Consider the following 57430-nt stretch of genomic DNA (forward strand, 5'->3'; position numbering starts at 1 on the left):
CCGGTGGTGCTGAGCGTGTAGACCACCGCGCTGCTGGTGGCGGTGTTGCCGGCGGCATCGCTCACCCGTGCGGTCAGCGAGTTGGCTCCATTGGTGAGGCTGACCGTGGTGCTCCAGCTGCCGTTGCCCTGCACGATGGCGGTGCCGATCGCGGTGGCGCCGTCGAGGATGGTGACGGTGGCGCCGGCGTCGGCGACATCGACCGTGCCGGTGATGGTCTGGTTGGCCTGGTTGGTCGACCCGCCGGGGCTGGTGATCGCAACCGTCGGCGCGGTGGTGTCGAGCGTGAAAACAACGGGCACGCTCGTGGTAGTGTTGGCGCTAGGGTCCAGAGCGACGATACTGTGGTTGCCATCACCTGCCAGAGTGATGGCCGTACTCCAAACGCCGCCAGAGCCAACGGTCACCGTTCCAATTTGTCTGGTGACATCATTGTAGGTATCGTACAGCGTCACTGTCGTTCCAGCGAGGGTCGCATCGACAGTTCCGCTGATCGTTTGGCTTCCTTGATTGGTTGGACCACCTGCACTGCTGATAGTTACAGGTGCCAACGAAACCAAGGCGACAGCTTGCGTTATATCCAAAGTGGGGACGAGCGGTTTCGATTCGGACGCAGAACTTCCGGTCATGGAAGCGAGGGTCACAAAAACCGGAGCGATCGATCCCCCACCAGCTTGGCCCTTCACGTCGTCTGCAATGACGGTGGTCGAGGCTTCGGTGGGTGACGGTGGAGGACTCCCAGCGAACTTCTGCAGCGACTTTGTATCGGCATCTCCTCGCTTGCCGTCGCTAGGTGCCGGAGTGTCCGGAGCGATCTGTTTCCCAATATCGTAGATCGTCAACACCTGCTGGAAAGCGCTGAATTCCTGCGCAACTTGGCTCGGGCTCTTACTGATGGCTTGGGTGATCACCTCGAGATTAGCGGCTGGCGTTATGGTCAGCGATGGACCATCGCTGGTAACCATCCCGATTGGATCTCCCGCAGTACAAGCGCCTTGAAGTGCGCCCGCTGGGACGCATTTGAAGACCTGCACCGAATGAACCTGACCGTCATGCTGATCGGCAACCGAGACCGAGACCTGCCCGTCCACTGCATCGACATTGAGAATGACGGCGGTACCGCGAATTCCGATCACGGCAGTAGGCGTCGCTACCTGCATGTCACCCGTTTTGGCGACCTGGCCAGCGACAAAACTGGCCGCACCTTGGACAAGGGTGAACAGAGAATGGTTCGAGCCGCTCGTCAGACTGACTAAAGTACCATTCGCATTACTCTGCCCTTCATACCCTAATTCGTTCAACATGAAGCGAGCGTTTGCACTTAGGTTGAACGTTGAGCCGTCGATCAGAACTAGGCCGATGGTAGAGCCACTTCCAGTCTGCACGACGTCGTTCTGATAGACCACGTCCCCGTTATTCGCTTCGATAGTAACGCCATTGCGAACGATGCTGGCGCTTCCCGTTATGGTGGCGACATGGCCGATGACCTTTACAGGCGCCGCATTTCCTCCGGCTTGAGCAAAGGTTTGATAGCCTGTCAGCGCTTCGACGACTCTCGAGTCGAGTAGTGCGCCGTCTGCCGAAATGAGCGGTGAACGCTTCTCACCGAGAAAGTAATTGTGGATCGAGACCCGATGGTTAGGATCAGAAATGATGAGATCAGTGCCCGAACGTGCATATTCGCCCGAGAATAAGAGATGTGCGTCCGGAATGACGAGTGAATCAGTTGGGCCAGGCTCAGGGAGACTAAAGGACCCCCACGCGACCTCAGACGCAGCAACATCAAACTTTGGGTTTAATGGGGTATTCAAATTCGCGACCCCAAGAATAAATTTGCAAATTAATCATATTTAATGTTAATAACACCCGATCGACGAGCTGAAAAGCGTTTTTGCAAGCAAAGCTGTATTGGTTCGAAGTCTGTTGATTGTTCGACCTCCAACAATGCGCCCGGGCGTTATAGGGCGCTGTAATACGTGTGCGGCGGAATGGAGTTGTCTGAATAGTCCCGCATCCAGCCGGACACACCGCCAGAGTCCAACTCGCATGGTGCAACCGAGAACTTTTCTCGCATGGACCTGTTCGAGGTGCGCCGTCAACTAGTGCACGCGCGGAACCGGCATTCCGATAACGGCCTTATTGTAAGGCGCATCAACGGCCTGCTATGCCGCATTTATCACTTGGAGGAAGCGCTGTACCCTAGCCAAGGTGAGCGAATCCGCAAAGCTGTTCAAATTGCGCTACGAGACACATCGAAGAGTTAGTTTGACCTAAGTCCCGGATCAAACGGGCAGACAGCAACAGCAAGTGCAGAGCATGGGCGCGAGGGCGTCACCGATACGTTCTCTCACGATTGAGAATGCCGGCCTTTAGATCTGGATCCGATTTAGGCCATGCCAGCATTGATTGCATATCGGACCGTAGGCGCATTCGCCCTCGCGGGGATCTCTGTGCATCCCATTGCGGACCAGTTGCGCATGGGATCTCGATTGACCGTTGTTAGCTCTTTTCTGCCGCGTTGAAGCCGGGCTGGCGGCTGCATGCTTGTTTGGCAACATTAGCCTCGGCGGCCATCTGAAACGACGAGGCAGACAGCAACTCCATGGCCGATTGCTCTTCGGTCAGGCGCATCTCGACATACTGCCGCTCAATCTCGGTCAGTGTAGTTTGAAGCAGGCCCAAATACCGCTCAACGTTCTTCCGATAAGTGCGCAAACGGACAAGCTTCTCGTCGATCATCTTTTATCCCGACGGGTACGGGTGCAATACGCCTGAAAACACCTCTTGAAGAGGCCATTTTTAAATGAGTATATTTAAATGCGTCGCATTTAAAATGACAGACAAATTCGGGCGGGTCAAGAAGGGGTATCTGTGATGAAATCGATCATGCTTGCAGTCCTAATTCTGTTCGCGATTTCAGCCGTCGCGCCGCTCTAATCATCGGCAGCGCTGGCCCAGCAAAACCCACCCGCCAAAGCCAAAGTCGCTAAGAAGGGATGCAGGCTGGACGCAAAGTACGCCTGCTACTGAGTGGCCTCACATCGCCGCGGCTCGCGAGTCCACATGAGACGTGGGAGCACGGTTGTTGGGTAACGTATACAGCGGCCGCTGGGGCAAAAGCCGCTGGCGAGGAATCTTTGTTGGACATGACCTAATGATGAAGCGGCAAACCACGCTCTTCGGGACCCGGAAGCACCGATTTGGTGCAGGCGCGGGCGATGGAAGCGCCACTTACAACGAAGGCCAATTTACGATTGGCTCTCGCATCGAGGTAAGGCCCTCAGCGGGGCCACGGTTGTGCGGCAAAACCGGAACGCTGATTGGTGCTGGATACCATCCCAGGAGTCTCCGCGTCATATTGGATGGTTCAAAATCACCAATAACCCTTCACGTTGCATACGTTGCAATTGTAAATGAGAGATTCTGATTGATGCTGCGGCAGCCTGCATGAGGGACCATTCGTCATGTGGCAGAACATGGCGGCGAGACGCTCCAGTCTAGCGGCTTCGGGATATTCGTCGCCGGCACGCTTCAGATCCTGCGCGAGCGAGGTCTGCGCTCAGCCAAGTTTGGGGACTCTGCTTACGCCGAGTGACTTACGCTTGAGCGTTCCTGGCAAGAAGGTCTTGCACTGCTGTAGCTTCCGCTAAACTCCCGGCTTTTCGGGAACGTCAGATTAGTGGACCTCGCGCCGACGGATTGAAATGAGCTAACGATGCAGATTGAGGCATCTACTGCCTCACATTTGATATGGCGCTTTCATTATTGCGTCGCAATATAGAACGATCGTCTAGCCCATCATGAGGCCGAAGCGATGATCCGACATGCTGCACGCATGCTGGCGCTGGTGTATTGCGTTTGCAGCCAGCCAGCCTACTCCGGTCTTGAAATGCAGGAGGTTCTCCCTCCGCTTTCATTCACGCTGTTCTGTACTCAGTACCCCGAGGATTGTCAGGAGCAGCAGGACCGCCGGACAATGGACTTCCGCTCCCGACGGGGGCGCTGGCGCGAGCTCAACCAGATCAACTCGAGCGTCAATTCTGTTATCGCGGCCGAGAGTCTATCGGCAAGCCGGAATGACTATGAGTGGCAGATCTTCCCCTCTGACGGAAACTGTGGGGACTACGCCGTAACGAAACGCCATTTGCTGCTTCGATCGGGCTGGCCGAGTTCGTCTCTCCTTCTGAGCGAGGTCGTTCTTCGCACGACGGGAGAACATCATCTTGTTTTGCTCGTACCAGAAGGAGGAACCCTCTTCGTTCTCGACAACCTAAGTGGGGTGATCATCCAGTTCAATGAAGCCTTGGACAAATACGTTTTCCTGCGCGCGGAATCGGGTCTGAACCCTCAGCTCTGGACTCGCGGAATTGCAAAATCCTAACTGACTCCGCGCGCTTCGAATTCGACCAAGTCGCGCGATCCAATCGTCCCTTGAACTTGCGAGTACCAATCCGCTAGCTGCCGCTCCGCATTTGGTGCGGCTAAATACCGGCGGTGCACCAGGCTCGTTAATGATAGCCAACAATCAGTTCCAAAACGCTTTGCTGCGGGTAGCATCGGGACAGGCTTTTGGGTAAGAACACGCATCCATCTCAATGAGATTTCCATGACCAAAAAGCGCGCGCTAATTACCGGTGTTACGGGCCAGGACGGGGCCTACTTGGCCGAGTTGCTCCTTGGAAAGGGCTACGAAGTCCATGGCATCAAGCGTCGGACGTCGCTCTTCAACACCGATCGCATTGACCACCTTTACCTTGATCCGCACGAGCCCGATCCGCCGTTCCGCCTGCACTACGGCGATCTGACGGACTCCTCCAGCCTCATCCGGATCGTTGCCCAGGTGCAGCCCGACGAAATTTACAATCTGGCTGCGCAGAGCCATGTGGCCGTGTCGTTTGAGGAACCCGAATACACTGCGAATTCCGATGGGCTGGGGACGCTGCGGATTCTCGAAGCCATGCGCATCGTGGGGCTTGAGAAGACGGCGCGCTTCTATCAGGCGTCGACTTCCGAATTATATGGCCTGGTTCAGGAAATTCCGCAGAAGGAGACGACTCCCTTTTACCCGCGCTCGCCTTATGCGGTCGCCAAGCTCTACGCCTATTGGATCACGGTGAACTATCGCGAGGCGTACGGTATGTACGCCTGCAATGGAATTCTGTTCAATCACGAGTCTCCCGTTCGCGGTGAGACCTTCGTTACCCGAAAGATCACGCGAGCACTCGCGCGAATCCATCTGGGTCTGCAAAAAAGTCTGTATTTGGGCAATCTCGACGCGCTACGCGACTGGGGCCACGCCCGCGACTACGTCGAGATGCAGTGGCTGATGCTGCAACAGGACAAGCCGGAGGATTTCGTCATCGCCACCGGCGTGCAGCATTCCGTGAGAGACTTCGTCAATATTGCGGCCAGCGAGGTCGGAATACGGATCCGCTGGGAAGGCAGCGGCGTCGATGAGAAGGGGTATGACGTCTCTACCGGCAAATGCATCGTCTCGGTCGACCCCCGCTATTTCCGGCCCACCGAGGTCGCGACTCTCTTGGGAGATCCCGCGAAAGCGAAGCAGAAACTCGGATGGGAGCCAACGACCTCCTTCGAGACTCTGGTTCAGGAAATGATGAAGGAAGATCTCGAATCGGCAAAGCGAGACGAACTGATCAAGCAGCACGGATTCAGATACTTTCCGCGTCACGAGTGATCTCGGGTTAGATCAGCCGTCACAGCGAGCGGGCAGGAGGTAAGCGCTCATCCCGGCGCTCACCTTTGGCTGCTTTTGTTCGTCAGCCGACGTCATCTCTCCGCAGTCGAGGTCAGATGCCTCAGGGCAAGCGAACCGCATCCTCCACTGGAAGTCCAATGTTGTCGTTAGCGCTTGTCGGTCCGATACCCTTCGGCCCTGTCGACTTGCGCTCGTCCGCCATGACTTCCGACCACCGACGAACAATTGTTTGTCGATCCCACCGATCGAGGGCGCGCTTTCTTCCTTCCTCGCCGTAATGCCCGCGGAGGGCCGATGCCTCACTAAGCTGACAAATCGCGACTTGAAGAGCGGACGAATCTCCAGGTGGAATCACAAGGCCCGCACCAGTTACTTCCGCCGCGAGCCCCGTCCCCTCTTCGGCCATCGCGATGACTGGCCGAGCCGACGCAAAGATTGCACCAAGCTTGGAAGGCAACACCAGATCGGCTGCCTCGGCCTTCTGCGGAATCAGGTGAAAATCGGCAATTGCCATCAACTCGTTGAAGCTCTCCTTGGGCTGAAGTCCGAGAAAATGGACATTGGAGTGTCCGAGGGCCATTTGCTGGAGCCTCATCTTAGCTGGGCCCTCTCCGGCGAGGATGAAGCGAATGTGTGGATGGCTTTGCTCCAACCCGATCGCGGCCTCGATCACGAATTCAAGCCCTTGCTTGTTCGACATCGTTCCGGAGTAGAGCGCAACGATGTCATTCTCGCCGAGCTTCAGCTGCTCGCGATATTTGGTCATCCGCGAAGCGGGGCAGATCGCGCCGGTATCAATCCAATTTCTGACCTCGACCGCTCTATCGAGGCGCACCCCCTTGAGGATCAGGCGAGCCACCATCGGTTGAGAGATCGTCGAAACATGATCGAACGATTTGAGGATCGCCGATTCAGTCCTAAGCATCCATTTGCGCAAGAAACCGTTGCGCAGCAGACCAAGGTCGAACGCTGCATCGACCTCGAAATCCTGAATGTGGAGCCATGATTTGGCGCCGACGCGACGAGCAACGAACGAGACGAAGGCAGCCGACATCAGAGACGGGGCTACCGCGATCATGACGTCTGGTCGCCAGGATAACGCGTTAACAAGGACCGGCACTGCGCTCGAGAGTGCGAACGAGGCATGATGGATGAGCCGCTTCACCCCGGACGGATGTCGAGGCACATAGATCGGCGTACGCGTGACCCGAACGCCATCGATATGCCTCGTTCTGAAGTAAGAACTACTGAAGCGGTGCGGAATCTTCCAGGCGGGATAATAAGGCGGTGCTGTGATCACTCTGACGTCGTGACCTTCGGCGACGAGGCTTTCGCAGAGCTCGCTATTGTATTTCGCCACTCCGATCAGATCGGGGGCATAATTGATGCCGACCAGAAGAACACGCATAAAGGCGCAATCCAAGTAAGTTTTCAGGGGTTAAATTATTGTAGGCAGAATAGTTGAGCTTAGGTGGTGGCGCTAACCTCCAGATGACGGCCGTAGCCCTTTAGAAAATCCTGATACGCAGCGGCGAGACCGGCGCGCAGAGGAATGTTCGGGTGCCAACCAAGGGCTCGCACCCGCGAGCTATCGAGCAGCTTGCGCGGCGTCCCATCGGGCTTGGACGTGTCGAAGACCAGGTTACCCCGATAGCCAACGACGTCTGCAACGGTTGCCGCGAAATCTCCGATCGACAATTCATCGCCGCTACCGACATTGATCGGCAGGTCGCTTGAATAGTTCTTCAGAAGGAAGATACATGCATCGGCAAAATCTTCGACGTTGAGAAATTCACGAAGCGGCCTGCCCGTGCCCCAGACACTCACGGTCGGTGCCTGCGCGAGCTTTGCTTCATGGAAGCGGCGGATCAGCGCGGCCGGTACGTGACTGTGATCGGGGTGGTAGTTATCGCCATGGCCATACAAGTTGGTGGGCATCACCGAAATGTAATCGTCCCCATATTGGCGACGATAGGCCTGGCACATCTTGAGACCGGCGATCTTCGCGATGGCGTACCATTCGTTTGTCGGCTCAAGCGACCCGGTCAGCAATTCGCTCTCGGCTATCGGCTGCTTGGCATGCTTGGGATAGATGCAAGATGAGCCCAGAAACAGCAGGCGCTGAACGCCGATGGCGTGACTTGCGCGGATCACGTTGAGTTCGATCGCCAGATTTTCGCAGAGAAAGTCGACAGGAAAGCTACTGTTTGCGGCAATGCCCCCGACTTTTGCAGCAGCGTGCACCACCGCATCCGGACGGTTGGATGCCAGCCATCGCAGCGTCGGCTCTTCCTTCGTCAGATCCAGCTCGCGACGATCGGCAACAAGCACCGTGCAATTTTCGGAAGCTAGACGCCGCACAACGGCTGAACCGACCATGCCGCGATGACCCGCGACGAAGACCCGCTTGCCCGAAAGATCGTAGGTAGAAGCCCCTGTCATACATCCCCTCTTCGGTCATCCCGATGCGGAAAAACCGACAGTACAGCCCATTCACGCGGCGCGCTGATGCATCAAGCAAGACTCGTGCGCGTTCTCACTCGCTAACACAATCTTCACCATCGAGCAGCCCGCCTAAGACGGCGAACATATGAATGGTGAACTGCAGCAGGGTGCACAAACCCAAAGCAGGCTATTGGCGACAAAATAGACAAAGCAGCCGCGCGAGCCGCACGGCTGCTTGTTCGATAAAACATCATTTAGTCTAGCGGATCAGTACGCACGTCGGAGGATCGGACCCTCAGGCGCGCAGACGCGGTCCATATACCAGCCATACGGGGTCTCAACCCGAACCAGCGGGCAGTGACGCGACGGCACATAACGGTACGGGTAAGGCTGTGCCCAAAAGGTAACCGGCGTTACCTGAGCGGCGCCTGTAAGCAGCGCCGCGCTCGCGGACATCTGCATGCCGGCATTTGCACTGCTCGCTGCTCCCAAGGAAGCGGCCAATGCCAAAAGACTGACCCTCACAAACGATTTGAACATCATAAAGCTCCTTTGCCCCAACGGATCTCACCGGTGAAGCCACTCAGCCCCTCGCGGGGACCGCTTCGGCAGCACCTGAGATCCATCAATCAACCCGAAATCGCCCTGAAATAGCTGCGCCAGACTACCAAGGCTCAACGGAGGAACGCAACCGCTCCGACGCATCGGATTCAAGCTTGGAGCAATATGGTGCAGAACTGTGGCTTCTAGGCCCTAGTTCTCGCCGTTCCAGGCGCCCGGTGCGCCAAGGTCCGGCGAGCGACGATAAACCTCCCGAAGGAACTGATAGTTGACTGCTTGGGCGAGCGGCACCTCCTCCTCACCCAGCTTCGCGAATATCAGAATGTCCCGAAGGGTCCTCCAGCGGCTTTCATCATAGTCGGCAATGCGCCCGCCGGTGGGCAAGATGAGGCTGCGCTGCTGCTGCAACTCGGCTTTCAGGCGATCCGAGATCAGCCTTTCGGGAGCAAAGCTGGCGAGAACAGGCACGCTCCGTGCATAATCGCTATAAGCGAACTGCCAGCCCCGGATAAGGCCTTGGAGCACGTCGGTGATCACGGATGGACGGTCATGAATAAGATCGTTGCTGGCGAAATAGACGAGACCCGGGACATGGATGCCATAGTCCTGCGGCTTTATCATATTCAACCGGACGTAACCCGCACTGGACGGGCTTGGCTGGTCATCGATGGCGGCAATGATGGCGTCGACCTCGCCGGCGCGGAGCGCATCGAAGCTGTCGCGATCGGCAACCTTTGTCACCTGGCTGCGTGGCAGGCCCAACTGTGCCATCATCGCATCGAAGATCACATCTCCTTCGCTCGCTCTGCGGTAACCGACGCGTTTGCCAACCAGGTCTGGGGGCCGGCGCAAGCCGGATCCTTCCAGGGTAAAGATCGCAATCGAGGTATCGAGGAAGCTTGCAGCGAACGCCGTTACGGGGACGCCGCGCCAGGCGGCCAGCAGAAATTTTTGGCCGCTGGTCACGCCGATGGCATGTTCGCGTGCGATCGTTTCAACAAAGTTCGGGTCGTCCGGCTGGGGCCGCAGCGCAATCCGGGAAGTGAAAAAGCCCTGCTTGAGCGCGATCAATTCGCCGGCAAAACGCGCCGCGTAGGGTCCGTCGAGGAGCAGACTCGCCACAGCCGCGGGGTTCGCCCCCTGCCGCAGCGGCAACGAATCCGGGCGCAGCGCGATCAGGGCCAAGCCCAGCAGGGCAACGGTCGCAAGGCCAATCGCCACATACCGGCTGAACCTTCGCCTGGATCGCCGGGACCGGGTCTGAGGCACTGAAGGCTTCCTAACGGGCTGTGAAATTAACATATCGGGTGAGTGCAAATGCGCTACAATCAATCCATTGGGGTAAGGTTACTTTTTCCTTCGCCTTGTTTTAATTGCGATTCTGCCCGATAGCACGGTGTATTCGGATAATGAATTGATCGTAAGTGAGCTTTTAGCGCGATGACAATTCTATCACCACGATCGGCCTCGGTGCCTGATTCCGTTGCGGAAATTCGTGTGCTCGAGCAGGTTTCGCCGGCACCTCAAGGTTTAGCCTGGAGCTTTCTTCGTCCTCTAGTGGTGGAACGTCTGGTGATGGTCGGCGACGCCGTGCTGGTGGTGCTGAGCGGCATCGGCTGCGCGGTCGCCTATCATCTCTACACCCAATCGGCGCTCGGCAAGGCCAATGTCTATGCCGCGGCCAGCGTCCTGGTCGCCATCAACTTCATCCTGTTGACCACGGTCCAGCACGGCTATCGGCTCAAGAACATCACCAACCTGTCTCGCGCGTTCCGCACCGCGGTGACGACGTGGACCGGGCTGTTCGGTGCACTGCTGGCGATCGCCTTCACCATGAAGGTCAGCGAGGAGTTTTCCCGCGGCACCACGCTCTCGTTCTACCTGGTCGGCCTCACGGTGCTGCTGGCCTGGAAGCTGGCGGCCGGGCGCTGGACCGCGAGGGCGCTTGCGACCGGCGCGTTCGCCAACAGCCGCGCGGTGATGATCGCCGAATTCGGGCTGCCGGCGGCCTCCAACACCATGATGGACCTCGCCCAGCACGGCTATCGCCTGATGCGGATCATGGAGATCCGCTCCGCCGACCTCGCCTCGCCGCTGCTGCTGTCGGCGATCGCGCCGCGCTTTGACGAGCTGATCGCCTATGCGCGCGAGAACCGGGTCGAGCACATCTTCCTGCTGATGAGCTGGAGCCGGCAGCACGCGATCGACAGCATCCTGGACGCGCTGAAGATCCTGCCCGTTCCCGTGCATCTGGTGCCCGATGCCCACGCCGCGCGCTTCCTGCGCTATCCGCTGCAATCGACCGGCAACACCTTCACCGCGGAGCTGCGCCGCGCCCCGCTGTCCCGGAACGAACGCGCGCTCAAGCGCACGCTCGACCTCGCCGGCACGGCCCTGGCGCTGATCGTGTTCGCCCCCGTGATGCTGGTGACCGCCGTGCTGATCAAGGCGACCTCGAAGGGGCCGGTGTTCTTCCGCCAGACCCGCAACGGCTTCAACGGCCGCGCCTTCAAGATCTACAAATTCCGCACCATGCGCGTGCTCGAGGACGGCCCGAAAATCGTGCAGGCGCAGAAGAACGACCCGCGCGTGACCGCCATCGGCAAATGGCTCCGCAGGACCTCGATCGACGAGCTGCCGCAGCTCTTCAACGTGCTCAACGGCGACATGTCGCTGGTCGGCCCCCGCCCGCACGCGGCCGCCCACAACACCGAATATGAGCAGATTATCGGCAACTACGCCTACCGCCACCACGTCAAACCCGGCATCACCGGCTGGGCCCAGGTTAATGGTTACCGCGGAGAAACCCGCGCGCTCGAGATGATGCAGAAGCGCGTGGAATATGATCTGTGGTACATCAATAACTGGAGCGTGTGGCTGGACTTGATCATACTTTTCAGAACAGCCCTCGTAAGTTTCGGCCACCGCTCGGCATATTAATAAAGGCACAGAGGAGCATAGTACGACCGTTTGCTGTCAACGGCAGCTGACCGGCTCGCGCAGCATTGCAATGACGAGAACTTGGATCAAACATGCCGACAAGGGGCGAGACTGGGTCGTCAACTGTGCCGCCCCCTTGTGGTTCAAAAACGGAATCGACTGGAAGCATGGCGGCTTTTATGACGGGCTTGGCTTCTCGACTTTCGAGAACACTGCCACTCGCAAGCGACTGAGAACCGCCGCTCGACAGATCTACGTGTTCTCTGAAGCCAGGCGCATGGGATTCACTGAAGGGAGCGCTGCTGTCGAACACGGATTGGCGTTCTTATACGGCAAAGCCAAAGTCGCTAATGGGGGCTATATCTCTCATTTTGAGTTGGATTGCCAACCTCGGTCCCAAGAGCAAGACACATACGATCTGGCCTTCGTCCTCTTTGGCTTAGCGCATTCATACCGGTTACTGGGGCGAGAACGAGAACGAGAGGAAGCTCTTCTCGTTCTTGAGTATCTCAGCACTCAACTCCGTCACTCGATCGTCGGCTTTCTCGAAGGCCTGCCGCACGCTGGTCCAAGACGGCAAAACCCACATATGCACCTCCTGGAGGCAAGCCTTGCTTGGCTTCCTTATGATAAAACGGGGGATTTCAGACGTCTGGCTGACGAGCTCGTCCGCATTTTCGAGCAGCACTTTCTTGAGCGTTCCTCTGGAGCAATCGGCGAATACTTCGACGAATCGCTGTTACGCCGCCCGGAGGTGCGCGGAGTCGTGGAGCCAGGCCATCTTTTCGAATGGATTTGGCTTCTCACGCAGTACCAACACGCAACTGGGAATCCTCAATCCCACCTAGCCCAGATCTATCGATTCGCACATCTGTTTGGAAAGAATCGGGAAACTGGGTTGTTGCTCGGAGAACTCGACATTGAAGGGCGCACTCTCACGTCGACGGTGCGGCTGTGGCCTCACGCCGAGTGGATCCGCGCGGAGCTAGCGATCTTCGAGAGCGCTCAGTCTAACGATACAGCAGAACTCGAAGGAGCAGTGGCCGGCCTGTGGCGCTTTCTAGATTCCGCTCCTGCTCCCGGCCTCTGGCACGAACGGCATGAAGGTTCGCGCGATCAGTTCCTCCTCGAGCCCGCGCCTGCCACCTCCCTGTATCACATCGTCGGGGCATTTTCTGCGCTGGCCGACGCCATGCCGTTTTTCGCCTCACGATCCGATGGCAACGTCGTTCCTCTAAAAGCTCAGGCACACAATGACGACAGTAGATAAGTTTTCGTCCGTAAAGGTATTGTGCGTAGGCGACGTGATGCTCGATCGCTTCATCGGGGGGGATATCAAGCGGATATCTCCCGAAGGTCCCGTCCCTGTAATATCGATCCGGAAGGCGGAGAAGATTCCCGGGGGCGCAGCCAATGTCGCGAGAAACATCAGCTCTCTCAACGGCTCGTGCACGCTGGTCGGCTTGATTGGGGATGATGAGGCCGGCAGGACGCTTGTGACCGAAATGAAGCGCGACGAACGCATTTCGGTTCAGTTCGTGATATCCGCGGAACGCCCTACCACCGAGAAGATCCGTTACGTATCGCAAGGGCAACACGTCATTCGAGCGGACATAGAGTCTTCGGAAGACGTTACGCAAGACCTGGAGCTGGAACTAATCAATCTCATCTCCGAGTTGCTGCCAGGTCACAGCGTGGTCGTGCTCTCAGACTATGCAAAAGGTGTCTTAACGGACAATGTCATCCGGCGCACAATTCAGTTCGCGCAAGAGGCAAAGATACCTGTATTGGTCGATCCGAAATCGCAGCATCTGGAGCGATACTCGGGAGCAACTGTAATTACTCCCAATTCCAAGGAACTACTCGCCGCCACCGGCATCGATGCTGGAATAGACACTGACTCAGCCGCTCGGGCATGCCACGCAGTTCTACGCAATACCACTATTGAGAACATTCTCGTCACCCGTGCCGAAAAGGGCATGACCCTACTCTCGCGAAAAAAAGAGCCGGTGCATATTGCCGCCAGCGCGCGCGAAGTCGCCGACGTAGTCGGCGCAGGCGACACCGCAATTGCCACGCTGTCTATGGCAGTGGGAGCAGGAGCAGATTTGGAAGAAGCCGCGGCGCTTGCCAACTGCGCTGCGGGAGTAGCCGTCGGAAAGCACGGCACAGCCACCGTTACAAGAAGCGAGCTGCTCGAGGCGCTGGCCTCTGTCCAGAAATTCTCGGACGACGAAACATCAAAGCGCCTCCTCCCACTTGACGAAGTCAAATCGCGCATCGGGCTGTGGCAAAAGGACGGCTTACGTATCGGATTTACAAACGGATGTTTCGACATTCTCCACATCGGCCACCTCAAACTTCTGAACTTCGCGAGATCGAACTGCGATCGTCTCGTAGTCGCAGTAAACAGCGACAATTCGGTTAAGCGGTTGAAGGGACCGTCTCGACCGATAAACGACGAGAACGACCGCGCGCTCCTGCTCGCTTCGCTGAAGATGGTGGATGCCGTAGTTGTATTTGACAAAGATACCCCCCTCGAGATCATCGAGTCCATTTGCCCTGACGTACTGGTCAAAGGGGCGGACTACCAGATTGACCAGATCGTTGGCGCGTCCTTCGTACTTGCCCACGGCGGAACTGTCTTACGCAGCAAATTTGTTCCGGGCCGTAGCACGACGAACGTGATCGCCCAAATATCTAACGAGAACACGAAATGATTGCGAGAGCCGAAACCTTCGAAGAAGGCAGGACGATGCCGCCGAATGCCACCCTTGATACCGTGGTCGTGTACAGGTTAGGCAGTCTTGGCGACACTATCGTTGCTCTTCCCTGCTTCCACAAAATTGCCCAGACATTTCCTAATGCGAGGAGGCTCCTCCTTACGAACATCCCAGTATCCACTAAGGCGGCTCCAGCCAAATCGATCATCGGCGCGAGCGGTCTCATCCACGATTTTATCTCCTATCCTGTCGGGACCAGATCCGCTTCGACCTTGTGGCGACTATCCAAGGAAATACGCGCTCTTAAGATCGACACCATGATCTACCTCATGCCGGCCCGTGGCCGGCTCAATGCATTTCGAGATTGGCTTTTCTTTCGCTTCTGCGGTATTCGCAAAATCATTGGACTTCCCAATACCCCTGATCTTCAGAATAACCGAATCGATGCAGCGACAGGTTTTCTAGAACGAGAATGCGAAAGGCTCGCACGGACCCTTTCAGCGCTAGGACCAATTGACCTCACGATATCTACTTCGTGGGATCTATTGCTAACCGAAGATGAGTTAAACGTTGGAGACAGGACGATCGCTGAACTGAACCGTCCTTTCATTGCGATCAACATGGGAGGAAAGGTGACAGAAAACGATTGGGGAGCAGAACGCTGGCTCGAGTTCATCAAAAGACTATCAAGTATTTATGAGAAATATGGGTTGCTTATTGTGGGCGCGGCGGAAGACAGCGAGCGCGCAAGACGAGTCGCTTACAATTGGCGCGGAAGTGTTGTCGACGCTTGCGGAAAGTTGATGCCGAGAGAAACGGCCGCCGCCATGCGATCAGCAAGAGTATTTGTAGGCCACGATTCTGGCCCTCTACATCTTGCCGCTACGATGGGCGTTCCTTGCTTGGGACTGTTCAGCGCACATAACAAGCCTGCGAAATGGCATCCATATAGCCAAAAGCATCGCGCTATTCACAACATGAGCGGAATGTCAGCAATCACTGTAGATGAAGTCGTTCAAGCTGTCGCAGGCATGATCGCCGCCTGAACGTCGCGCGATAGAAGCAGCGATAAAACCTCTAAAATCTTGGCATGAATACATCCATCGGAAACAGCATGAACGAGTCCCAGCCAGAACGCAAAACCGCTCGCGTTGCCCGATGGCGGTTCGAAGCGGGCCAGATCGGCCTCGCCAATTGCGTAGGTGCGCATCGGCAAGAGAAACTAAGCGCGAAGCGCACGAATTGCCCATTTGGCGAGAACCTCGGCAGCCTGAATGATGAGTCGCTGTACTGCTCCAAGACGAAACTCCGCAAGGCCCGACGTGAACTACGAGAGCAGTCTATCACCACCCGAGGTAGTCTACCGATGAGAGAACAGCACTCTTCGGTACGTCTCCTCAAGACCTTCGGCGCTCAGATCTACAATCAGATCGTTACCGTCGCGGTGCAGCTTGCGCTTCTGCCGCTGTTGCTACCTTGTTGGGGGCCAAAACAATATGGCGACTGGCTCCTGCTTTCCGCAATCGGGGTCGAGCGCCCAACCCGTCCCGTTGTGGCCCGGTGATCTCCTTGAACCGGATGACGACGTCGCGCCGAAGCAGAATGAACTCCGCCGAGGGCCGATCGTCGTTCCGGCGCCTGGCCTCCACCTTCGGGGCCCAGATATACAACCAGGGGATAACGGTAGGGATCCAGCTCTCGCTCGTACCCGTGCTGCTGCACTATTGGGGCGCAGAGCAGTACGGCGTCTGGCTCCTTTTGTCTGCAATTCCGACCTACCTGACATTCGCCGACTTCGGATTCACGATGGCTGCCAAAAACGTGATGACGATCAAGGTTTCTGGTGGAGACCGATCCGGAGCCCTGGTCGTCTATCAGAGCATCTTTATGCTGCTCAACCTGGTGGTGGCGGCGATCCTCATCATCCTGCTGCTGGGACTTCCTCTCGTCAGAATCGGCGCGCTCTTTTCCCTTGGCCCTATCAGCGAGGCTGCCGCCAAAACCGTTCTCTTTCTGCTCGCGGCCAATGTGCTGCTCACCCAATATCTGCTCCTTCTGGCCAGCGGCTTGAGATGCATCGGCAAGCCGACTGAAGAAGTTGTGTGGGGAGCGTCGGCGAGGTTGATGGAAGGCGCCGTCACGGCGATCGCAGCGGCGCTTAGCGATGACATCGCTACCGCGGCGACTGCTATCGTCGCTAGTCGCATAGCATTCAATCTCGCCACATGGGCTCGGCTGCGATTCCTGGAAAGATGGCTGGCTCTCGGACGGCGACACGCGTCTCTGGACGAGGCCAAGAAGCTATTTCATCCCTCGATCAGCTTCATGTTGGTTTCGATCGGGCAAGCTCTGACCATTCAAGGGCCGGTTCTGATCCTTGGGGTCAGTGGAACTCCCATGCAGGTCGTCGTTTTCTCAACCGCGCGAACCCTCGCCCGGCTTGGGACGTCAGCCATCAACATGATCAATTTCGCCTTCACGCCGGAATATTCACGCTTGTTTGGCTTGGGAAAGTTTCAACAATTTGCGAAGCTCGCCAGACTGCATTTTTGGACAACCGTTGGCTTGAGTGCCATCTATGTCGTGGTCTTGAGCGTCGCTGGAGAGTGGGTCGTTACGCTTTGGACCGCTGGAAAGGTATCGGTGGATCAGACCTTCCTCGTAGTGCTGCTTCTTGCAGTAGCCGCCGAGATGGTTTGGAGCGCTGAGTTGATGCCACTTGCATCCATCAATCGGCACGTCGCCCTATCACGCATCTTTTCGATTCTCAGCGTCGCTGGACTTGGAGTTTGCTATGTGGCCGACCGATATTACGACAGCCTCGTCGCTGTCGCTGCACCACTCCTCCTGCTGCATATTGTTATGGCCGTCGTCTCCGGCTTTCGACTCTGGCCTCTTCCCCGCTTCATCGAATTGGGAGGAAACGATAAATGATATCCGCTCGCCTACCTCTTGTGGCGTTGCTACTCATATCCGTTTCAATCAATTGCATTCTGGCCGGAGCCATTGGTTTTGGCATCACGACCAGGGCAACCGCCTCCGCTCTTGTAAAGAAGATCAAGAACACCGTGGTTACACGAGATGACACGATAAGAGACAGTGAACTGTCGAGCATTACATGCTGGGGAGACAGCTTGACTGCCGGCACAGGCGCTGCACTCCACGAGGATTACTGTAGCGTGCTAGCCAACCTCCTCTACCGCAATAGCTACAACGGCGGAGTTGGTGGTGAGACGTCTCGTCAGATTCGTAAGCGCATGATCGAGCGAGTGGCCGGACTTGATGGTGGAATAACCATCATTTGGGCGGGGCGAAACAATTACAACGAACCACAAGCCGTGATGAATGACGTCTCGGCAATGGTGAAATCATTACCCAATAAAGCGCACTTTCTCGTGCTAGGAATTATTCGCGGAGAGTATCCGGATGAAGGCTTTCGACAACCGGGAGACACCAAGATTTCCGAACTGAACCGAGAACTGGCAGGCCTGTATGGCGGCAACTTCCTAGATATCCAATTGGATTTCCCTCTCGCGAGCGCCTCGACGTACAGAGCAGACCAAATTCACCTCAATCGACTGGGCTATTCGAAGGTTGCCATCGTGCTCGCTCAGACCATTCTCGATCGGAACTGGTAGTTTGGAAGCTGCTGTATCCGCAGCAGCGCACTTTTAATCATCTTACTGAACAAGAATGGATCCATGGCAAGCCGCAATCCCACTGCCGCCAACATCAAACGCTTTCATCCGCGAGGGCTCGACTGTATAAATTGGGTCGTGACCGTTGAACTGGGCGCCCGCTAAATTACCATGAAATCCTTATCTTATATTTATCTGTTTATCATCGGAACCTGCACAATCACGCAGCTCCTCATGGGAGCTGATTTATTCGTTCTTGTGGTCCTTGCGCTCATTAGCGTCGGTGGCGCCCTTGGCCTTCGTAAGGAACCAGTCATTGCTGATTGGTTGTATCTGATGCTCGTAGCCTATTGCGGGACATTGGCTCTGATATTGAAGACTGCTCTCTTCCAAACGGTCGATTCCAATCTGTCAGAGCCGACTACTTCATGCGGCTATTTGCTGATCGGCTTCACCTCATTGACCGCTGGCTATCTAGCAAGCCGTCCGAGCGCAAAAACGATAGGAATGGCCGGACTTAGTAGTCTTTTCTCTCGAGTTGACTTTCTGCAACTCACCACAAAACTAGTATTTGCCGTTGGCCTATTGCTCCAAGGCTTACACATAATCTTACGGCCTCAATTTGTACCCGGCACAAACGTCATAGAGGAGGGGTTCGGTGGGTTCGGAGCATTCTACTTCCTTCTTCCGTTCTCGATCGCGATGCAGACCGCACTCTGCATCTACCAGCCAAGCAAGAGGTCAAATGGAATTACCCTAGTGGGCATGCTGCTATTAATTGCCGCCGAATCGGTACTCGGGAACGTGAAAAAGAATATCGTCGATGCTGCGCTAATCGTTGCATGTTCATATTTTCTTTTCGACAATGCTAAGGTGAACATCAAGGCGGTCATTGCGGGCATAGCCGCGTTTATGCTCTTGGTATTGTACATCAACCCGCTCATTCACATCATGCGGCCTTCCCTGTATGGCCTTAGCTTTGAGCAACGAATTGATTTGGGAGTTAAGACGCTTGAAGATACGGGCATGGATCCTTGGGAGCTTGCCGATCGCTCTGCTCGCGTGTTGAGAGGGTACGAGGCACAGTATTCCCCGACGGGCAGCTATTTCTATCCCAGCACGCTCAACTTCGACCGTTTCGCTCTGATACTCCCACTCGATCAAATTACGAGAGCACTCCCCCGTGCGGGCACTATGGGTTCGCAGATTTTCTCGACGATAATATCAACGGTTCTTCCATCTTTTCTAGTCCCAAAAGAGGCGGCCGCTACGCCGGACCTTATTGCTTGGCATTTCGGCTTTCGAACTATTGGATCAGTAAGCCGTCCAGTCGTTGGACTAATCCCCAGTGCGGTTGCTGGGTTTGGCGTTTTTGGAGCGGCCATAATACCCTTCTTCACGATCTTCGTTGGTTTCCGATTTCTCAACCTTCTTACCGGTTCCTTGAAAAATAACCCTTGGGCCATCTCGGTGTTTTCCTCGTCGACACTCCTCGCTGAAAAGGAGGTGGCTCCCTTCATCGAATTTTTTCTGAGAGATTTTGCTCTATCGTTGGTATTTGCGCTCGCGCTCAAATTCGCGTATTCAGCACACGCTCAGCTCGGCCCGAAAGCCCTAGCGCAAATGAGGCCCCGCAGAAACGAACGGCTTGAATCCTAATTTGAAGACTGGCGAGCCGGGATCGAGCTTTGCTTCGGTCGAGGACAACGAAGTAAAGCGAGGATCTTCGCCAACAGAGTTCGCATCTCGTCCTAGTCTCTTCCACTCTTCGAATGAGATCGCATCAGAAAGCCTGCGGGTCCCTGCGAGAGAATTCCAGTAAACATTCTTATCGAAGAGGACGTTCGTATTCTGCCATGGTCCATGGAATAAGGAGTCCGCGCCGTTCCAGTAGACAATGTTATTTTCGAATGTCAGCGCGAGACGATCATCCTTGGCTGTGCCGATTGTAAGCTGAGCATTGCGTCCGAGGGCGAATACGTTGTTTCTCACAATGTTGTCGTGGCCATAGTTTACGGTTAAGCCGCTATCACTAGTGTCGTAAACTAAGTTATTCTCGATCAATATTGACGACGAGCCCTCATCTAGTGCGATTCCAAATCCGCCGTAGTAATGACCAAGAACGTGCGAGACCGTGTTGCGGATTATTTTCGTTCCCGGAGAAACGCCGAGCGTGTACACACCCGCTAGATCTGACAATACGCCTTGTCCAATATGGTGGATCGAGTTGTCAGAAATGACGTTGTCCCAAGCACGACTCTCTCCATATCCCCACGTCCAACCAACGGAGATACCGCTATAGTAGGTATCTGAGATTTCGTTTTCCAGCACTTGGTTTCGTGGTGAGTTTCCTATCCACACGCCGACGCCCGCCGGATCAATTCGGCCAATCGCCCTTATTGAATTTCCTCTAACCGAAATGTCTCCGACAGCACTGTCTCCGCGACGCTTGAGAAGCTCTGGAACAGATGCCGTGCTCACCGCATCTCCGACCAGGATTGCACCTGCTCCGAGATCCGCGAAACGGCTGGCCTGCACACGATCGAAATGACAGCCGGGGCCAAATACTATGCCATGCCCGCCAGTGCTTCGAATCGTAATGTCGGAAAATTCGACATTCGTTGCTCCAAGTAAGGCCACGGCCGCGGGCATGCCAATGGCCGATTGCCCGAGGGCAAGTCCCTGGGCCGGGAGGGTCCAGTTTGTTTGAGCAAATGTCAGACCCTCAAAGCGCAAGTTACGAACACCGACGTTTTCGGCACCTGCATCGATTAACACCAATACGTGCTCCAGCTTTGGTGCCACCATGATGGTTTTTTCAGGCGTTTCCCCGGCTACGGGGATATAGGTAAGATCACCAGTTTTGTGGTCCAGATAGAATTCACCTGGATCACTCAGTGCCTCCCGTACGTGTTCAACTCGGTACCGTGTCCCGATCGGAATTTTGTACCAATTCTGCCGTGTACTTCCTGTGAGACGGACTGTTTTTTCACGTGGATCAAGTTCAGCAACATGAAATGCGGCGGAACTCCAATTGAGGAGCAGCCGAATCTCGACCGCGTTGAGATCATACCAATCTGATCTCAGATCTCCATCGGAAAAACCGAACCTATCATAGCCCTTGCCCCTCGCCTCGGACGAGGCCGGCATTTCCCGCGTTGTAGTGAGATATCCGCGCTTCGGAAAGCGCGCAGCGTAACGTCGCTCCTCGTTCGCATAGAGCTGAGAAAACATCCACTTGCCCTGCGCAACTTCGGGCAAATGAAGCTGCCAGCGCCCCCGACCGTCCAGAGTCCACCCTGCTAGTCGGCGTCCGCCACTGAAAACTGGATGTTCGCCGGCCATTGCGGCAAATACATTAGGCTCCTCAATGGTGCCAGAATCCTCGGGGCGAAGGTTAATCGGTTCATTCAAGAAATACGTCCCGCCGCGAAACAGAACTCGATAGCCGCCCTGGCGCGCTCCAGGCTCCGATTTGAGCTTGCGAATCAGATCAACCGCCTGCGCTGGACTGGCCAGCGGACCATGTCCTTGCCCATCATCTTGCTCGGACGTTCCAGACCACGCGTCGTTTCCATCGGGAGCAACGTATATGGTTTGAGTTAGATTTCCCGAATTTGCGGCGGAGACTGAGCAAAACGTAGCTCCGAGAAGAAGCGCCGAAGCTATATAGCTAGGCCATTTCCGGTGAGCCACGTCCATGAGCCGCCCCAAGACAATTTGTTACTGACCGCGGATTCGTTGCATTTAACCGTCCCTTTGTCTCGCAAATAATTGCTGGGGGTCTGGAATGCCTCGGGCTGAGAGTTGCCGAGTTGAGCAACCTGAAATCCGCGTGTTTTGGCCAAATAGCCAGATGGCAGGGCGACTTCAACATACAAGCGCCCGCAGAGTTCTAGGCAGGTCCGCGCAACCTAGCGGCACTCCTCGCTTGCGAATTTACTAAACCAACAACGTCTGGTACCCTCTCGGTACGACATATTGTATTGTGGGTTTCGGTTTTTTTCTTTTGGACCCAAAAAATTTTGCAACCGATCGTGCTATTCAATGGTGTTTAAACCAGCAACTGAAGAACGGCCCATTCCGAAGGCCGTCGATTTGGGCACCTTGAAGATTCTACACATCATCGGCACGGCGGATCCCAGAAGCGGGGGCCCGATCGAGGGCCTCATTCGTTCATCTGAAGCCTTGGCGAAGCTCGGCCACTTCCGCGAAATTGCGACGCTGGACCATCCTGACGACCCCTGGGTCAAGGATTTCCCGCTTCCGATTTTTGCGCTTGGGCGTATTCCAATCCACGAGCGGCGACGGCTGGATTGGCTGCCATGGGTCCACTACGGTTATACCTCCGGTTTGGTGCCTTGGCTGAAAGATCATGCGCGCGATTACGACGTCGTAATCGTTAACGGGCTCTGGAACTACTCCGCCGGCGGCGCCAGCCGAGTACTGCCTCGTTCGGGAGTGCCTTACTTCGTCTTCACACATGGGATGCTCGACCCGTGGTTCCGGAAGGAATATCCGATCAAGACCGCTTTCAAGCAGGTGTCCTGGTGGCTGAACGAGGGACCGCTGTTGCGCAACGCAAATGGAGTGCTCTTCACATGTGAGGAAGAGCGCTTGCTGGCCCGGAATGCATTCTGGCCTTACCGGGTCCGGGAGTTTGCCGTGGGGTACGGCACCAGCGACGTGGCCGGCCATCGCGAGGCCCAGGTCGCCGCCTTTCGGGAGCAATTGTCCGCCCTGGGACAGCGCGGGTTCTTGCTCTTCCTCAGTCGCATTCATCAAAAAAAGGGATGCGATCTGCTTGTGGATGCGTTCGCAGAGATAGCCTCCTCCGTCCCCGACCTCGATCTTGTGATGGCTGGTCCGGACCAGTCCGGCTGGGTCAGCGAGCTAAAGCATCGGGCCGAAGCAGCTGGCATCGGTCATCGGATTCATTGGCCCGGGATGCTCGAGGGCGACCAAAAATGGGGCGCCTTTCACGACTGTGAAGCATTCGTGCTTCCGTCTCATCAGGAGAATTTCGGGATCGTGGTGGCCGAAGCGCTTGCCTGCGGCAAGCCCGTTCTGATCACCGACAAGGTGAACATCTGGAGAGAGATCAAGGAAGACGGAGCCGGGCTAGTCGCCTCCGATGATGCGGCCGGCATTCTCTCCCTCCTGAGCGGATACCTCGCCTTGAGCCCGGACCAGCGGCAGAGCATGGCCGAAGCCGGGCGACAGAGTTTCCTGAAACGCTTCGATATCGAGCAAAACGCCCAGACGTTGCTCGACGTACTCCGCACGGGCATTTCGCATGGACGTCCTTGACGCCAAGAGCACGACGCCGATGGAAGGCGGCCCCAGCTTTTCGCTTTGGAATCGCCTGTTTCGCGTTGGCTGGGGTGTGACCTGGGGTCTGCTCGCTTCATGGACACCGCCATTCATGCATCCATGGCGACGCTTCTTGTTACGATCGTTTGGCGCGAAAGTTGCTGGAACAGCTGGAATATATGGCAGCGCCAGGATCTGGTATCCTCCAAACCTTGAGATCGGCGAGCACGCCTACATCGGCCCACGAGTGAATGTCTATTGCATGGCCAAGATCACCTTTGGTGCCTATTCGCTGGCGTCCCAGGGCGCGCATATTTGCGCGGGCAGTCACGACGTAGACGATTTCAATTTCCAGCTGAGAGCGAAGCCGATCGAGATCGGCGCACAGGCATGGGTCGCCGCTGAAGCTTTCGTTGGGCCGGGCGTTACGATTGGAGAGGGAGCCGTGCTCGGAGCGCGCGCTTGTGCATTTCGCGATTTGGAGGCATGGGTGGTGTACTCGGGAAATCCGGCTCAGCCCCTTCGAGAACGGAAATACCATCCTCGTACGCCGACGAAACCATGCTGATCCGGTTTCGTGACATTTCCGATGCGCCGCTGACAGACTTCTGTGTCGTGGGTGCCGGGCCCGCCGGCATCGCACTTGCCTTGGCTCTGGCTGATCTCGGACGTTCAGTGCTTCTCGTGGAGTCTGGCGAAGAGGCCCCTAATCCTTCTGCGGCAGAGCTAGCGCGCGCCGAGGTTCAAAACGAGCAGACTCATGCTCCCCCTGAAATCGCATCTTGCCGCGCGTTCGGAGGCACCTCGTGGTGGTGGGGTGGGCGCTGCGTCCCCTTCGACAAGGCTGACTTTGGCGACCGTCCCTACGCGCGGGGGACTGACTGGCCGTTCTCATACGAAGAAATAGACGGCTGGAGTCCGAAGGCAGCCGATTTTTTTGGATGCGGGACAGGTCAATTCGAAATGGAGCCCAGCGGCTGGAGAGAGCTTGGCCAGATCTCGATTGCCCAACTCGAACGCTGGACGCCGGACACCAACTTAAAGACCAAGTACTTCGAACGTGTGCGCCAATCTCGCGCCATCACGCTCCTTCTCGGGGCGACGTTGACCGATATCCAACTTGATGGTGAGAGCGGACACGTTACGGCGATCACGCTGACAGATGAACGCAAGTCGATCGAAGTGCCGGTTCGAACCTGCATATTAGCCTGCGGCGGACTCGAGACCACTCGGATCATGCTGCACGTGGGACGGAAGTATCCAAATATACTTCCAAGTGGTGATAGTGTCATTGGGAGATTCTATATGGGCCACATCTCGGGAAAGATCGCAGATGTGGTGTTCTCGGATCCTGGATCGATTAATGAATTCGACTTTTTTGTTGATGATAGCCATTTTGCCCGCCGTCGCTTCACCATAGGCGAGGAGGCGCTAAAGCAGCATGAGGTCCTCAACATCGCGTTCTGGATCGACAATCCTCCCTTTCATCATGCGAGCCACGGCAGTGGAATTCTGTCAGCAGTTTGGTTGATGCTCGCGATACCGTTCATCGGCCGTCGTTTGCTTTCAGAAGGTGTCCGGATCAGCCATGTTGGTCCTCGCCCCTATACCATCGCAAATCATCTGCTCAATATCTTCAGATCGCCCTTTTCGGTACTGTCGTCCGCAATGCGACTCCTGCACGAGCGCTATCTTTCCTCGCCTCGCAAGCCGGGATTTCTCGTACGAAGCAAGGGAGGACGCTACGCCCTCCATTACCATGGCGAGCAGTTGCCGAGAAAGAGTTCGTTCGTAGCCCTCTCCGATCAAATGGCCCCCCTTGGGGTGCCTCGTCTCACAGTTGATTTCAACTACTCCGAACTGGATGCGCAGTCTGTCGTCCGGGCTCATCAGTTGCTGGACCGATCGCTCCGTAACTCGCAGGTCGGATACCTGGTGTACCGAGCTCCCGAAGAAGAACTCACAGCTCGAGTTCTGGAGCAAGCCTCGGACGGTTATCATCAGTTGGGAACGACCCGCATGAGCCGCGATCCCGATACAGGGGTTGTTGATGGCAACTGCAAGATTCACGGGATCGACAATCTTTATCTACTGAGTGGCAGCGTCTTTCCATCGTCTGGTCAAGCCAATCCAACATTTCTAATTGTCGCGCTCGCGTTCCGACTCGCCTCGCACTTGGGAAAGAGGACCGACGCACCCGCAACCAAGCAAACTCACGCAGCCGTATAGGTCCTTGATGCGCACCGTCTATCATCCTGTTCTCAAGCGTGAGGTATCTGCGATCGGTTTCGGATGCGCGTCATTGGGATCTCGAATATCTCCTTCCGAAGGTATTCGATCGCTTGGACAAGCTTACGATCTGGGCGTCAATTGGTTCGACGTCGCTCCACCTTACGGAGATGGGCAAGCAGAAGCGATATTGGGATCATTTCTTCACCGCCGCCGGGATCAAGCGGTTGTTTGCACAAAGGTCGGGATCGCTCGGCCGGAAATTTCGACGATCAAGAGACTCCTGCGATCCCCCGCGCGTTGGGCCGTTCAAAGATTTCCAGGCCTCCGAAAGCAGGTGTCCCGAGCGCGTTCAGTAGGGCTCCGTCCGCCGCTCGAGCCTGCCACCATTCGAAAGTCTGTGGAGGCCAGCCTCCGCTTCCTGAAGACCGACTACGTAGATGTGCTTGCTTTGCATGAACCAAGTATTGAGGACTGTACAAGCCCAGATGTCCTCGAAGCCTTGGCAAACATTCGAACGCAAGGTCTCGCAAAAACAATATCTATCGCGGGATCGCTCGAATCCATATTGGCTGGCACCAACGCTTCGACATTGTTCGAGGGAGCTCAATTTCCGAACAGCCCAATCTCTCGGAATCTCGATAAGCTCTGCATGAGCGTCACTGCTGAGAGCTCTTTTTTTGTAACCCACAGTATTCTCGATCCCGAGCTCCATAGACGCCTTGGTCAATGGTTAGAAAGCAGAGGCGGCAACTCTCAAGTCGAGATGACCCCGGCCCAGCTTTTGATCGACTATGCTCTTGCCAAGAACCGAGCAGGAACTGTGGTATTATCTATGTACTCCGGTCGGCACATTATCGAGAATTGCACGAGGGCGTCGCAACAGATTGACCCGACTGTTCTTGAGTTGGTCGATAGGCTTATTTCCTCGAGTAACAACAATCAAAATCATCTGGCTAATTAAGCGTGAGTTTCTCCAATGGTCGATTTGGCTGTGATTATCCTGACCTACAACGAATCGATCCACCTTGAGCGGGCACTGCGACACATCAAGCATCTAGCCAATGAGATATTTGTCATAGACTCATTCTCGAGCGACAATACCGTCGAGATTGCCAAAACATACGGCGCAACGGTGCTTCAGCATCGATTTGTCAATTACGCGAAGCAGTTCCAATGGGCTTTGGAGAACGCCCCGATTACCTCGACCTGGATCATGCGACTAGATGCTGACGAGATAATCGAACCTGATCTTTCGGATGAAATTGCGAAGAAATTGCCCTCACTGTCCTCGGACGTCACGGGGATCAACCTGCGTCGCAAGCTTGTTTTCATGAATCGCACTATCAAGCACGGCGGCCGTGGAATTCTAGTGCTTTTGCGTATCTGGCGGCGCGGTTATGCCGAGATCGAAGACAGATGGATGGATGAGCATATGATCGTTCGCGAGGGAAGAACCGTAACCTTCCTCGGCGGCTTCTCCGATCATAACTTGAATGATCTGACCTTCTTCACAGACAAGCACAACAAATACGCGACGCGCGAAGCGATTGACGTCCTGAACCAGCGTCTTAAATTCATGGCGCGTCCGGAGAATCTATCGACGCAGGGCAGTTCATTTCAAGCCGCGGCGAAGCGATTCGTGAAGGAGCACATCTACAACCACGTACCTTTCCAGGTCTCGGCCGCAGCCTATTTCCTATATCGCTACATTTTCAGGTTCGGATTCCTCGACGGCAAAATGGGCATCATCTATCATGTCTTGCAAGGATTTTGGTACAGGTTCCTCGTCGGGGCCAAGATCGAGGAGTTGCAAGGGGCCGTAGCGCACTTGACCGACAAAGGAGAAATCAGCAGTGAACTTCAACGTTTGACAGGCCTGAAGATCAGCGACGGACCGAGCTAGGTGTCCCTGTTTTTATTTCTGAAACACGGAATATCGAAATGCGGTGATTTTCGTCATTGTACCCAGAACTGTATCCACGCGCTTATATCCTTGGACATCAAACGCGTTGCATTTATCCGCGTTCAGGTAGCAGACTTTTACTTTGACGGTTTTGGTGCAGTTGTTCTTGACGCTAACGACGTGGTCGACAATGTCGTGATTGACAACGTGAGCGCGCGCCGCAGCTTCGATATCCAGGCAGGGCCGCCCAAGCGCATCCCGGACCACTGCCGTACCCGATTGCTCTCCTGGGCCCTGAATTGTTAGCCTTGATGCGCTCTGGCCGCCTGTTTGCGCCGAGGCAGGTGCCAAAGCGAGAAGAAGTCCCACCGCGCCGCTTCTCGCGCACCTCAAAATTCCAATCATCGCCGCCATAGCCTCTCCTCAAGCTCAACACCGGGTACGCTCAGCTTCAGGCCCTCCCGTGCCAGCGCCTTCGCAAAGGCTTCGCGAGGGACCATATCCATGTTTGCGAGGCTTGCGAGAAGGCGCTCCCTTTGCTCCCAACCCACCCCCATAAGATTAAAGGCGGCAGCTTCCGTGAATTCGGTGTCGACCATGCCCGCAAACTCGGAGACTACCTTCGCCTGCGTTGCCGCGCTTGCAGTTGGAAACGCCGCCAACGCAAGTCTATTGCGTCGAAGCGCAATCCACCCTTCTAGTGGGCCGCTAGAGTAAGACTGGTCGAGATATCCAAGGCAGCTATCGTCAAAGCCCCTGCGAGCTAGTGCGACGGAGTACAGCATCAACCAGAGAAACGAATCCGCCGGATTGAGCGTCAGTTCCTGTCTAACCCTGGTTTCGGCAGCGTCAACCTTACGGTCGGCATCCTCCCGACTATTGCGCGCCAGCGCATCTTCGTTTGCCGTCAGACTAATCAGCGCCCTCGCTCGTTCAAAATCCGGATGCTGAAGTCCGGCGACCGACCGGGCCTCCAATGGACCCAGGACGTCGTCCATAGCACCTTGTTTAAAACGATCGCCCACCAAGATCCGCGCCATCAGCTCGCGTGCAGGCGCAAGCGACCAGAATAATGGTAAGGTGCCCGACGACCAGAGTACGCCGGCAATAGCAGTAATGGCGATCAACCCGCGCGCCGCAAGGAGCAATCGAAGGGAATCCCGACGGGAACTATTCCACATACCCATAGCGGGCATAATATTTCTGATAGTAGTACCGACCGTGATAGGATTCATAGCGCGCCAAAAGCTTGGTGTCGGCCTTGTTCAGCACCACGCCGAGAAGCTTGTCCTGGATCTCGGGCGCATTGCGCAAATTGTGGCGGACCACATCGATCTTGGTCTTACCCCATTCGACCACAAACACGTAGGAATCGACGAACGGAGAGGTGACGCGCACGTCCACCACTGGCGCCATTGGCGGCATGTCAAGCACGATGTAGTCATATTTCGAACGTAGCAAAGCAACGAGGTCGCGCATCGGCTTCGACGCGAGGATCTCGTTCGTATGTAGCAGCTTCGAGGTGGAGCCGGCGGGCAGCACCGCGAGCCCAGTCTGCGGATCGAGCGTGATCGCGTCGTCGAGCTGCGCCTTCTGCGCAACCACGTCGACGAGGCCGGCTTTTGCATCCGGCCGCAAGGCGCGAGACAAAGACGGATTGCGCAGGTCGGCATCGACTAGGATCACCCGAGCGCCGCTGTGGGCGATGAGTTGCGCGAGATTGGTCGAAAGCGTGCTCTTGCCTTCGTTGGGCAGAGTCGAGGTTACCGCCAGCACGCGGTTCTCGCGCACAATCGAATTGAGGTCGACAGCTACTTTTAGCGATCGCACAGCCTCGGAGAAACGCGACAGCGGGTGGTCAACGACGTAGCGTAGGAGGTCCTGCTGAGGATTTTGCTTCCTTCTGCCGAGCCCCCCAACTGACGCCGCTGCGTCAAGCGACGGTAGGATCGCTACGCAGTTAGCGCCCAACTGCTCCTCAACCTGCCCGGTGGTCCGGAACACCTTATCTGTTAGCTCGCGGGCCATAGCAGCGCCGAAGCTAAGCATCAGGCCGCCAAGCATTGCTGCGGCAAGAACAATCAGGCTCTTCGGTGCGCTCTTCACTAATGGCGTGGTCGCTGCACTGATCACGCGTGCCTCAGTAATCGGAAACGACTGCTGCTGCACAGATTCCATGTAGCGTTGCAGGAAGTTGTCGTACATCGCTTGATAGGACTGCGCGCTACTATCAAGCTCGCGCAGCTGAACCTGCGCCTGATTGGTGAGCTGCGATTCCGACACCACGTTGGCGAGACTCGTTTTGATGCTCTCTTCGCGCGTCATCGCGATGTCGTAATCGCTCTTGTAGGATTCCTGGATGCGCTTCAGCTCGTCCTGGATGTTCTTCTTGATCTCCGCCATCTGGGTGCGCAGGTTCACCGCGGCGAGATGATCGCGCCCGTATTTGGCCGACCAGATCGATTCCTTCGAGGCCATATCAACGTATTGCCCGCGGAGTTTGACGATGGTGTCGTTCTTCAGCGCGTCGGTGACGTTAGCGTCCGGAATGTCCTGCTTGAGCATGTCGTTCATGCGATCAAGCCGCGCCTTAGCTTCGGCAGTGGCGGCATGCGTTATGATGAGCTGGCTGTTCACCTCGGCGAGCTGCTGCTCGTTCATCAGCCGCCCACCACTATCGACGATGTTGTTGGCGATCTTGAAGTCTACCACCGCCTTCTGCGCGGCGGACGCCTGTGTGCGCAGCTCCTTAATGCGGTCCTGCAGCCAGACGCTAGCACGGCGGGTGGCCTGGTACTTGGCCTCGAGCTGATCGACAATGTAGGAATCGGCAATTGCGTTGGCGATGCGCGCAGCCTTCTGCGGGTCGCGCGAGGTGAAGCCGATCTCCATCACGTACGTGAGCCCCAGGCGCTTAATTGTGCGGTTCTTCTCGAATCGCTCCAGCGCCTTGCGTGTCAGCTCAAATTCGGAGGGCGCCCGGCTATTTGAGAAGACGCCAGACGCCGCACTGACGATCGATCCCAGCAAGCCACCACCGCTGCCGGTGAACTCGGGATCCTCAGTCAAGTGCAGGTCACGGATCACCGCGAGGCTAATGTTCTCTGATTTCAGAATCTCGACCTGGGTTTCAACAGTCGCCGAATCGACCGCTACGTCACCCAGTATCGATTGCTGTTGGAACAGCTGAACCTTGCGGGTGTCTATAACCATCGAGGCACTTGAGGTGAACAGCGGCGCGGCAGTGAAGAGATAGAGCAGTGCCAGGATCACGCAGGCCGACACGATCGCGATGATGGTCGGAAACTGACGGCGGACGATGTCGAGATAGGATGTCAGCGTCTGGGACGGGGAACTGTCCTCGGCGAAATCCCGGTTGATCTCCGAAGTCGGCTTGTTCACCTGCAACATCTATCGGTTCCTGAAATCAATCCGCGCTTCGCTTTAAGGATTTAAGCCTGGCAATAGCCCCGCGGCGTTCTTGGGCAAGTCTCGGGCCCAACGCCTCCCGCTACAGTAGCATAGTGTTATCTGAAGTTGAATGTCGTTGATGCAGCGCAGCGCGCCTTTCAGGTGACAATTCGCGTGAACGTTAACGGCGCGAACGCAAAAGCGGCGCTCGATGGCGCCGCTTTACCTTAAGTGCAAAGGGATGAATTCTAACCTTGGCTCAGCGCGGGCTGACGTTGCCGCCGGCGTTGGTCGTGCCGCTCACGCCGTTCGATGCGTTCGGGTTCACGGTCGTCGCGTAGTGCAAGCCGCCGAAGCTTGGCGCGCCGTTGTTCGAGCCGCCGGTGTTGCCGGGATTGCCGATCGGGCCGCCCGATCCGGAGCCGCCGCCACCGCCACCGCCAGCCGCTGCGATCGCGACGTCGCCGGTTGCGGCCTGGTAGGCTGCGATCACGTCGGCGTTGCCCGTGCCGGCAATAGCGGCCTGGATCTCATTGGCGTAGGCTTGGTCGGTCGCCGCAGCCATGCGGGCAACCTGGGCGAGCCCGGCCGTAATCGCGCGGATCTGGTCCTTGGTGGTCGCGGGGTCCTTGAGAAGCGCGATCAGCGCCGGCACCGTGGTCGGATCAGACGCGCCGAGGTCGCGCACGCGCGAGATCAGCTGCGCACCGGCTGGATATTGCGTCAACAGCGCGCCTGGTGTCGCCTTGAACTCGGAAATGACCGTGGCCGGCAGCTGGCGCTGCGGCGGATAGACGGCGGCGCTTGCGGCGCTCGAAATCGTCGCGGCAAGGGCCGCGGCCGCAGCCATGCGAAGCGCAATCTTGATAACGCTCATAATAAAACCTCCAAAAAACGTCTGCCCACTTTACGTCTCGGCCCGGGCAAGTGGCTGTGTCGTGCGGGAACCTAGCGAAAGAGTAAACCGCTGTCCACTTATTCTAAAGACTTCGTAAACGGCGCAACTGCTTCAAAACTAGACAGTTTTGTGAAGCTCGCGGGCGCGGCGCAGGCCGCGCGCAGGCTGCGTCCGGCGCCCCTTCTCGTCCAGTGCGGCGACCGCCTCGCCTTGCGTCCGCGCTGCCTCTCGGATGCGGAACGATTGCGCCAGGCCGGCGCCGAAAAGCGCAAAGAACGGAATGGAATAGCCGGGGATTTGGAGCGTGAAGTCCAGGCAGGAATGCAGCAGCGACAGGCTCGCGGTCGCCGCTGCCGCCAGCGGGATGATGGCGTCCCGCCGCCGGGCGAACACGCCGCGGCCCAGGATGACGAACATGACCGCCCATGCGGCCGCCACCAAAAGCGCCATGGGGATGCCGACGTCGGAGGCGAGCTCCAGCGGCGTGGAATGCGCGATATCCCAGATTCCGCGAATCGAGATGTTGGGGCTGCGGTAGGGCGGGAAGGCCCATTGGAAGGTGCCCATGCCGGTCCCGAACCAGGGGTTGTCGGCGATGATATGAAGCGTGGATTTCCAGGCCTCGATGCGGCCCTCGTCGACCAGGCCCTGGCTGTCGAACCGGCTGGAGACGCGGCCGCCGAGCAGCTGCATCAGGCCAAGCGCCACCACCACGCCGGAGCCGAGCGAGATCCAGATTCCGGTCCGCGGCGGCAGGTCCTTGCGCAGGAATATGGTGAAGGCGACGATCATCGCGAGCAGCGACAGGGACACGCCGGCGCGCGAGCCGGTCATGAACATCGCCATCAGGCAAATCAAGAGCGCGGCCAGGTGCGGCAGGATTTTTCGCGGCGGGATCTCGGCCACATCGCGCCAAACGCGCTTCCATTCGATGTGCCGCTCAGGCAAGCGCCGGCGGACATCCTCCAGGATCAAGAGCATCCAGATCACCGCGCAAGAACCGAAATAGGCCGCCGCCGTGTTGCGGTTGATGAAGGTACCGGTGACGCTGCCCATATAGGCCGTCTTGTCCCGCCACAGGATCATGGTGGGCTCGATCAGGAACGAAGCGACGCCATAAAGCGCGTAAAGGCTGCCGGAGACGGCGATGACCCAAAGCAGACGTCGGGCGCGCTCGCGCTCGGCACCGACGGTGATGCCGAGGAGGATCGCCAGAATGTTGGCGAGCGGCGCGCCCAATGCGAAGAACGCCTCGTTCTTGACGATCGACGCCGACGGCGCAATCGGCACGCCCAGGAGGTCGGACGCCTGCTTCCAGATCGGATTGAACGGCGCGATCCAGGGATGATCAGACAGCTGTTCATGCAGCACGAAGGCGTATCCGGCCACGATCACCCCGATGCCCGCGATCATCCAGAAATGGGGGCGCCGCAAGTCGCGCGTCGGCGCCGCGATCAAGGCAAGGCCCAGGCACAGGCACCAGAACGCGATCGAGAGGTCGTTGGTCGAGCCGAACGGGAACGGCGCGCCGGCGGCGACGAAGAACAGGATGAAGGTCGCAGGCCAGCTCCACGACCAATGTATATGGGGAAGCGGAAAGCGCATCGTCGGTTAGCCGGCCTTAGCTCTAGCTCTAGAGGAAGCAATCGATCGGATAGATCTTCAGATCCACATTCAAGCGGCTGATCCGGGTCTGCGCCCGAAAGCCATAGAACAGCCCCAGGTAATCACTCTGCTGATCGAGCTTTATTCCAGGCGTTAATTCGTCGGGTGGCACCAGATTGCCTATGTGGCGATTGATGCCGGATATCTCGATGCGCCCCCCCTCCTCGCCGAAATGCCCGGCGAGTTGAGTGACCGTCACCTTGGGCAGGCCCCGCCGCTGATGGCAGACCTCCTCCTCCCATAGCTTTGTTTGTGGGACGAGAGGTTTGCCCGGTCCCTCGGGCACAACGATATCCGAAAAGGATGGGTGCAGCATCCCGAAGAACCGGCTCTCCTTGGAATTCGCCGACAGGCGCACTGTGAATGAAACTTCCCCCTTGGCACCCCGAAGGCGCTGAAAGATCGGCGCGTCGGGCTCGGCAGAGACCACCACATCGATCCGGTGGCGTACTCCGAACTCACCCGCTGCAGCGGCAGCCTGCTCGAGCAAAACAGGGCCCTGGATGATGAGGGGCAGAAAACACCAGAATGCTCGTCGTCGAAAGCGCATGAGGCCCCTCGCAACACTGAAGGGTGACCGATGATCGGCACGCCTTGCTCAGTGGTGCCTTGATCCATATCCCGAACAGGACCGCGCTGATTGCTATGCGAAAATGGCACCGGGACAAAGCCCCGGTGCCATCGGTTGTCGTGGGTCAGGTTGGCTCCGGCTTACGGGGCCAACTTGATGTTGTTGCGGAAGATCAGCGCATTGTTGCCGAGATTCACAGCATCGTTGCCGGTCGCCATGATCACACGCAGGTAGGTCAGGAACTTGGCGACTTCGACGTTGCGCGAGTTCGATACGTAAATGATGTCCTGGTTCTTCATCATCACCTTCGTGGCGAGGAAGAAGCCACCCGGATCGCGGAAGTTCACGTTGAAGATGACCGGGATCGTCTCGCTTGTGTACTTGCTGACATCGATGCCGAGTTGGGCGGCAACCTCACGCGGCTCGCGGCGATAGAGGTAGACGGAAGCCGGATCAGCCTGACCATCCAGCAGACCACCAGCCTTGCCGACAGCTTCGCCCAGGTTGATGCGCCAAGCATCAAAGTTGAACTCGCCGCTCTGACCACTGGCGCCGAACGCCAGGAACTTCTGCTGTTCGCGATAGACGTAGATGCTATCGTCCGGACGAACATAAATGTTGTTCTCGGGCGCCATCACGAGGTTCTCGAACGGCACGGTCGCGCGCTTGCCGGCACGCTCCAGCATGACCCAGGTCTCAAAGCCCTGCCCCTTGATGCCGCCGGCGCGGGTGATCGCGTCGAGCACCTTATCCTTCGCACCCGCTGCGCTCGCCGGATAGCGCGCCGGCAAATTGACCTCGCCGAGCACGCTGATCAGCTGCGTCCGCTGCGAAGCCATCGCCACCACGACCTGCGGTTCGATGGCGCGGTTGGAGATCTTCTCCACAATCGCGCGCTGGATTTGGACCGACGTAAGGCCCGCGGCCTTGACCTGACCGGCATAGGGCACGGTGATGTAGCCGTCATTGTCGACCGATTGATCGGGGATGGTCACGAAGTTGCCGGGCCTGACGCCGGCTTCCGCCGGGATGAAGAGACCGCCTGCCGCGGCTTCGAAGATGGTAACCGCAACAACGTCGCCAATCCCGAACACGATGCTGGCCGGCGGCCGCTTGTCCGTGAACGCACCCGCAAGACCCTTGGGCTCATGGCTGTGCAGTATGTTGACCGTGGCCGGATTGAGCGGCACCAGCTCATAGGCCGGCGCATTCTCGGTCTGGATCTTGTTGTTGACGTCATCTGTTAACGGGCCGGAGCCTGGATTGGTCGAGCACGCCCCGAGCGCCAACGCGACCGCCAGAAACGCCGGCTTGAATACATATGTCTTGGCAAAGGAATGCATGAATCGCCCCGATCGTCCCGAATTACCTCAAAGTGGTACGGTCTAGCGGGCAGCGCGACAAGAGTTCCAGGCTGAAACCGATGGTTAACGGCGCAATGAGTCCGCCGGTGTTGCGCCTGCGCCACTACTTCGGAACCTCGCTAACCCTTTGTGACTGTTTGTTGTAATTCGTGTGCCCGCTCAGCAGGCAAACGCTCAACCGAAGGGCGCGGCGTTCTCATCCCCGCGTGTCTCTGCTGCTCCGCTGTCTCATGAGGAGTTCCGGCGTTGCTCTTGTCGCTTCTTTCCCTTGCCCTGACAGGACGGTTGCTCGCCGGACCTGGATACGAACCCCCGGAGCGCCCCTTCGTTGAGATCGCAGCCTCCTCCTCGATTTGGAAATTCACCCGCACCCAAGGCCCCAAAGAGGGCGAGAGCTTCGCTTCCATCTCCAAAACAGCCGAGACGATGCAGTCCGACCCGGAGTTCGCTGGCCTGATCGTCCGCTGCGCTCCCAAAGGCAAGATCGACGTCTTGGTGGCCTTGACCCGCTCCTTCCCGCCACGGAGCCACCCGCGAGTAACGATCTCCTCAACCGGCGGCGGTACCCAGACGTTCGAGGCCAGCATGGCCGCCGCGGGCGCGGCGGTGCTCTTGCCAGACGAAGTTTCGGCCTTAGCCGCCGGTAAGTGGCAGGCGATGCCCTCGCTTTCCGTGGTGGTGAAGGAAAGCGACAGCGAAATCAAAGGCGTGGTGGCCCTGAGCGGGCTGCGGGAAGCCTATAATTCTCTGGCGGCAAGTTGCGGCCAATAGACAAAATTTAGCCATATGACTTAAGGGTCTTTTTAGGGTGCGGAACCTAAGGTCCGGAGCACGGAGTGTTTCGGATGACCGAGCTTTTGATCTTCAGCTTTCTGGTAGGCGCAGTTCTGGGCCAACGCTTTCGCGTCCTGGTGCTGCTGCCGCTGACCTTCGTCATGCTGCTCGCCGCGATCCCGGTCGGCTGGATCGCCAATCTGGGCTTCCTTGACGGCCTGAAGGGCGTAGTGCTCGCGGCCATCGCGCTCCAGGCCGGTTATCTTTTTGGCTCGGCCGCCCGCTTTGCTCTCGCCGCCGGTCGTGCCGCCCGCGTGTTTGCCCGTCCGCTCAAGACGGCCCGCTGACCTCTTTGGCGGATCAAGAGTCCCGTCTGATCCCGCAGGCGACGCTTCGTTGATGTGGGGTTGGGTCGCGTTGGATTGGAGCGGCGTCGGCTGCAGAGCTCTGTTTGAAAACTTGTCTCCGGCTTGTATGGTGACCTGACCCTTTCAGGATTCCTTCCAGGCGCACGTTTGTCCTTCGCTTATTTTGCCCTCATCGTTTGCCTTGTTTCTGCATCCGCTCTCGACATTGCCGGCGCCAAATTCGGCGTACAGCTCGGGATGACGGCTACGGCCCTGGGGCTATTGGCAGCAGTCTTCAGCGCACGAAAGGCCGACTACGAGCACTATTTGCGTGCCACGGTCTGGGGCCGCTGGGTCCTGATCGGCATTCCCCTTTGCGTCGCAACCCAGCTGGCGCCGCTGTGGCTGAGTTGGGCGCATCCGATCTGGGTGAGCAGCCACGATGCTCTCGGTGGCCTGTCGCTTGGGCCAGTGACGGCGGATCTCGGCCTCACCCTGAATGCGCTGTTTCAAGCCCTCGCAGCGATCTCGTTGCTCAGCGTGACAATCGTCGTGGTCCGTGATCGCAGCCGTGCCGAACTGGTGCTATTTGTGCTGAGCGGGGTAACAGCGGTGTCGGCTCTGACCCTGGATTTGCGTCCACTGTCGCCCGCCCTTGCAACCGCCGTTCCTTCCGACCTGGCGACAACGATGGCCGGTCTTGGCGTCATGCTTAATCTGGCCGTCATGCAGCTGGCCGCCGAGCGGGCCGAAACGCGCCACTCGGTCATTCGTTCGGTGACCATCGGCCTTTGCGGTCTTGTGGGCGCGCTGGCCAGCGCGGTTGCGGTTTTTGGCTTGTCCGGGACGAACAGCGCGATCGCCGCGGCCTTTGGCCTCGTGTTGATCTTGCTGATCCTTGTCATTCGAAGGATCGACCTATCGCCGTTGGCCGCAGGCGCGCTGTCCTTAGCCGCGCTGGTCGGAGCGATGATTGTCCTGAGCTTCCTGTTCGAAAAGAATGCGGGGCCGATTCTTTTGCGGCTTGTCCCGGATGTGGGGGCCGAAACCAGAGCCGCGCTGGAGCGCATGTTGGCCGACACCAGGTGGTTCGGTGCGGGCGCAGGCACCTTTTCTGCCGTCGGCAGGATCTACCAAAGCGATGCCGGCGCGGCTTTGATGGCACCCTCGACGGCTTTAGCCATCTTCGCGGATACCGGATGGGTCGGTTTTTCCGCCGCGCTGCTGGCGGGCATGATGACTTTGGGACGCTTATTTTTGGGGGCTTTGCAGCGCGGCCGCGACTCGTTCTTCCCTGCGGCGGCCGCGGCCTGCCTTGTCTTCGCGTTGGTTGAGAGCTTCGCTGGTTCGGGACTGCTGCATCCGGCAGCAATCCTTTGCCTGTCAACGATCGTGGGACTCGGATTGTCCCAAAGCGTCACCCAGTCCTCACGCGGCACGGGTCATTAGTCGCTCATCGTTAGACGTCGCGATCAGCCAGTGACGCCCAGTAGGTCGGGTTCTTGGGCATTTGGATGCGGACCCACCGGTAGGACTTCTTCGACCACGGCAGGATGTGCCCGGTGAGATTATCCAGCACGAGATCGCCGGAGAACGTGCGCACCACGACCACGAGATGATGCTCACCCCAGGTCGTCACGACCTCGCTGAGCAACACCGATCGCGCCGGGAAGCCCTTGGCGATCAGATCGTGGCGTTTTGTCACGGCATAGTCGTTGCAGTCGCCGCTGGCGGGATGCAGCAGCCACTTCTCGCCACGCAGCCCTTCCAAGTTGGGCTCGGGCCGGATCGCGCTGTTGACCCGCCGATTGACCTCCTGAAGCTGGGCCATGCGCTCGGCCGTGAGCTTGAGACGTCCGCCCCTGAACACGATTTGCTGCGGCCGCGGCTTACACTCGCCCTCGTACTTCAGGCAAAAGATCGTGAATGCCATCGGCGCCAAGGTCGGCTGGTCGAACTTGATGTACTGGATGGCGCCGCGCAACGCCGACGGCGCACCAACGAAGGCGGCCTCGGCCTTGTGTTGAGCCGCCCCAGCCAATACAGCGGCGGCAATCGCCAGGAACTTTAAAGTCTTGCGCATGTCGCGCTCCCCATTCTTGTTGGGGAAACGCTACGCGAGACGTCTTGAAATCCGGCTCAAAAGCCGAGCAAGCCTTTAATCAAAACCGCCGCGCCTTCGTCAGAAACAATTAAGAATACCGACGCGTAACTTGTTCTGCTATGAGCGATCATGCCCTCTATTCATGATGCCAGACCCGATTCGACCAGCTGATGGGCCTTTCCAAACGCTTTCGTAACAACGTCAAGCCTCGGCTCCCCGACGGCGTGAGGATCTATGCCATCGGTGATGTGCATGGACGCGCCGACCTGCTTCAGTCGCTCTTAACCGTCATCGACGCCGACCTTGCCCGCTCCGCTCCCAAACGAGCAATTCAGGTCTTTCTAGGCGACTATGTCGACCGGGGCCCGGACTCGCGCGCTGTGATTGATCTCCTGATCGAGCGATCGAAGTCCCATGAGACAGTGTGCCTCAAAGGCAATCACGAGGTGTTCCTGCTTGAGGTCCTCAAGGACCCGGCACGGCTGGAGGAATGGCGCCGCTACGGAGGCCTGCTAACCCTCGTTTCCTACGGCATCAACCCGACGATGAATCCGACGCCGGAGCAGCAGATTGAATTGATCGAAGGATTAAGGCGCGCGCTCCCGCCGGAGCATCTTTTGTTTCTTCAGCAGCTCCGCCCGTCCTTCGCGTGTGGCGACTTCTTCTTTGCGCACGCCGGCGTCAAGCCGGGCGTAGCTCTGGAACGTCAGAAGGAGGAGGATCTGCTCTGGATCCGCGAGGAATTCCTCGAGTCCGAGAGACGCTTCGGCAAATATGTCGTCCACGGCCATACCCCGGTCAGCGTCCCGGATATCCGCTCGAACCGGATCAATATCGACACCGGCGCCTACGCGACCGGCAACTTGACCTTGCTCACGATCCAGGGCGATAGTCTGCTCGCAATTTAGGACTTTTGCAGAGTTGCTGGCCGACTCCCGCGCCCTGCCACACGGGCATCGAAATTCATCATGAGCCGCATGATCCTGCTTCGCATCGTTGGCGCCTGCATCGCAGTGATGTTGCTGCTTTACGCAACATTGGGCTTTTACGGCGACCTCACGCGGTCGAACTTTAGGGCGAGCGATTTGTTCTCGGGCGAGTTTCCGCCCGAGAAGGTCAACGTAGCCGCTTCGGGCGTTCTGGCGCCCCTTTCATTCGACGGCGACTTGCTGGCGAATTATGCGGCCGCCAAAGCCGCAGACTTTCTTCACCATCCCGCAGCCGATGCCAACAACAGGGCCACCGAGAACAAGGCGGCCCAAGACGTCGTTGTTGCGGCCCTGAAAGTATCGCCCATCCGGCCTGCGCTTTGGCTCACGCTCGGCACGCTGAAGGCGCAGGCGGGTGAGCTGGCGACGCCTGCAGTGAAAATGTCTTACCTGGCCGGCGCGGTGCCGATCGCCGTCGCATTCGCACGGCTCCAAACCGTCACATCGAACGCGGCAGCAGCCGACGAAGAGATCAAGCTGCTGGCGCAATCGGACGTCCGCGCGGCGCTTGCCAACCGCTCTCGCTACGAGCAGCTGCTGATCGCTGCCTACCTGCAGGCTACGCCGCAGGGCAAGTCGCTGCTTCTGGAGGCCACGCGGGGGACCGATCCGAAGTTCAATCAGATTTTGCGGCGGTACTGACGTTCGAGCGCGACTTAGCCTGCTGGCTTGCCGTCAATATCAACGCGTCGCTTTTGGCGCGATCGGCACGAAATCCTGCTCGCGGCGCGGTTGATCCGGTCGCCCCTGGTAGACGAACATGCCCTTCTTGGTCGAGACGATGTCGCCGCGCTGCAGGCTGTCGTCATTGAGGAGACGTTCGGTCGCGACAAGATCCGGATCCTCCGGGACCGGTTTATAGAGCTCGGGATGATCCCGCCGCTCGCGCGAGAGCTCTTTGGATCTTCGCCGTGCATCTTCGATACGCTGACGCCAATCGTCACGGCTGACTTCCGGCTCGCTTGGTGGGAGATAGTCGTTGACCGAGGGCTCCGGCTCGGTCTGGGCAAAACACGAGGGCGGATTTGCGAGACCGAAGCCGATCGCACCGGCAACGGTCAGGACCGCTCCCGACAACGGCCCAAGCCGCCTTGCATGAGCTAGTGAGGTGTGGGGTCGCGCGGTTCGCACGCTGTAACTCCAGGGCAGAGCAACAAGAACGAGCAAGGGCCGGAAACTTCTCGTCTACTCCATTCAATGTATACGTTTGCCGATTGCACGAAAGCCAAATCGCGGGCAAGCTTTGTGCTTTAGCGCGCGAGGGTATTGACCAGTGGTCCGCAACATTACTTTCCTGGTTCTGGCGATCTTTTTGGGGACTCACTTTGCAGCGGCAGGCCAGATCGAATACCCGCAAGTGATCCATACGCAATACGAAGCTGTCGATCAGAAGACCGGCGGTCACTTCGTGCTGTGGTCAGAGCGGGAAAAGATCTTCTATGGCCTCGACCAGAAGCTTTTCCCGGGAGCTCGGTTTGTCGACATCACCCAGGTAACCCCAAGCGTGGGTTCGATCACGCTGACCTATGTCGAGGTGCGGACCGTCAGCAGCACGACCTCGGATTATTTGTACCTGGCAGGAAATGTCCGCTTTCGCGTCAGTGGAATGGCGCTCAAATCCAGCAACTTCCCCAGCGGCGGCGGAATGACACCCAACGCACAGTAGCCAGACTAGCGCCTGCTCGACCCGCTACCCCGCGTTCTGTTGCCATAATAGGGACGTGCGCGCCCTCCGCTGACCAGAGGTGGCTGAATCTGGCTCGGAATATTCGGCGTAGCCGTGCTCGGCGAGGGCTGCGAGGGATTGACGATGATGACATTTCGGTTGGGCGTCGACGGATCATTGACACCCTGGGCCAAAGCGCTTGGGACCCAGATGCTTGGGCCCAACGTACTTGCTGTTACAAAAAGCGCGACTGCGGTCAGGACTAATCGTTTCATGAGATGTCTCCCAAGCGAGAACGTCGGGGAGGCGATCACCGTTCCTTCACGGTCGCTTGGGCGTCATTGCCGAGGCACGGCGATCAGCTTGCCGTCTCTCCAGACCCCCTGAGCCGCCATCCCGCTCGGCAGCTTGCCCGGCGCCAGGGTTCGAATGGCTGTGGGTCGGGAGGCGCTCTGGGCCGTTTGGGTTTTCTTCGTAGGGGTCGTCACGATGCTGGTGCTCGTCAAATTGGCTTTGTCCTTGGTCCCTTGTGCAAAACAAGGTTGCACAAGGAGAGCCACAAACGTGAGTGCTATGAAACCGTCGCGCATGATCAACATACCGGAAAGAGGAGTTCGTCGAACTGTCACAGCTTTCTGCCCAAAAGCAAGCCCCCGAAGCTGTTCGACAAGGGCTCTTGCAAGGTTGGCGATCAGAGCGGCTTTCGCAGAGATGGGATTTGACGCCGAAAAGCCTAGCGAAACAGCCTGTTTCGGGTTACTTGATCGGCCTTGATGACGGACCCCAGCGACACCGCCGCCAGCGCGCCAAATACGCACGCGATCAAGGCCGGGTTTGTGCGTCTACTGTCCGGGCGAATTCGCGACATTTCCGGCGACCCGCGGCAGATCCGGGAAATTGTGTACGAGCTTGCCCGGATCAAGCTTCTGGAACAATTCACCCATGGCGACGCACGGGAATCACGCGAGCTCCAGCAAGTGCTCGAACGCGCCATTCGGGACGTCGAGCTATCATTTGAACGCAACGAGCGCGACGCGCTGTCCAAAGCGCCGGAGTCGGCCCTAGACGTCGCTTCGCATCCCTCGCCACCCGATCCCCCGGCTCCTCAGGTCGTTCCCCATCTGGCGCCCGTTCCGCCTTCGCCGCCCGTCCCGACGGCGGCGGAAACCAGGCGCGGTTCTGTCGCGCGGCCCGGACCGCTCGACCCATCTCAGCGAAGCGGCATCCTTAACTCCCTCATGCGATTAGCCGCCATCCTGGTCGTCATTGCCGGCGCCAGCGCGGCGGTTACTTATTGGCCGCGGCTGAGGACGCAATCCCTCGCATTGTGGCAGTCCACGACGCTGTCCAAGCGCACCTCGGCAAGCCCCGAGCCTCAACCCACCGTGGCTGTGACTCCATCGAGCGGTGAGAGTGTCGAACGGACACCGGATCAACCGAAGGAGCCGACGCCAGCTGCGCAACCCTCGACGCCGTTGCCGACAGCGTTTGGCGTCTACGCCCTGAGCGAAGGCCAGCTCCAGGAGCTCAAGCCGGTCCCCGGAAAGATTCCGGACCGTCGTGTCGCGATCTCAGCGGCAATCACCACGCCCAGCGCGACGACCCTGACAAGCGGAGATGTCAGCTTCATTGTGTTCAGGCCCGACGGTGGCGTCGATGCAACCGGGACCGAGGTTCGGGTGGTCGCAAAAGTCTCCCGAGCGATGGGCGTCGATGCAACCGGCAAAGCGGCCATGGTCACTGCCGGCGACACCTGGGTCATCCGCAGCATGTCCTACCCTTACAAAGTCGGTCCGGTCGAGGATCAGCCGAGAATGCTATCGCTGCAGCCGGAGCAGGACGGCTTTACGCTTTCGCCGGGTCGCTACGTCGTGGTCGTCAAAGGTATGGGCTATGACTTCACGGTGGCCGGGACGCCGACTGATCCCAACCAATGCGTCGAACGCATCAATGCAACGAACGGCGCGTTCTACTCCCCCTGCCCGCCGCGACGCTAAAGTGGCGCGACGCGTTTCGTTTATTTTTTGGCCTTGGCATCTTTAGGCGCATCCGCCGGCGCATCATCGACCTTGCCGTTGTTCGCGACGCATTTGCTCAAATATTCGCGCCGCTCCTTGACAGTCCCCGCGCTGCCCGCAGCGGGATTGCCGATTTGCTTTGGCGGAAAGGCCTTGGCCAAAGCTGCGTCGCATGCACGCGCGACTTCTACCGTGACGGCCGAAGCCGTGACTGGTGCGCCAATGGCCAAAACAAATGCCAATCCCATCGACCTTTGCAAATTTCTGGAGATCACCTGGCTCGCTCCTTCAATCCGTCCGAGAACAGGACGGGACCATATCAAAACCGGCAGAAGAGCCAACGGCAAAGCGGCGCCCGAATTGTCCCGTGGCAAAGCTGTTCAGCGAGAGATGATGCTTCTCGGACCGAGATATCCATCGTGTCTGGACCTGCTGCTTTTCACCAGACGGCAGATGCCGAGCCAAAGCCTCGATCCTAGCTATTGAGCTGCGGCGGCTTCAGGTTCGGAAAGCGCGTGAGCATCGCGGTCCTGATAAATCTCAAGTGAGTGATGGTGTTTGCCAATTCCTTGAGCCGCCGCTGGCCGTTGGAGATGTCGGCGGCAAAGAGATCTTGATGATGGCTGTCGATCGGCTCCCGTTCGAGATATTCATCGGTGCCGTTTCCGAAGGTGACGGATGCACGCGCAAGTGCGTCATCAACGCGTCGTCCGAGGCCGACCTGCTCCCTCTCTGCATCGCGCAATGCCGCATCGATCGCGACCATGACGGCATCGATTCGAACGCGGTCCGTCTCCGCATCGCGCTCGACGGTACGGGCCTTGAAGCCCTTGTCCTCACGGCGGGAGCTGAGAAAGTTGTGTGCGCGCGCTCTCAGGAACAGCTGAAACATTTGGGCCATCCCACGTTCGAGATTTGGACCGCTAACATCGGTCAGACATAGTTAACAAAGTTTGAACCTTGTGGCCGCTCCGCCTGGCTTTGTACGATCCACGCCCGCCAGGCTCCTTCGTGTTTGGAATAGAGCTCACGCCATCGAGCTTCGTCCGCCGCGGCGGCTCCATCGCTCAGACCGATTTCGGCCGCGATTTCAACCGTCTCTCCCGATGTCACATCCAGCGCTTCGAACTCGGCCGTTTCCGGAAGCGACAGCCCTATCAGCACCCATTTCCCTTGCGCATCAACGAAATACCTTCGGGGCGCGTTGTGCCTTGGATCAGTCATTCGAATGAGCCTCGTCCATGATCCAGGGACCTGGACAATCTTTCAGGTGTCGATCATAGGCGCGAACGAAAACCATCAAAACAAGGATGCAAATTGCCGCGCCCAGCAATGCAATCAGATACGCCATTTACGCCTACCCTAACGCGGGCCCCTGAAAAATCGGGGCGGCTAAACATTCGTCGTGAATCAATGTGTTCTAGGTGACATTGGCTAAGCTCTCAAGAGTTGCGACAAGTTAACCTAACCGCCCATGGTTATTTCGATCACGCCACGGAGATCGCTCGGCAAACAGGCCACGCGCAGAATTCCGCCATTACGACGGCGACCGACTTCGCCCCGCCCCTGTTGCCGCGGGAGTATAGGGCGCATAGAGACGATATCTTGCCGATCGCTTGCGTGAGCGCCACGCCCTCGCACCATAGCCGCAAGCAAAACCCCCAGCGAAGATCGAACCCAAGACCACGATTGCCAACATTTGAACGTCCCGTTTTTCCGGCGCGTTCCTCCCATTGCATTTCATCTTGTCGTTGTGACGACTTCAAGATCGGCGCCGCTGAAAGTTTTGTCAGGCGATGATGAAGTTTGTGCAAGAGTTGATCGAAGTTTGGTCGTCGCCCGACGGCCGGGGGCCCGGAAAGACCAAAACGTCTCACTGTTGAAGTTAAATCCGGCCGGATGTTAATCCGAGTTCACGCCGACGGCCCCGGTCGATGCAGCCTTCAGAATCGCCGGTCGATAAGTTCGGCTTCGAACCACTCAAAACGCGGCGACGGCCGCTGCTGATCAGCATTGAAATCTCCGTGATAATACGGAGCCACGAAGTCCGGATTAGACGCGTTAAGGTTGAGCGGTTAGCTTAATCCGCGTTGTTTGTTGCGAAGTCTCACCGATCGCTTATCCCATCGTCTCACCGGGCTTCCCCAAGCTCGGCCCCACCCAAGCAAAGCCGTCGAGCGACATGGGTCCGCTTGGCGGCTTTGTCTTTGTCTCGACGAGAGGATGATTTCGGTTATGGCGCGCAAGCCCTGGTCGTTCAAGGAAGACCGCCGGCTGATGGAGTTGGCCAAGTCTTCGGCTTCATTGGAGGAGGCGGCGAAACAGCTCGGACGATCGCCCGATGCGATCAAGCGCATGGCCTTGCGCCTTGGTCTTTCGTTGAAAACGAAGGCGAGGAAAAAGGCCTAGGCGTGCGGCGGTGTTTCGCCAACGACGTCATGGATGACCGCGGGCGCGCGATCTCCGATTCTGACGAAGAACGAATGCGACGTGTTGCTGATCGGACTGGAGCCAGGACTCAAGCCAAGGTGAGACCACCGTCCGCTCGAAAGCCTCGAATCCAGCTGCATGAAATAAACGCGCTCTAACCCTGTTTGCCAGGGAACCGAACCAGCGCGCTCGCGTTGACCTCAACTGCATCGCGAGGTCTGGCCGTGGCACATCTTGCCATTTCGTCGTTCTGGTCTGGTTAGCTATCAATATCGCCTTCGTGGTTTTGCGCTTGCGAGCCACCCGGCCACAGCATGGTGGCAGCACCCGGCAGACTTCCATCGCGCCCTACAATCCCGCACCCGCTTCCCTCCGCCATCGAATGGGCCGCCAGAACTTGGGAGCGGAAGGTTAAGAGGCATTTTTCGATAGGGCCCCCGGTCCGGGGCAGACGGGTTTCTCGCCTGCCCACCCCCCAAAGGCCGGTTCCACATGCCTCGTCCCGCCATTAAACCCTATCTTAGCGCGTCCTGACTAGGATGGGCCGACGCTTCCCTCTGTTCCGCCGGGCCGAATGAGATTGCAGCGACCGACTTTCGCATTTGCGGCGCTCGTGCTCGCGAGCACGGCCCTGTTCGGCGTGGCCGGCCATTTTGCGGCGACTTCGTTCATTCGATACCAGCAGACCCATCAGCTCGACGAATTGACCGAAGTCGTTCTGCGTCGCGCCGAATTTGCGGTCGATTTTGCCGGCGCGAGCCTGGGCGAACTCGCGCGGCGCGATCTTGCCGATTGCGGGCCCGCGACGCTGCAGGCGATCCGGCTCCACGTCTACCAGCGTTCCGCAATCAAGGATGTGCGCCTCGTCAACCCTGACGGCTCGGTGATCTGTTCGGCCTATTCCGAAACGCTCGAATTCGACAAAGGATGGATCGACCGCCGCGATATGCTTCCCTCGCACGACAAGAGCCTCTCGCTCTTCCGTGTTGAGCAATTCGGCGGGGATGCTCTGGGCGTACTCAAAGACGTCAACGGCAATGCCGCACTGGTCGCCATTCTTGGCGTCAACGCCAGCCTGTTCGACATCATGCCCGCCGAGTTGCGCGCCCATAGCGAAGTGATCCTCGCCTTGAGCAACGGCGAGAAACTTGGCGAATTCCTGCTCGATCCCGACAAAGCCTTGCAGGCCCCGATCGATCTCGACAAAAATTCCGCTCGATTCCCTCTCCATGCGACCATCCGCCTCGAACGCGGCATCCTCTCGACGTGGAACAGCGAGGCCTACTGGCCGGCGTTGGCCGTAGCGTTTGCAATCGGCGCGCTTTTCGGCGAGCTTTTGGCGCGGAGCCGCCGCATGGAAGGGCCCGTCGCCGATCTCGATCGCGGGCTGGCCGCGAACGAATTCAAGCCGTACTACCAGCCAATCTTCGAGCTCAAGACCGGTCGGATCAAGGGCTGCGAGGTGTTGGCTCGGTGGCTACTCAAAGACGGATCGGTCGTGCCTCCGATGAACTTCATCCCGCTCGCGGAATCCAGCGGCCGCATCGAGGTCATGACCTGGCAGATCCTGCGATCGGCGCTGTCGGATCTGCAACCGTTGTTGAAAGCGAACAAGGATTTCAAGCTCTCCCTCAACGTCGTGCCAAAGCATCTCTTGAGTGCAGGCTTCATTGAAACGCTCCGCCGCACAGTCATGGCGGCGCACGTCTCCGCGCGCCAGATCGTCATCGAGGTGACCGAGCGCGACGAACTCGACGACCTCGCACGCGCCGCAGCCGTGGTCAGCGAACTCAGGGACTACGGGTTTCGCGTCGCCATCGACGACGTCGGCGTCGGTCACAGCGGGCTATCTCGGCTCAAGGGCCTGGGCGCCAATACAATCAAGATCGACAAATTTTTCGTCGACACGATCACCGTGGACGCATCGACTGCCACGATCGTGGAGATGCTGGTCGCACTTGCGAAGGACCTCCAAATGACGGTGGTCGCGGAAGGCATCGAGACGGAAGAGCAGGTCCAGGCGCTTATTTCATCCGGCGTAGAGGAGGGGCAGGGCTATCTGGTCTCCGCCCCACTGCCCTTCCCGCGATTCAACGAGTTGGTCGAGTCACGCTGCTTGGCGCAGAGCGCTAAATTGCCGACCGACGCGGTGTTGGTGGCCTGACTGGATTGAGCCGTTAACCCGAGACGGCAAAACGCGCCGCACCGGGCGCCCTGCTCAATCAGCCTTAACGATACTCTCATCTTTCAACGCGGCCTGGCTCCGGTCCGGCTATGGTCGTCCAATGCGCCGCAACCACCTTATCGCAGCCGCAGGAATCTGCTTCGCGCTCATCGTCTATGCCACGCTTGCGAGACTGGCGGGAAGACCCGTGCTTATCGGTCATCACGAGGCTTATTGGGTCGTCGTGATCGAGCGCTTCAGCGCCTACGGGTTGCTGGGATTTCTTTTGTCCTTCCTGTTGCCCGGTCGGCTCACTCTCGCCTGCTCGCTTGTCGTGGCGGTCGCAATGGGGCTCGAAATCCTGCAAGCAATGACGCCCGATCGTGACCCGGGTTTCCTGGACGTGCTGCAAAAAGCAGCAGGCGGGACCGTCGGGGTCCTCCTCGCTCAAACAATCCTGGCCTTCTTACCGAGACCGCCCTCCTGAGCAGATGCATGGCCTGCACGTCTGCATCGGGAAGTTACCGTCCTTATTTTATCATTTGTCCGCGTAGTTCACCGCCCGGGTTCGCGGCCGTATGAATGTTCGCGTACCATTTCCCGGCCAGCAGATCCGCAGCCTGAGCTTCCGTGAGTGTTGCGCTCCCCTGAATCGGACTTTGCACCGTCTTGAACGGCAGCACGATGCCGGCGTTCTTGCCGGGCTCCACGGGGCCATGGAAATGTGCCCCCATGACTGGCCCGGTCAAGCCGGAAAAGCTGACCGTATAGGTGAGGGTCTTCGCCTCGGTATCGTAGGTCGCCTCGGCCTTGCCTGTTCCAGGCGAGTTGTTCGGAGGCACTTCATTGCTGCCTTTTAAATCGGCCTGCAACTTCACAAGCTCTGCGTTTGCCGTTGCGGTTGTCATGATGATCAGCCCGCCCAGCATCGCCGCTCCCAACAGTGTCGCGTAGCCTCGATCGCTGTCGTTCCTCATGGCATCCTCCTGCAGGCTCTGCGGCCCGCTGCGGTTAACCCGGCCTGCAATGGAAAATCCGGATGGAGATTTATGCCTGATTCGGAACAAGCATCGCGAGAATCTCGGCTCCTCGTGCCCGGAGCGTGATCGATTGCATGCGGGGGCTAAGCCGACCGGCGCCGGCCCTGGAACTGGTTCGGCGACAGGAGTTCTGCCATCTGGCGATGGGTGGCCTGGAGCGCCTCGATGGCGCCGTCCAGATCAAAACCGGCGTCCCGGACAGATGCGAAAAATTTAGCCGTCAGCGCCAGATCGAGCTTAACGCGGGTTGCGCCATCGCGGCTTTTGCGGCGGTCAAGTGACAAATGGATGGCCCGCATTCTGGCCTCGGCAGGCGTGCAGCCACTAAGCCCGGCGAGTTCGTCATAAGTCATCCAGATCTGTGCCATGTTTCCGTCACTCCTTTACTCGGCATCAGCTTATTTTTCGTGCTTAAAGCTTCGGTTGCCGCGATGCGCGCGCCGACCGTTTCGCAGCGATAGGGTCAATGCGAGCTAAACGAAGAAGGACAATCGTGGCGAGCCCCCGGTGGGTTGCATACGGCGAAGATCAATCTATGCTCACCAGATCGATCAACTGTCGAACTGAGGCAATCGCATTGGGACAGGTCACTTCGGAAACCCTCTCCTTGAATGATGTCGTGTCCCGTGGCGCCACGCGGCGTGTCCCCGCCTTCGGCAAGCGTTTCGAATGGTTGACGCTTGCGGTGCTCGTGCTGTGTGCCGATTTGGTGCTGGCCGCGGACGCATCGATGATCGTTGATTTCACCTCGAGGTAAGCAGACATGACCGACCGACCGACTGTCCTCGTTACAGGAGGCGCGGGCTATATCGGCTCGCATGCCTGCCGCGCCCTGACCGCGGCCGGCTATCAGCCCGTCGTTTATGACAATCTGTCGACAGGTCATCGCGGCTTCGTCGCCGGCCCGCTGGTAACAGGCGATCTGCTCGACGGCGCCACGCTGGCGCGCGCCTTCGCCGAGCACAACATCACGGCTGTCATGCATTTCGCGGCGGCGAGCCTCGTCGGCGAGTCCATGACCGACCCGCAAAAGTACTACATCAACAATGTGCAGGGCACGCTGTCGCTATTGCAGGCGATGCGCAATGCGGGCTGCCATCGTATCGTGTTCTCCTCGACCGGCGCCGTCTACGGCAATGCCGATTCCAAGGAACTGCCGGAAGACTTCCCCTGCGCGCCGATCAACCCCTATGGCGCATCGAAGTGGATGATCGAGCGCATGCTCGCCGATTACCGCGCCGCTTACGGCTTCGGCGCGTTCTGCCTGCGCTATTTCAACGCCAGCGGCGCCGATCCTGCCGGCGGCATCGGCGAATTGCGTGACAATGAAACCCATCTCATTCCGCGCGCCATGATGGCATTACAGGGCCATGTCGATTTTGCCGTGTTCGGCGAGGACTACGACACGCCCGATGGCACCGCGATCCGCGATTACATCCATGTCACCGACCTCGCCGCGGCGCATGTTGCGGCGCTGAAGCTGCTGGAACAAGGGCATGCCGGCGGGAGCTTCAATCTGGGCACCGGCTCCGGCTTTTCGGTGCGGGAAATTCTGACTGCCATCAGGCAGGAGACCGGGCGCGAGGTGCCCCACACCGTCAAACCGCGCCGCGCCGGCGATCCCACCTATCTGGTCGCCGATCCCTCCGCAGCGCGAAAAATGCTGAATTTCGTGCCGCGACATTCGGATCTGCCGACCGTGATCCGCACCGCCTGGGCCTGGCACCAGAGGGCTCATCCGCTTAAGCAGCCCTGACGACATCGTCGAAGTCGATCAGGCGGGATGAGACGTGGCCTTATGGTCTATTCCGTTCTGAGCCGAGCGATCCCGGCGCAAACGGATGGCGCGATCGCGAGCGGCCGTCGAGCCCCTTGGGCAGCTTGTCTGCGTTGAGCTTCACGACCGCACCTCTGGCCTCAACGGCGGGCACCTCGTCCTGGCTGTAGATCAGCGTCGCCTCGAAGGTCACATCGGGCGCCTGCTCGGCCGTTCCGGAACAAGTCGCCATCGCGCCGCTGCACACGCCCGAGAGCTTGACCTCGACTTCGTCGAGCCCGAACACGGTCGGCGGCCCCTCGGCATGTCGCCGCGTGGTCAGAACCGCCGTGAAGCGCTGCTCGTCGATTCGGTAAGAGCCGCCATACGTGAAGAAGCTGTCGCTGCCGGAGATTCGTCCCTCCGCCAGATGCACGACGCCCGTGCCCTGACCGCGCGGGGTCCTGAACCAGGCCGCATATTTGCCGTCTCTCAGCATGAAAATATCCACCGTAAAACCCAAACGTATTTGCAACCAACTCTGGGGCGCGACAATGACCCGCGCGGGGAGCATTCCGCCACGGTTAACGCCCTGCAAAGCGAGCCAGTCAAATTGCTGCCGACGCGCAGCGACGCGGGCGGGCGCACGCTCCCCCGTGCAGCGGGCAAGAAAGATGGAGCTCGCTGCATACCGCGCTAAAAACGATCGGCGTGCCGACCTCGTTTGGCAGCACGCATATAACCGCTATCAACTCCAGCCAGCTCGTGACAGCTAGCCTTCCTGTCGCGCTGGGAGGAAGTGGTCGAGATCGCCGACGGTCAGCAGGCGACGCCGTATCAGAAGACCGAGGCCACGCTCGCGCCCATTATTGATATAGAGAGTGCAGCGGAGGGCTACCCGGTCGAGGCCGTCCCAGCCGAATGAAATTATCCATCCGGTCGCCGGTTTGAACCTCTTCCTGATAGAGTGCACCAATAGCTGAGAGTGATTCCGGTCACACTTACCTGGGCGTTTCGCTGCTAAGCATCGGGCCTGGACGGGGACCGGGCAAGTATCGGTCGAATTGGATGAGAATTCCCATGAAAAGCCTGATCGGCGCTGTTGTCGGCGCGTGCTGTCTTGCTGCCCCCGCTTTGGCGGAGACCCCGGCCGCCATCGTCGAGGAGGTGCAAGGCAAGGTCGACGGTGTCGCGTTCATGGATTATGTGGCGCCGGGCAAGATCATCAAGCTGGGGCCCAAGGCAACCATTACGCTCAGCTATCTCAAATCGTGCCAGCGCGAGACCATCAGCGAAGGCGTCGTCATGGTCGGCACCGAGCAGAGCACCGTGCAACTCGGCGAGGTCAAGCGTGAAAAGGTGCCCTGCGATACCAACGCGGCAAAACTATCGGAGCGCGAGGCGAACCAGAGTGCCGCGACGACCTTCCGCACCATGCGGTCGGACGCCAAGGGCAACGCTCCGGCCAAGCTGCCGACGCTCTACGGCGTCGCGCCGTTGGTGCAGGCCAAGAGCGGCAGCACCCTGGTGATCGAACGTACCGATGGCAAGGAGCCCACGATCAGCGTTCCCCTCAAGAGCGAGACGATGGTCGGAGGCAAGTTCTATGACTTCGCCAAGGCCGGGAAGTCGCTGACGCCGGGCGGCAGCTATCTCGCCATCCTCGGCACCAAGCGTTACGCCTTCCAGGTCGATCCCAGCGCCACGTCGTCGCCAACGCCGATCGTCGGGCGCCTGCTGCGGCTCGAATAGGCAGCTAGCGGCGGGGCGATGCGGCGGATCGGCAGACGGGACATCGTTGCAGCGATCCTGATTGCGCTTCTTGCAGGCGCCGTCGTGACGTCTCCACCGTTGCAGACGCTGCAGGGCCTGTCGCTCGATATCCTCACGGCACTGCGCGGCAAGTTCGTCGGCGACCAACGCGATCCCGCGACATCCCCGGTCGTCGTCGTGGCCATCGACGGCGAGACCTACGACACTCCGCCGTTCAAGGGATCGCCAACGCAGACCTGGACGCGCGAGATCGGCCGGGTTCTCGGCAGCATCGACGACGGCGGCGCCCGGGCGATCGGCTTCGACGTCATCTTCCCGAGCTCGATCGAGCAGTCTGAGATTCCCTTCGGCGACGCGTCGCTGGGCACGCGACTCAAGGGATTCGATCGGGACTATCTCATCGCCCTGCGGAAGCTTTCCGACAGCGGCAAGCTGGTGCTCGGCGAGATCCTGAGCAACGACCATCAGGAAAGGCCCGACCGCGCGCAGCAATTGGTGGTGAGAAACAATATCCGCGCCCTCAACGTCCATACCGACACCGACGACGTGATCCGGCGGATGCCGCTGAGCTTCTCGATCGACGGCAAGCCGGTCCCCGCGATGGCGGTCGAGCTCGCCGCGCGCGCGCTCGCTGTAAAGCCCGAGATTGCACCGTCCGGAGCGACCGAATTGTCCGGTTATGCAATTCCGAGTGCGGTACCGAATACACTGGCGCTCAATTTTCGAGGACTGGGCCGCGACATTCCGACTTTCTCCTTCGCCGATCTGCGAGCCTGCGTCGAAAAAGGCGACCGCGATTTCTTCCGTCGCGCCTTCGGCGGCAAAGTCGTGCTGCTCGGCACCGCCCTGAATTTCGATGATCGCAAGCTCACCTCGATGCGACTGTCCGGCGGATATGACGGAACGCCGGGTCCACGATGCGCCCAGCCTGCCCCGGCGAGCACCGTACAAAAGGCCCGCAGCGACATCGCCGGTGTCTTCGTTCATGCCAACGCGGTGCGAAATCTGATCGAACGCGATGCGGTGACCGAGCTCGGCTTTCCACTGCGGAGCATTCTCACCATCGTGTTCGCAGCGATCGTGGCCTGCGCGGCCTGCGTGCTCGCACCGGGTGCCGCACTGATCGCCTGGTTTGGCCTCACCGCCGTATACGCCGCTGTGGCCGTCGGTGCATTCGTCCATGCCTTGGCGCTGCCGCTGACCGAGCCGGCACTCGCAAGCCTTGCCGCACTCGCGATGATGATCGGCTACCGTTTCGTGCTGGCCGATCGTGACGAGCGTTTCCTGCGCAAGAGCTTTGCGTTCTATCTCGCCCCCGAAGTGATCGAGACGATGGTGGCCTCCGGCAAGATGCCGGCGCTCGGCGGCGAAATGCGCAACGTCACGATGTTCTTCTCCGACCTGAGCGGCTTCTCCTCCATCGCCGAGACGATGACGCCGGGCGAACTGGTGACGCTGATGAACGAATATCTGTCGGCCATGACCGACATCATCGAGAGCCATGGCGGCTATGTCGACAAATATATCGGCGATTCCATCGTCGCCATGTTCGGTGCGCCCGCCGACGATCCCGCGCATGCGCGCCACGCCGTCCATGCCGCGCTGAAATGTCACGCAAAGCTGGCGGAGCTTAATGCCGCCAGCGCCGCTTTCGCCGGCCGCGGCCTGTCGCACCGCATCGGGCTCAACAGCGGCGAGGCCGTGGTCGGCAATATCGGCTCCCGCCGCCGCTTCAACTACACCGTGATGAGCGACACCGTGAACGTCGCCTCGCGGCTCGAAGGCGCCAACAAATATTATGGCACCTCCATCATGGCCTCAGAAACGACTGTCGCGCAGACAGGCAATACTTTCACCTGGCGCGAGCTCGACGCCATCAAAGTGATAGGACGCGGCGAGGCGATCAAAGTGTTCGAGCCCCTCGCGGAGAAGGGCACGGAGAGTGCCGGGCAGGCGAAGATTGCCGCCGCGTATGCGGAAGGGCTGGCGTGCTGGCGGGCAAGGGAGTTTGCGAAGGCGGCTGATGCGTTCGGGCGAACGGCGGAAATGGATCCGGCGTCAGCGCTTTTTGACAAGCGCGCGACTGCGCTCGCTACAAATCCACCGGGGTCGGATTGGACTCCGGTGAACATCCTAGAAGGAAAGTAGCGCAGCGTCGCACCGCTTTCGGGTTCACTCCACGCTAGAACGGCAACCCCACATAATTCTCCGCCAGCAGACGCTGCGCCGTCTCGGACGACAGCAGATACTCCAGCTCCGTCTGCTGAAGCCTGTTTTCATACTCGGAACGGTCGGGGAAGCGATGCAGCAGCATCGTCATCCACCACGAGAAGCGTTGCGCCTTCCAGATCCGCGCCAGTGCGTTGGCGGAATAGCCCTGAAGCCCGGAATCATCGTCGTTCTGATAGTGCGCGAGCATGGCGTGGTAGAGATAATAGATGTCGGAGGCAGCGCTGTTCAGCCCGCGCGCGCCCGTCGGCGGCACGATGTGGGCGGCATCGCCGGCGAGAAACAGGCGGCCGTAGCTCATCGGCTCGGCGACGAAGCTGCGCAACGGCGCGATGCTCTTTTCGATGGACGGTCCCGTGATCAGGCGGCCGCCGACCTCGTCCGGCAGACGACGCTTCAGCTCGGCCCAGAACGCATCGTCGCTCCAGTCCTCCACCTTGTCGGTGAGCGGCACCTGGACGTAGTAGCGGCTCAGCACTTGCGACCGCAAGGAACACAACGCGAAGCCGCGCTCATGCTTCACATAGATCAGCTCCGGCGACACCGGTTTCGTACGCGACAGCACGCCGAGCCAGCCGAACGGATAGATCTTCTCGTATTCCCGCAGCACGTCCTTCGGGATCGACTTGCGACTGACGCCGTGAAAGCCGTCGGCGCCGACGATATAATCGCAATCGACTCGGACGGTCTCGCCATTCGAACGATAGGTCACGTAAGGCCGGTCGGAGGTCAGGTCATGCGGCGTCACGTCCTCGGCATTGTGCACGACGTTGCCGCCGAGGCGGTCGCGCGCCTCGTAGAGGTCGCGCGTCAGCTCGGTCTGGCCGTAGACCAGCACCGAATTGCCGTCGGAATGCTTGTGGAGGTCGATCTGGGAGAGCACCCCATCATGGGCGATCTCGAATCCCTTGTGGATCTCACCCTCGCGGTCCATCCGCTCGCCGCACTGAGCCTCGCGCATCAGCCTGGCGAAGCCGTGTTCGAGCACGCCGGCACGGATCCGGGCAAGCACGTGGTCGCGGCTGGATTTTTCCAGCACGACCGTGTCGATACCCTTGAGGTGCAGGAGCTGGGACAACAGCAGCCCGGACGGCCCGCCGCCGATGATACAGACCTGAACTTTCATTTTTGCGTCCTCCTCGGCACTTTCTTGCAGATTCAGCGCCGCTGACCGATGGAGGCTTTCGTCTTTGTCTTGTACTATTCGAACATGAGACGCGCAGCCCCCGCCCCGGCGATCCGGGTCTACAATTTGTTCGGCGAGTCCGGCGATCTGCCCGATGTCGTGCATTGCGAGACGATTGCCTCGCGCTCGGTGCTGCACGACTGGACGCTGGCCGTGCACCGCCATGCCCGGCTGCACCAGGTGCTGCTGATCGAGCGCGGCGGCGGCGAAGCCACGCTCGACGGGCGCGTGGTGCAGCTGAAGCCGATGCAGATCGTCAACGTGCCTGTCGGCCACGTCCATGGCTTCCGTTTCGTGCCTGATACCCAGGGCTGGGTGCTGACCATCGCCGCGGAAATATTGGACGAAGCGCTGCTCGCCTCTGAAGGCCTGCGAAGTGCCTTGTCGCGCTCGGCCGTGATACGCGGCACGCCGCAGATCCGGACCACCATGAAGCAGATCTTTGCCGAACACGCCGCGCGCGATTTCGGCCGAGCGCATGTGCTGCGTGCACTGTCGGCGGCGATGATCGGGCTGGTGGCCCGCGCGCTCACTGGCGAGAGCGGTGGCAACGGCACGGCTGAAAGCGGACTATTCCGCCGCTTTGAGGCGCTGCTGGAACAGCATCATCTGGAACGCTGGAGCGTCGCGGACTATGCGGGCGCGCTGTCGATCACGCCGACCCATCTCAACCGGGTGACGCGGGCCGCAACTGGCGACACCGCCTCGCACCTGATCCTCAACCGGCTGATCCGCGAGGCGCGGCGCAACCTCGTCTATACCAATTTGCCGGTCTCGACGATCGCCTATGCGCTTGGCTTCGAGGACCCCGCCTATTTCAGCCGGGTCTATGCCGCCGCCACGGGCGTGTCGCCGCGCGCCTTTCGCGCGCAGCTCCACGGCGAGGAAGGCTGACACATCGGCCGATCGATCAGGCGCGCCTGTGGTCGAAGGCCACGCTGGGAACCGCAATGGCCTTTGTTGCCAGCGCTGCCACTTAACCTTCGTATATGGGGCCCTATCCTTTGGATAGGCGCCCTTTACCTCAGTACAATTGAGTAGGGAATGCGCGCGCCTTAGCCTGGCTGCATTCGGCGCCCTGGCGCCGGTGGGCATTGTATCCTCCCTAACCTGGGCGCAAGACGGCCGCCCCTGTCCGGTCGTCTGCGCTGCTTTTTCGGCAAGCCATCGGTGGCTTCAATGTTTTTCCGGCCGACACACCGCCCCCGGCGGTTGGACCGGCCACCTTTCGCGTACAACTGGAGATTTGTGCATAATGTCTTCGATTGAGAAGATCGCACTCTTTATCGATGGCTCCAATCTCCATGCCACCTCCAAGGCGCTCGGCTTCGACATCGACTACAGGCGACTGCTCGGCGAATTCCAAAGCCGAGGTGCGCTGTTGCGGGCCTTCTACTACACGACCGTCGTCGAGGATCAGGAGTATTCGTCAATCCGTCCGTTGATCGATTGGCTCGACTATAACGGATACACCGTCGTCACGAAACTCACGAAGGAATTCGTCGACGCCATCACCGGCCGCCGCAAGGTGAAGGGCAGCATGGATGTCGACCTCGCCGTAAATGCGATGG

At 58.7% G+C, this 57430-nt stretch carries 54 protein-coding genes and 1 pseudogene (1 of these 55 cut by a window edge); 33 read left to right on the forward strand and 22 right to left on the reverse strand.

Translation table 11 applies throughout. The annotated features are described in order from the left end of the window. Positions 1–1811 (reverse strand): FecR family protein (locus tag FXB41_RS29090; protein ID WP_219684180.1); only part of this gene is annotated, 1811 nt, incomplete at its 3' end. A 688-nt stretch (positions 1812–2499) separates the two neighbouring features. Further along, positions 2500–2739 (reverse strand): hypothetical protein, encoded by a 240-nt coding sequence (locus tag FXB41_RS29095; RefSeq protein WP_219684181.1) that lies wholly within the window; start codon positions 2737–2739, stop codon positions 2500–2502. A 1096-nt stretch (positions 2740–3835) separates the two neighbouring features. Here FXB41_RS29095 and FXB41_RS29100 point away from each other — a divergent pair. Both FXB41_RS29100 and gmd read left to right on the forward strand, forming a co-directional pair. After that, a complete protein-coding gene (locus tag FXB41_RS29100; protein WP_246649313.1) occupies positions 3836–4381 on the forward strand; it encodes a transglutaminase-like cysteine peptidase in 546 nt (181 codons plus the stop codon). A gap of 225 nt (positions 4382–4606) precedes the next feature. Next, positions 4607–5698 carry a GDP-mannose 4,6-dehydratase gene (gene gmd / locus FXB41_RS29105; RefSeq protein WP_219684184.1) on the forward strand — a complete coding sequence of 364 codons (1092 nt, stop codon included), beginning with the start codon at positions 4607–4609 and terminating at the stop codon, positions 5696–5698. A 121-nt stretch (positions 5699–5819) separates the two neighbouring features. Here gmd and FXB41_RS29110 read toward each other — a convergent pair whose 3' ends face one another. The 3 genes from FXB41_RS29110 to FXB41_RS29120 all read right to left on the reverse strand — a co-directional run bounded on the left by FXB41_RS29110 (position 5820) and on the right by FXB41_RS29120 (position 9946). Further along, positions 5820–7127: a WcaI family glycosyltransferase gene (locus FXB41_RS29110; protein ID WP_219684185.1), complete on the reverse strand. Its 1308-nt coding sequence runs from the start codon at positions 7125–7127 to the stop codon at positions 5820–5822. A gap of 59 nt (positions 7128–7186) precedes the next feature. Continuing rightward, entirely contained in the window at positions 7187–8161 is a 975-nt protein-coding gene (locus FXB41_RS29115; protein WP_219684187.1) for a GDP-L-fucose synthase family protein, read from the reverse strand. A gap of 756 nt (positions 8162–8917) precedes the next feature. Next, positions 8918–9946: an ABC transporter substrate-binding protein gene (locus tag FXB41_RS29120; protein ID WP_311985923.1), complete on the reverse strand. Its 1029-nt coding sequence runs from the start codon at positions 9944–9946 to the stop codon at positions 8918–8920. A gap of 354 nt (positions 9947–10300) precedes the next feature. Here FXB41_RS29120 and FXB41_RS29125 point away from each other — a divergent pair, with 354 nt between their 5' ends. The 8 genes from FXB41_RS29125 to FXB41_RS29160 all read left to right on the forward strand — a co-directional run bounded on the left by FXB41_RS29125 (position 10301) and on the right by FXB41_RS29160 (position 19685). Then, on the forward strand, positions 10301–11665 hold the full coding sequence (locus tag FXB41_RS29125) for an undecaprenyl-phosphate glucose phosphotransferase (protein ID WP_219684275.1): 1365 nt from the start codon (positions 10301–10303) through the stop codon (positions 11663–11665). Between the two features lie 70 nt (positions 11666–11735). Then, a complete protein-coding gene (locus tag FXB41_RS29130) occupies positions 11736–12935 on the forward strand; it encodes an AGE family epimerase/isomerase (RefSeq protein WP_219684190.1) in 1200 nt (399 codons plus the stop codon). Next, entirely contained in the window at positions 12919–14385 is a 1467-nt protein-coding gene (rfaE1, locus tag FXB41_RS29135) for a D-glycero-beta-D-manno-heptose-7-phosphate kinase (protein ID WP_219684192.1), read from the forward strand. The genes FXB41_RS29130 and rfaE1 overlap by 17 nt, the downstream gene beginning before the upstream one ends. Continuing rightward, positions 14382–15434 carry a glycosyltransferase family 9 protein gene (locus FXB41_RS29140; protein WP_219684193.1) on the forward strand — a complete coding sequence of 351 codons (1053 nt, stop codon included), beginning with the start codon at positions 14382–14384 and terminating at the stop codon, positions 15432–15434. Before rfaE1 ends, FXB41_RS29140 begins: the two co-directional genes overlap by 4 nt. A gap of 44 nt (positions 15435–15478) precedes the next feature. Further along, positions 15479–15952, forward strand: coding sequence for a hypothetical protein (locus tag FXB41_RS29145; RefSeq protein WP_219684194.1), 474 nt, complete (start codon positions 15479–15481; stop codon positions 15950–15952). A 38-nt stretch (positions 15953–15990) separates the two neighbouring features. Next, positions 15991–17322: a lipopolysaccharide biosynthesis protein gene (locus FXB41_RS29150; protein ID WP_219684196.1), complete on the forward strand. Its 1332-nt coding sequence runs from the start codon at positions 15991–15993 to the stop codon at positions 17320–17322. Beyond that, positions 17319–18026: an SGNH/GDSL hydrolase family protein gene (locus FXB41_RS29155; protein ID WP_219684198.1), complete on the forward strand. Its 708-nt coding sequence runs from the start codon at positions 17319–17321 to the stop codon at positions 18024–18026. The genes FXB41_RS29150 and FXB41_RS29155 overlap by 4 nt, the downstream gene beginning before the upstream one ends. A 171-nt stretch (positions 18027–18197) precedes the next feature. After that, positions 18198–19685, forward strand: coding sequence for a hypothetical protein (locus FXB41_RS29160; protein WP_219684199.1), 1488 nt, complete (start codon positions 18198–18200; stop codon positions 19683–19685). Here FXB41_RS29160 and FXB41_RS29165 read toward each other — a convergent pair. Beyond that, entirely contained in the window at positions 19641–21728 is a 2088-nt protein-coding gene (locus FXB41_RS29165; RefSeq protein WP_219684200.1) for a right-handed parallel beta-helix repeat-containing protein, read from the reverse strand. The two genes, FXB41_RS29160 and FXB41_RS29165, sit on opposite strands and share 45 nt — an antisense overlap. 345 nt (positions 21729–22073) lie before the next feature. Here FXB41_RS29165 and FXB41_RS29170 point away from each other — a divergent pair, with 345 nt between their 5' ends. From FXB41_RS29170 to FXB41_RS29190, 5 genes are read left to right on the forward strand one after another with little or no spacing between them, the layout of a single operon-like run. Continuing rightward, on the forward strand, positions 22074–23336 hold the full coding sequence (locus tag FXB41_RS29170) for a glycosyltransferase (RefSeq protein WP_246649320.1): 1263 nt from the start codon (positions 22074–22076) through the stop codon (positions 23334–23336). Continuing rightward, positions 23323–23907, forward strand: a complete 585-nt coding sequence (locus FXB41_RS29175; RefSeq protein ID WP_219684201.1) for an LbetaH domain-containing protein — start codon at positions 23323–23325, stop codon at positions 23905–23907. The genes FXB41_RS29170 and FXB41_RS29175 overlap by 14 nt, the downstream gene beginning before the upstream one ends. Continuing rightward, a complete protein-coding gene (locus FXB41_RS29180; protein ID WP_219684203.1) occupies positions 23901–25568 on the forward strand; it encodes a GMC oxidoreductase in 1668 nt (555 codons plus the stop codon). Before FXB41_RS29175 ends, FXB41_RS29180 begins: the two co-directional genes overlap by 7 nt. A gap of 7 nt (positions 25569–25575) precedes the next feature. Continuing rightward, positions 25576–26532, forward strand: coding sequence for an aldo/keto reductase (locus tag FXB41_RS29185; protein WP_219684205.1), 957 nt, complete (start codon positions 25576–25578; stop codon positions 26530–26532). Positions 26533–26547: 15 nt separating this feature from the next. Further along, positions 26548–27474 carry a glycosyltransferase family 2 protein gene (locus FXB41_RS29190; RefSeq protein WP_219684206.1) on the forward strand — a complete coding sequence of 309 codons (927 nt, stop codon included), beginning with the start codon at positions 26548–26550 and terminating at the stop codon, positions 27472–27474. Between the two features lie 12 nt (positions 27475–27486). Here FXB41_RS29190 and FXB41_RS29195 read toward each other — a convergent pair whose 3' ends face one another. From FXB41_RS29195 to FXB41_RS29225, 7 genes are all read right to left on the reverse strand, one after another. Next, positions 27487–27888 carry a hypothetical protein gene (locus FXB41_RS29195; RefSeq protein ID WP_219684207.1) on the reverse strand — a complete coding sequence of 134 codons (402 nt, stop codon included), beginning with the start codon at positions 27886–27888 and terminating at the stop codon, positions 27487–27489. After that, positions 27876–28601, reverse strand: coding sequence for a hypothetical protein (locus tag FXB41_RS29200; protein WP_219684210.1), 726 nt, complete (start codon positions 28599–28601; stop codon positions 27876–27878). Before FXB41_RS29200 ends, FXB41_RS29195 begins: the two co-directional genes overlap by 13 nt. Positions 28602–28644: 43 nt before the next feature. Further along, positions 28645–30885, reverse strand: a complete 2241-nt coding sequence (locus FXB41_RS29205) for a polysaccharide biosynthesis tyrosine autokinase (RefSeq protein WP_219684212.1) — start codon at positions 30883–30885, stop codon at positions 28645–28647. A gap of 259 nt (positions 30886–31144) precedes the next feature. Beyond that, positions 31145–31762, reverse strand: coding sequence for a hypothetical protein (locus FXB41_RS29210; protein ID WP_219684213.1), 618 nt, complete (start codon positions 31760–31762; stop codon positions 31145–31147). A gap of 138 nt (positions 31763–31900) precedes the next feature. Then, positions 31901–33388: an O-antigen ligase family protein gene (locus tag FXB41_RS29215; RefSeq protein WP_219684215.1), complete on the reverse strand. Its 1488-nt coding sequence runs from the start codon at positions 33386–33388 to the stop codon at positions 31901–31903. Positions 33389–33416: 28 nt separating this feature from the next. Beyond that, entirely contained in the window at positions 33417–33998 is a 582-nt protein-coding gene (locus FXB41_RS29220) for a hypothetical protein (protein WP_219684216.1), read from the reverse strand. Positions 33999–34159: 161 nt separating this feature from the next. Continuing rightward, positions 34160–35362 (reverse strand): polysaccharide biosynthesis/export family protein, encoded by a 1203-nt coding sequence (locus FXB41_RS29225; RefSeq protein ID WP_219684217.1) that lies wholly within the window; start codon positions 35360–35362, stop codon positions 34160–34162. A gap of 267 nt (positions 35363–35629) precedes the next feature. Here FXB41_RS29225 and FXB41_RS29230 point away from each other — a divergent pair, with 267 nt between their 5' ends. The 3 genes from FXB41_RS29230 (at position 35630) to FXB41_RS29240 (ending at position 37953) form a co-directional block, all read left to right on the forward strand. Further along, a complete protein-coding gene (locus tag FXB41_RS29230) occupies positions 35630–36154 on the forward strand; it encodes a hypothetical protein (RefSeq protein ID WP_219684218.1) in 525 nt (174 codons plus the stop codon). Positions 36155–36228: 74 nt separating this feature from the next. Further along, the gene (locus FXB41_RS29235; RefSeq protein ID WP_007595516.1) at positions 36229–36504 is read left to right on the forward strand and encodes a hypothetical protein; all 276 of its coding nucleotides are present in this window, start codon (positions 36229–36231) and stop codon (positions 36502–36504) included. 168 nt (positions 36505–36672) lie between these two features. Further along, on the forward strand, positions 36673–37953 hold the full coding sequence (locus tag FXB41_RS29240; RefSeq protein WP_219684219.1) for a hypothetical protein: 1281 nt from the start codon (positions 36673–36675) through the stop codon (positions 37951–37953). Positions 37954–37963: 10 nt separating this feature from the next. Here FXB41_RS29240 and FXB41_RS29245 read toward each other — a convergent pair whose 3' ends face one another. Further along, positions 37964–38587 carry a transglutaminase-like cysteine peptidase gene (locus tag FXB41_RS29245; protein WP_219684220.1) on the reverse strand — a complete coding sequence of 208 codons (624 nt, stop codon included), beginning with the start codon at positions 38585–38587 and terminating at the stop codon, positions 37964–37966. A 191-nt stretch (positions 38588–38778) separates the two neighbouring features. On the opposite strand from FXB41_RS29245, the gene FXB41_RS29250 reads away from it, so the two are divergent. Together FXB41_RS29250 and FXB41_RS29255 are read left to right on the forward strand one after the other, a co-directional pair. Then, positions 38779–39516 (forward strand): metallophosphoesterase family protein, encoded by a 738-nt coding sequence (locus FXB41_RS29250; RefSeq protein ID WP_219684222.1) that lies wholly within the window; start codon positions 38779–38781, stop codon positions 39514–39516. A 177-nt stretch (positions 39517–39693) separates the two neighbouring features. Further along, entirely contained in the window at positions 39694–40239 is a 546-nt protein-coding gene (locus FXB41_RS29255; protein ID WP_246649322.1) for a hypothetical protein, read from the forward strand. A gap of 39 nt (positions 40240–40278) precedes the next feature. Here the strand turns inward: FXB41_RS29255 and FXB41_RS29260 are convergent, their stop codons facing one another. Further along, a complete protein-coding gene (locus FXB41_RS29260; protein ID WP_219684224.1) occupies positions 40279–40674 on the reverse strand; it encodes a hypothetical protein in 396 nt (131 codons plus the stop codon). Positions 40675–40870: 196 nt separating this feature from the next. On the opposite strand from FXB41_RS29260, the gene FXB41_RS29265 reads away from it, so the two are divergent. Both FXB41_RS29265 and FXB41_RS29270 read left to right on the forward strand, forming a co-directional pair. Then, positions 40871–41263, forward strand: a complete 393-nt coding sequence (locus FXB41_RS29265) for a hypothetical protein (RefSeq protein ID WP_219684226.1) — start codon at positions 40871–40873, stop codon at positions 41261–41263. 773 nt (positions 41264–42036) lie between these two features. Beyond that, complete coding sequence (locus FXB41_RS29270; RefSeq protein ID WP_219684227.1) at positions 42037–43260, forward strand: hypothetical protein; 1224 nt, start codon at positions 42037–42039, stop codon at positions 43258–43260. 20 nt (positions 43261–43280) lie between these two features. Here the strand turns inward: FXB41_RS29270 and FXB41_RS29275 are convergent, their stop codons facing one another. From FXB41_RS29275 to FXB41_RS29285, 3 genes are all read right to left on the reverse strand, one after another. After that, positions 43281–43556: a hypothetical protein gene (locus FXB41_RS29275; RefSeq protein ID WP_219684228.1), complete on the reverse strand. Its 276-nt coding sequence runs from the start codon at positions 43554–43556 to the stop codon at positions 43281–43283. A 200-nt stretch (positions 43557–43756) separates the two neighbouring features. Next, positions 43757–44173 (reverse strand): hypothetical protein, encoded by a 417-nt coding sequence (locus tag FXB41_RS29280; protein ID WP_007595535.1) that lies wholly within the window; start codon positions 44171–44173, stop codon positions 43757–43759. Positions 44174–44214: 41 nt separating this feature from the next. Further along, the gene (locus tag FXB41_RS29285; RefSeq protein WP_219684229.1) at positions 44215–44505 is read right to left on the reverse strand and encodes a hypothetical protein; all 291 of its coding nucleotides are present in this window, start codon (positions 44503–44505) and stop codon (positions 44215–44217) included. A 1011-nt stretch (positions 44506–45516) separates the two neighbouring features. Between FXB41_RS29285 and FXB41_RS29290 the strand changes: the two genes are divergently transcribed. From FXB41_RS29290 to FXB41_RS29300, 4 genes and pseudogenes are all read left to right on the forward strand, one after another. After that, positions 45517–45690, forward strand: a complete 174-nt coding sequence (locus tag FXB41_RS29290; RefSeq protein WP_162847250.1) for a hypothetical protein — start codon at positions 45517–45519, stop codon at positions 45688–45690. 595 nt (positions 45691–46285) lie between these two features. After that, positions 46286–46567, forward strand: a pseudogene (locus FXB41_RS41075) (EAL domain-containing protein); the annotation flags it as partial. A gap of 324 nt (positions 46568–46891) precedes the next feature. Next, the gene (locus FXB41_RS41080) at positions 46892–47875 is read left to right on the forward strand and encodes an EAL domain-containing protein (protein ID WP_246649329.1); all 984 of its coding nucleotides are present in this window, start codon (positions 46892–46894) and stop codon (positions 47873–47875) included. Positions 47876–47996: 121 nt separating this feature from the next. After that, on the forward strand, positions 47997–48362 hold the full coding sequence (locus FXB41_RS29300) for a VanZ family protein (protein WP_219684233.1): 366 nt from the start codon (positions 47997–47999) through the stop codon (positions 48360–48362). 43 nt (positions 48363–48405) lie between these two features. Here FXB41_RS29300 and FXB41_RS29305 read toward each other — a convergent pair whose 3' ends face one another. Beyond that, complete coding sequence (locus tag FXB41_RS29305; RefSeq protein ID WP_376707519.1) at positions 48406–48852, reverse strand: CHRD domain-containing protein; 447 nt, start codon at positions 48850–48852, stop codon at positions 48406–48408. A gap of 146 nt (positions 48853–48998) precedes the next feature. After that, the gene (locus tag FXB41_RS29310; RefSeq protein WP_007595543.1) at positions 48999–49283 is read right to left on the reverse strand and encodes a hypothetical protein; all 285 of its coding nucleotides are present in this window, start codon (positions 49281–49283) and stop codon (positions 48999–49001) included. 167 nt (positions 49284–49450) lie between these two features. On the opposite strand from FXB41_RS29310, the gene FXB41_RS29315 reads away from it, so the two are divergent. Together FXB41_RS29315 and galE are read left to right on the forward strand one after the other, a co-directional pair. After that, positions 49451–49672: a hypothetical protein gene (locus tag FXB41_RS29315; RefSeq protein ID WP_246649323.1), complete on the forward strand. Its 222-nt coding sequence runs from the start codon at positions 49451–49453 to the stop codon at positions 49670–49672. Positions 49673–49678: 6 nt separating this feature from the next. Further along, complete coding sequence (gene galE, locus FXB41_RS29320; RefSeq protein ID WP_219684236.1) at positions 49679–50671, forward strand: UDP-glucose 4-epimerase GalE; 993 nt, start codon at positions 49679–49681, stop codon at positions 50669–50671. 40 nt (positions 50672–50711) lie between these two features. On the opposite strand, the gene FXB41_RS29325 is transcribed toward galE, so the two are convergent. Continuing rightward, complete coding sequence (locus FXB41_RS29325) at positions 50712–51170, reverse strand: hypothetical protein (RefSeq protein ID WP_007595548.1); 459 nt, start codon at positions 51168–51170, stop codon at positions 50712–50714. 300 nt (positions 51171–51470) lie between these two features. On the opposite strand from FXB41_RS29325, the gene FXB41_RS41575 reads away from it, so the two are divergent. The 3 genes from FXB41_RS41575 (at position 51471) to FXB41_RS29340 (ending at position 54592) form a co-directional block, all read left to right on the forward strand. After that, positions 51471–51596, forward strand: a complete 126-nt coding sequence (locus tag FXB41_RS41575) for a hypothetical protein (protein WP_256375805.1) — start codon at positions 51471–51473, stop codon at positions 51594–51596. 155 nt (positions 51597–51751) lie between these two features. Further along, positions 51752–52423, forward strand: coding sequence for a hypothetical protein (locus tag FXB41_RS29335; RefSeq protein ID WP_007595550.1), 672 nt, complete (start codon positions 51752–51754; stop codon positions 52421–52423). A gap of 18 nt (positions 52424–52441) precedes the next feature. After that, complete coding sequence (locus FXB41_RS29340) at positions 52442–54592, forward strand: adenylate/guanylate cyclase domain-containing protein (RefSeq protein ID WP_219684238.1); 2151 nt, start codon at positions 52442–52444, stop codon at positions 54590–54592. A gap of 34 nt (positions 54593–54626) precedes the next feature. Here the strand turns inward: FXB41_RS29340 and pobA are convergent, their stop codons facing one another. Then, positions 54627–55799, reverse strand: coding sequence for a 4-hydroxybenzoate 3-monooxygenase (pobA, locus tag FXB41_RS29345; RefSeq protein ID WP_007595554.1), 1173 nt, complete (start codon positions 55797–55799; stop codon positions 54627–54629). 48 nt (positions 55800–55847) lie between these two features. Between pobA and FXB41_RS29350 the strand changes: the two genes are divergently transcribed. Beyond that, positions 55848–56753 (forward strand): helix-turn-helix domain-containing protein, encoded by a 906-nt coding sequence (locus FXB41_RS29350; RefSeq protein WP_007595556.1) that lies wholly within the window; start codon positions 55848–55850, stop codon positions 56751–56753. A gap of 361 nt (positions 56754–57114) precedes the next feature. Further along, positions 57115–57430, forward strand: the 5' portion of a protein-coding gene (locus FXB41_RS29355) for a LabA-like NYN domain-containing protein (RefSeq protein ID WP_007595558.1). It continues 296 nt past the right edge of the window; 316 of the gene's 612 nt are visible here — the first part of the coding sequence; its start codon is at positions 57115–57117; its stop codon lies off the right edge, out of view.

The sequence above is a fragment of the Bradyrhizobium canariense genome, from assembly GCF_019402665.1.
Classification (GTDB): Bacteria; Pseudomonadota; Alphaproteobacteria; order Rhizobiales; family Xanthobacteraceae; genus Bradyrhizobium; species Bradyrhizobium canariense.

Coding starts and splice junctions, on each gene's coding strand:
- FXB41_RS29350 (WP_007595556.1), top strand. CDS start 55,848: ATGGAGGCTTTCGTCTTTGTCTTGTACTATTCGAACATGAGACGCGCA.
- FXB41_RS29125 (WP_219684275.1), top strand. CDS start 10,301: ATGGTCGGCGACGCCGTGCTGGTGGTGCTGAGCGGCATCGGCTGCGCG.
- FXB41_RS29140 (WP_219684193.1), top strand. CDS start 14,382: ATGATTGCGAGAGCCGAAACCTTCGAAGAAGGCAGGACGATGCCGCCG.
- FXB41_RS29340 (WP_219684238.1), top strand. CDS start 52,442: ATGCGGCGGATCGGCAGACGGGACATCGTTGCAGCGATCCTGATTGCG.
- FXB41_RS29300 (WP_219684233.1), top strand. CDS start 47,997: ATGCGCCGCAACCACCTTATCGCAGCCGCAGGAATCTGCTTCGCGCTC.
- FXB41_RS29310 (WP_007595543.1), bottom strand. CDS start 49,283: ATGGCACAGATCTGGATGACTTATGACGAACTCGCCGGGCTTAGTGGC.
- FXB41_RS29150 (WP_219684196.1), top strand. CDS start 15,991: ATGAACTCCGCCGAGGGCCGATCGTCGTTCCGGCGCCTGGCCTCCACC.
- FXB41_RS29225 (WP_219684217.1), bottom strand. CDS start 35,362: ATGCATTCCTTTGCCAAGACATATGTATTCAAGCCGGCGTTTCTGGCG.
- pobA (WP_007595554.1), bottom strand. CDS start 55,799: ATGAAAGTTCAGGTCTGTATCATCGGCGGCGGGCCGTCCGGGCTGCTG.
- FXB41_RS29180 (WP_219684203.1), top strand. CDS start 23,901: ATGCTGATCCGGTTTCGTGACATTTCCGATGCGCCGCTGACAGACTTC.
- gmd (WP_219684184.1), top strand. CDS start 4,607: ATGACCAAAAAGCGCGCGCTAATTACCGGTGTTACGGGCCAGGACGGG.
- FXB41_RS29285 (WP_219684229.1), bottom strand. CDS start 44,505: ATGACTGATCCAAGGCACAACGCGCCCCGAAGGTATTTCGTTGATGCG.
- FXB41_RS29115 (WP_219684187.1), bottom strand. CDS start 8,161: ATGACAGGGGCTTCTACCTACGATCTTTCGGGCAAGCGGGTCTTCGTC.
- FXB41_RS29325 (WP_007595548.1), bottom strand. CDS start 51,170: ATGCTGAGAGACGGCAAATATGCGGCCTGGTTCAGGACCCCGCGCGGT.
- galE (WP_219684236.1), top strand. CDS start 49,679: ATGACCGACCGACCGACTGTCCTCGTTACAGGAGGCGCGGGCTATATC.
- FXB41_RS29305 (WP_376707519.1), bottom strand. CDS start 48,852: ATGAGGAACGACAGCGATCGAGGCTACGCGACACTGTTGGGAGCGGCG.
- FXB41_RS29315 (WP_246649323.1), top strand. CDS start 49,451: ATGCTCACCAGATCGATCAACTGTCGAACTGAGGCAATCGCATTGGGA.
- rfaE1 (WP_219684192.1), top strand. CDS start 12,919: ATGACGACAGTAGATAAGTTTTCGTCCGTAAAGGTATTGTGCGTAGGC.
- FXB41_RS29185 (WP_219684205.1), top strand. CDS start 25,576: ATGCGCACCGTCTATCATCCTGTTCTCAAGCGTGAGGTATCTGCGATC.
- FXB41_RS29110 (WP_219684185.1), bottom strand. CDS start 7,127: ATGCGTGTTCTTCTGGTCGGCATCAATTATGCCCCCGATCTGATCGGA.
- FXB41_RS29145 (WP_219684194.1), top strand. CDS start 15,479: ATGAATACATCCATCGGAAACAGCATGAACGAGTCCCAGCCAGAACGC.
- FXB41_RS29165 (WP_219684200.1), bottom strand. CDS start 21,728: ATGGACGTGGCTCACCGGAAATGGCCTAGCTATATAGCTTCGGCGCTT.
- FXB41_RS29210 (WP_219684213.1), bottom strand. CDS start 31,762: ATGAGCGTTATCAAGATTGCGCTTCGCATGGCTGCGGCCGCGGCCCTT.
- FXB41_RS29235 (WP_007595516.1), top strand. CDS start 36,229: ATGACCGAGCTTTTGATCTTCAGCTTTCTGGTAGGCGCAGTTCTGGGC.
- FXB41_RS29190 (WP_219684206.1), top strand. CDS start 26,548: ATGGTCGATTTGGCTGTGATTATCCTGACCTACAACGAATCGATCCAC.
- FXB41_RS29250 (WP_219684222.1), top strand. CDS start 38,779: ATGGGCCTTTCCAAACGCTTTCGTAACAACGTCAAGCCTCGGCTCCCC.
- FXB41_RS29170 (WP_246649320.1), top strand. CDS start 22,074: ATGGTGTTTAAACCAGCAACTGAAGAACGGCCCATTCCGAAGGCCGTC.
- FXB41_RS29100 (WP_246649313.1), top strand. CDS start 3,836: ATGCTGGCGCTGGTGTATTGCGTTTGCAGCCAGCCAGCCTACTCCGGT.
- FXB41_RS29215 (WP_219684215.1), bottom strand. CDS start 33,388: ATGCGCTTTCCGCTTCCCCATATACATTGGTCGTGGAGCTGGCCTGCG.
- FXB41_RS29155 (WP_219684198.1), top strand. CDS start 17,319: ATGATATCCGCTCGCCTACCTCTTGTGGCGTTGCTACTCATATCCGTT.
- FXB41_RS29130 (WP_219684190.1), top strand. CDS start 11,736: ATGACGAGAACTTGGATCAAACATGCCGACAAGGGGCGAGACTGGGTC.
- FXB41_RS29205 (WP_219684212.1), bottom strand. CDS start 30,885: ATGTTGCAGGTGAACAAGCCGACTTCGGAGATCAACCGGGATTTCGCC.
- FXB41_RS29160 (WP_219684199.1), top strand. CDS start 18,198: ATGAAATCCTTATCTTATATTTATCTGTTTATCATCGGAACCTGCACA.
- FXB41_RS29280 (WP_007595535.1), bottom strand. CDS start 44,173: ATGTTTCAGCTGTTCCTGAGAGCGCGCGCACACAACTTTCTCAGCTCC.
- FXB41_RS29195 (WP_219684207.1), bottom strand. CDS start 27,888: ATGGCGGCGATGATTGGAATTTTGAGGTGCGCGAGAAGCGGCGCGGTG.
- FXB41_RS29335 (WP_007595550.1), top strand. CDS start 51,752: ATGAAAAGCCTGATCGGCGCTGTTGTCGGCGCGTGCTGTCTTGCTGCC.
- FXB41_RS29290 (WP_162847250.1), top strand. CDS start 45,517: ATGGCGCGCAAGCCCTGGTCGTTCAAGGAAGACCGCCGGCTGATGGAG.
- FXB41_RS29220 (WP_219684216.1), bottom strand. CDS start 33,998: ATGCGCTTTCGACGACGAGCATTCTGGTGTTTTCTGCCCCTCATCATC.
- FXB41_RS29270 (WP_219684227.1), top strand. CDS start 42,037: ATGACGGACCCCAGCGACACCGCCGCCAGCGCGCCAAATACGCACGCG.
- FXB41_RS29095 (WP_219684181.1), bottom strand. CDS start 2,739: ATGATCGACGAGAAGCTTGTCCGTTTGCGCACTTATCGGAAGAACGTT.
- FXB41_RS29175 (WP_219684201.1), top strand. CDS start 23,323: ATGGACGTCCTTGACGCCAAGAGCACGACGCCGATGGAAGGCGGCCCC.
- FXB41_RS29245 (WP_219684220.1), bottom strand. CDS start 38,587: ATGCGCAAGACTTTAAAGTTCCTGGCGATTGCCGCCGCTGTATTGGCT.